43 protein-coding genes, 1 tRNA gene and 1 pseudogene (1 of these 45 running past the window's edge) are annotated in these 55,351 nt (G+C 40.1%); 8 read left to right on the top strand and 37 right to left on the bottom strand.

What is annotated here, in order from left to right:
- From BM192_RS15190 to BM192_RS15180, 4 genes and pseudogenes are all read right to left on the bottom strand, one after another.
- Positions 1 to 457 (bottom strand): annotated as a pseudogene (locus tag BM192_RS15190) (hypothetical protein); the annotation flags it as partial.
- A complete protein-coding gene (locus tag BM192_RS15185) occupies positions 454 to 858 on the bottom strand; it encodes a hypothetical protein (protein WP_037441788.1) in 405 nt (134 codons plus the stop codon). The pseudogene BM192_RS15190 and the gene BM192_RS15185, both read right to left, overlap by 4 nt.
- Before the next feature lie 88 nt (positions 859 to 946).
- A complete protein-coding gene (locus BM192_RS20970; RefSeq protein ID WP_157282805.1) occupies positions 947 to 1,102 on the bottom strand; it encodes a hypothetical protein in 156 nt (51 codons plus the stop codon).
- Between the two features lie 99 nt (positions 1,103 to 1,201).
- On the bottom strand, positions 1,202 to 1,426 hold the full coding sequence (locus BM192_RS15180; RefSeq protein ID WP_037439485.1) for a CDGSH iron-sulfur domain-containing protein: 225 nt from the start codon (positions 1,424 to 1,426) through the stop codon (positions 1,202 to 1,204).
- Between the two features lie 313 nt (positions 1,427 to 1,739).
- Here BM192_RS15180 and BM192_RS15170 point away from each other — a divergent pair, with 313 nt between their 5' ends.
- Positions 1,740 to 2,339, top strand: coding sequence for a hypothetical protein (locus BM192_RS15170; RefSeq protein WP_037439490.1), 600 nt, complete (start codon positions 1,740 to 1,742; stop codon positions 2,337 to 2,339).
- 19 nt (positions 2,340 to 2,358) lie between these two features.
- Here BM192_RS15170 and BM192_RS15165 read toward each other — a convergent pair whose 3' ends face one another.
- The 5 genes from BM192_RS15165 to BM192_RS15145 all read right to left on the bottom strand — a co-directional run bounded on the left by BM192_RS15165 (position 2,359) and on the right by BM192_RS15145 (position 5,782).
- Complete coding sequence (locus BM192_RS15165; protein ID WP_037439493.1) at positions 2,359 to 2,976, bottom strand: HAD family hydrolase; 618 nt, start codon at positions 2,974 to 2,976, stop codon at positions 2,359 to 2,361.
- A gap of 56 nt (positions 2,977 to 3,032) precedes the next feature.
- Positions 3,033 to 3,926, bottom strand: coding sequence for an SDR family oxidoreductase (locus tag BM192_RS15160; protein ID WP_037439495.1), 894 nt, complete (start codon positions 3,924 to 3,926; stop codon positions 3,033 to 3,035).
- Positions 3,927 to 3,938: 12 nt separating this feature from the next.
- The gene (locus BM192_RS15155) at positions 3,939 to 4,586 is read right to left on the bottom strand and encodes a DUF4142 domain-containing protein (protein WP_037439496.1); all 648 of its coding nucleotides are present in this window, start codon (positions 4,584 to 4,586) and stop codon (positions 3,939 to 3,941) included.
- A 170-nt stretch (positions 4,587 to 4,756) separates the two neighbouring features.
- The gene (locus BM192_RS15150) at positions 4,757 to 5,278 is read right to left on the bottom strand and encodes an RNA polymerase sigma factor (protein WP_037439548.1); all 522 of its coding nucleotides are present in this window, start codon (positions 5,276 to 5,278) and stop codon (positions 4,757 to 4,759) included.
- 433 nt (positions 5,279 to 5,711) lie between these two features.
- Positions 5,712 to 5,782, bottom strand: a tRNA-Cys gene (locus tag BM192_RS15145).
- A 125-nt stretch (positions 5,783 to 5,907) separates the two neighbouring features.
- Between BM192_RS15145 and BM192_RS15140 the strand changes: the two genes are divergently transcribed.
- Complete coding sequence (locus tag BM192_RS15140) at positions 5,908 to 9,279, top strand: DEAD/DEAH box helicase (RefSeq protein WP_037439498.1); 3,372 nt, start codon at positions 5,908 to 5,910, stop codon at positions 9,277 to 9,279.
- 11 nt (positions 9,280 to 9,290) lie between these two features.
- Here the strand turns inward: BM192_RS15140 and BM192_RS15135 are convergent, their stop codons facing one another.
- From BM192_RS15135 to BM192_RS15085, 11 genes are all read right to left on the bottom strand, one after another.
- Positions 9,291 to 9,977 carry a hypothetical protein gene (locus BM192_RS15135; RefSeq protein WP_037439500.1) on the bottom strand — a complete coding sequence of 229 codons (687 nt, stop codon included), beginning with the start codon at positions 9,975 to 9,977 and terminating at the stop codon, positions 9,291 to 9,293.
- A 21-nt stretch (positions 9,978 to 9,998) separates the two neighbouring features.
- A complete protein-coding gene (locus BM192_RS15130; protein WP_051759755.1) occupies positions 9,999 to 10,811 on the bottom strand; it encodes a DUF4249 domain-containing protein in 813 nt (270 codons plus the stop codon).
- A gap of 3 nt (positions 10,812 to 10,814) precedes the next feature.
- Complete coding sequence (locus BM192_RS15125) at positions 10,815 to 13,139, bottom strand: TonB-dependent receptor (RefSeq protein ID WP_317040252.1); 2,325 nt, start codon at positions 13,137 to 13,139, stop codon at positions 10,815 to 10,817.
- Between the two features lie 43 nt (positions 13,140 to 13,182).
- Positions 13,183 to 13,974 carry an FHA domain-containing protein gene (locus BM192_RS15120; RefSeq protein ID WP_037439504.1) on the bottom strand — a complete coding sequence of 264 codons (792 nt, stop codon included), beginning with the start codon at positions 13,972 to 13,974 and terminating at the stop codon, positions 13,183 to 13,185.
- Positions 13,975 to 13,987: 13 nt separating this feature from the next.
- Entirely contained in the window at positions 13,988 to 17,917 is a 3,930-nt protein-coding gene (locus BM192_RS15115) for an FtsW/RodA/SpoVE family cell cycle protein (protein WP_037439506.1), read from the bottom strand.
- A 2-nt stretch (positions 17,918 to 17,919) separates the two neighbouring features.
- Entirely contained in the window at positions 17,920 to 19,467 is a 1,548-nt protein-coding gene (locus BM192_RS15110; protein WP_051759756.1) for a PP2C family protein-serine/threonine phosphatase, read from the bottom strand.
- A 90-nt stretch (positions 19,468 to 19,557) separates the two neighbouring features.
- Positions 19,558 to 20,523, bottom strand: coding sequence for a hypothetical protein (locus BM192_RS15105; RefSeq protein WP_037439508.1), 966 nt, complete (start codon positions 20,521 to 20,523; stop codon positions 19,558 to 19,560).
- 14 nt (positions 20,524 to 20,537) lie between these two features.
- Positions 20,538 to 21,872, bottom strand: a complete 1,335-nt coding sequence (locus BM192_RS15100) for a serine/threonine protein kinase (protein WP_051759758.1) — start codon at positions 21,870 to 21,872, stop codon at positions 20,538 to 20,540.
- A gap of 391 nt (positions 21,873 to 22,263) precedes the next feature.
- On the bottom strand, positions 22,264 to 24,552 hold the full coding sequence (locus BM192_RS15095; protein WP_037439510.1) for a GH92 family glycosyl hydrolase: 2,289 nt from the start codon (positions 24,550 to 24,552) through the stop codon (positions 22,264 to 22,266).
- Positions 24,553 to 24,564: 12 nt separating this feature from the next.
- Complete coding sequence (locus BM192_RS15090; protein ID WP_037439512.1) at positions 24,565 to 25,449, bottom strand: ROK family protein; 885 nt, start codon at positions 25,447 to 25,449, stop codon at positions 24,565 to 24,567.
- Positions 25,450 to 25,525: 76 nt separating this feature from the next.
- Positions 25,526 to 26,944 carry a glycoside hydrolase family 125 protein gene (locus BM192_RS15085; protein WP_037439514.1) on the bottom strand — a complete coding sequence of 473 codons (1,419 nt, stop codon included), beginning with the start codon at positions 26,942 to 26,944 and terminating at the stop codon, positions 25,526 to 25,528.
- A 643-nt stretch (positions 26,945 to 27,587) separates the two neighbouring features.
- Between BM192_RS15085 and BM192_RS15080 the strand changes: the two genes are divergently transcribed.
- Complete coding sequence (locus BM192_RS15080; RefSeq protein WP_088775971.1) at positions 27,588 to 30,782, top strand: SusC/RagA family TonB-linked outer membrane protein; 3,195 nt, start codon at positions 27,588 to 27,590, stop codon at positions 30,780 to 30,782.
- Between the two features lie 29 nt (positions 30,783 to 30,811).
- Complete coding sequence (locus BM192_RS15075) at positions 30,812 to 32,347, top strand: RagB/SusD family nutrient uptake outer membrane protein (RefSeq protein WP_037439518.1); 1,536 nt, start codon at positions 30,812 to 30,814, stop codon at positions 32,345 to 32,347.
- Positions 32,348 to 32,655: 308 nt separating this feature from the next.
- Here BM192_RS15075 and BM192_RS15070 read toward each other — a convergent pair whose 3' ends face one another.
- The gene (locus BM192_RS15070) at positions 32,656 to 35,085 is read right to left on the bottom strand and encodes an outer membrane beta-barrel family protein (protein WP_081857487.1); all 2,430 of its coding nucleotides are present in this window, start codon (positions 35,083 to 35,085) and stop codon (positions 32,656 to 32,658) included.
- Between the two features lie 434 nt (positions 35,086 to 35,519).
- Here BM192_RS15070 and BM192_RS15065 point away from each other — a divergent pair, with 434 nt between their 5' ends.
- Entirely contained in the window at positions 35,520 to 37,970 is a 2,451-nt protein-coding gene (locus BM192_RS15065; RefSeq protein ID WP_037439520.1) for a transglycosylase domain-containing protein, read from the top strand.
- A gap of 56 nt (positions 37,971 to 38,026) precedes the next feature.
- Here BM192_RS15065 and BM192_RS15060 read toward each other — a convergent pair whose 3' ends face one another.
- Both BM192_RS15060 and BM192_RS15055 read right to left on the bottom strand, forming a co-directional pair.
- On the bottom strand, positions 38,027 to 38,401 hold the full coding sequence (locus BM192_RS15060; RefSeq protein ID WP_037439523.1) for a hypothetical protein: 375 nt from the start codon (positions 38,399 to 38,401) through the stop codon (positions 38,027 to 38,029).
- 14 nt (positions 38,402 to 38,415) lie between these two features.
- Entirely contained in the window at positions 38,416 to 38,766 is a 351-nt protein-coding gene (locus tag BM192_RS15055) for a GIY-YIG nuclease family protein (protein ID WP_037439525.1), read from the bottom strand.
- A 132-nt stretch (positions 38,767 to 38,898) separates the two neighbouring features.
- On the opposite strand from BM192_RS15055, the gene BM192_RS15050 reads away from it, so the two are divergent.
- Entirely contained in the window at positions 38,899 to 39,675 is a 777-nt protein-coding gene (locus BM192_RS15050; protein ID WP_037439527.1) for an XRE family transcriptional regulator, read from the top strand.
- A 109-nt stretch (positions 39,676 to 39,784) separates the two neighbouring features.
- Entirely contained in the window at positions 39,785 to 40,198 is a 414-nt protein-coding gene (locus BM192_RS15045; RefSeq protein ID WP_037439529.1) for a hypothetical protein, read from the top strand.
- Between the two features lie 117 nt (positions 40,199 to 40,315).
- Here the strand turns inward: BM192_RS15045 and rplT are convergent, their stop codons facing one another.
- The 13 genes from rplT to BM192_RS14980 all read right to left on the bottom strand — a co-directional run bounded on the left by rplT (position 40,316) and on the right by BM192_RS14980 (position 53,038).
- On the bottom strand, positions 40,316 to 40,660 hold the full coding sequence (rplT, locus tag BM192_RS15040; RefSeq protein ID WP_037439531.1) for a 50S ribosomal protein L20: 345 nt from the start codon (positions 40,658 to 40,660) through the stop codon (positions 40,316 to 40,318).
- 73 nt (positions 40,661 to 40,733) lie between these two features.
- Positions 40,734 to 40,934 carry a 50S ribosomal protein L35 gene (gene rpmI / locus BM192_RS15035; RefSeq protein WP_037439533.1) on the bottom strand — a complete coding sequence of 67 codons (201 nt, stop codon included), beginning with the start codon at positions 40,932 to 40,934 and terminating at the stop codon, positions 40,734 to 40,736.
- Positions 40,935 to 40,960: 26 nt separating this feature from the next.
- Entirely contained in the window at positions 40,961 to 41,530 is a 570-nt protein-coding gene (infC, locus tag BM192_RS15030; RefSeq protein ID WP_051759761.1) for a translation initiation factor IF-3, read from the bottom strand.
- Between the two features lie 13 nt (positions 41,531 to 41,543).
- Positions 41,544 to 43,469 carry a threonine--tRNA ligase gene (gene thrS / locus BM192_RS15025; protein WP_037439535.1) on the bottom strand — a complete coding sequence of 642 codons (1,926 nt, stop codon included), beginning with the start codon at positions 43,467 to 43,469 and terminating at the stop codon, positions 41,544 to 41,546.
- 141 nt (positions 43,470 to 43,610) lie between these two features.
- Complete coding sequence (locus BM192_RS15020) at positions 43,611 to 44,534, bottom strand: LysR family transcriptional regulator (RefSeq protein WP_037439537.1); 924 nt, start codon at positions 44,532 to 44,534, stop codon at positions 43,611 to 43,613.
- A gap of 58 nt (positions 44,535 to 44,592) precedes the next feature.
- Positions 44,593 to 45,153 carry a GNAT family N-acetyltransferase gene (locus BM192_RS15015; RefSeq protein ID WP_074588506.1) on the bottom strand — a complete coding sequence of 187 codons (561 nt, stop codon included), beginning with the start codon at positions 45,151 to 45,153 and terminating at the stop codon, positions 44,593 to 44,595.
- On the bottom strand, positions 45,140 to 45,832 hold the full coding sequence (gene rpiA / locus BM192_RS15010) for a ribose-5-phosphate isomerase RpiA (RefSeq protein ID WP_234797570.1): 693 nt from the start codon (positions 45,830 to 45,832) through the stop codon (positions 45,140 to 45,142). The genes BM192_RS15015 and rpiA overlap by 14 nt, the downstream gene beginning before the upstream one ends.
- A 152-nt stretch (positions 45,833 to 45,984) precedes the next feature.
- A complete protein-coding gene (locus BM192_RS15005) occupies positions 45,985 to 47,013 on the bottom strand; it encodes a hemin-degrading factor (RefSeq protein WP_037439539.1) in 1,029 nt (342 codons plus the stop codon).
- 10 nt (positions 47,014 to 47,023) lie between these two features.
- Entirely contained in the window at positions 47,024 to 47,806 is a 783-nt protein-coding gene (locus BM192_RS15000) for a heme ABC transporter ATP-binding protein (protein WP_037439541.1), read from the bottom strand.
- Entirely contained in the window at positions 47,803 to 48,852 is a 1,050-nt protein-coding gene (locus tag BM192_RS14995) for a FecCD family ABC transporter permease (RefSeq protein WP_037439543.1), read from the bottom strand. Before BM192_RS14995 ends, BM192_RS15000 begins: the two co-directional genes overlap by 4 nt.
- Positions 48,845 to 49,708, bottom strand: coding sequence for a heme/hemin ABC transporter substrate-binding protein (locus tag BM192_RS14990; protein WP_037439562.1), 864 nt, complete (start codon positions 49,706 to 49,708; stop codon positions 48,845 to 48,847). Before BM192_RS14990 ends, BM192_RS14995 begins: the two co-directional genes overlap by 8 nt.
- A 128-nt stretch (positions 49,709 to 49,836) precedes the next feature.
- The gene (locus BM192_RS14985; protein ID WP_051759762.1) at positions 49,837 to 50,916 is read right to left on the bottom strand and encodes an HmuY family protein; all 1,080 of its coding nucleotides are present in this window, start codon (positions 50,914 to 50,916) and stop codon (positions 49,837 to 49,839) included.
- A 28-nt stretch (positions 50,917 to 50,944) separates the two neighbouring features.
- The gene (locus BM192_RS14980; protein WP_037439545.1) at positions 50,945 to 53,038 is read right to left on the bottom strand and encodes a TonB-dependent receptor plug domain-containing protein; all 2,094 of its coding nucleotides are present in this window, start codon (positions 53,036 to 53,038) and stop codon (positions 50,945 to 50,947) included.
- 273 nt (positions 53,039 to 53,311) lie between these two features.
- On the opposite strand from BM192_RS14980, the gene BM192_RS14975 reads away from it, so the two are divergent.
- The gene (locus tag BM192_RS14975; protein WP_037437958.1) at positions 53,312 to 53,893 is read left to right on the top strand and encodes a YceI family protein; all 582 of its coding nucleotides are present in this window, start codon (positions 53,312 to 53,314) and stop codon (positions 53,891 to 53,893) included.
- Between the two features lie 74 nt (positions 53,894 to 53,967).
- Here BM192_RS14975 and BM192_RS14970 read toward each other — a convergent pair whose 3' ends face one another.
- Positions 53,968 to 55,351: the 3' portion of a M13 family metallopeptidase gene (locus BM192_RS14970; RefSeq protein WP_074964040.1), read on the bottom strand. The gene runs 656 nt beyond the window's last position; only the last 1,384 of its 2,040 coding nucleotides appear in the window; the start codon falls outside the window, past its right edge; the stop codon is at positions 53,968 to 53,970.

The following is a 55,351-nucleotide window of genomic DNA, read 5'->3' as shown; positions in this document are numbered from 1 at the left end:
CATCTGTAATTAAACAGAGGTATACAAAACAGGCGCTGGTACGTAAATAAGTGATATCACTTACCCATATTTCCTCTGCGCACAGAGCAGCTCTTCGCTGAACTAGATCTGCATGCACTTTGAACCTGTGAAAGGAATTGGTGGTATATACCCATTTCTTTTTGGTTTTGATCAACATCCCCTGAGAACGTACAAGGTTAAATACAGCATCTCTACCCATTGATATGCCGTGTCCCTGCAAGAAGCCATTGTTAAGTTCTTTGTAGAGTTTGATACATCCGGTTTTAGGGAGCTCTTTTCTGATCTCGTATATTTTTTCCAATACAATTTCTTGTTCTAAAAAACACAGCCGTACGCTTCTTAAATGGCTATACCAGGCCTGCCTGGTATAGCCAAAGACAGCGCAAAGATTATCGATACTATAATCTTTGCGTGTTCCTTTTAACTCATAGATCACTTGGTAGCAGCTTTTTTTTTAAGATCTGTATTGTACTCCTGGTTAGCGATTGCAATTACCTTTTCAAGAGCTGCAATCTTCATCTCGGCCAATACAAGTCGTTTTTCTAACCCTTTTCGATCCTCGGAGCTCAAAGGCTCATTTGGGATAAGCGGTTCTTCTGGCATAAGCTGGGTTTGGGTCTTTCGGTACCAAGATACGAAGGATATGATAGTATGTTCAGGCAAACCATATTTTCTTGCTACCTGGGGGTAGCTGTAGGAACCTTGAATGTATTCCAAAGCTAACTGAACTCTAAAACTTTCTGAATGGGGAGAAACCCTCCCGCCTTTGCCCTTACTTGGACGTTCGTTTTTTATACTCATTTTTCTGTTTTGAAAAACTTTCTTATGTAAACTCATATCAGGAACGGACAGTTCAACCAGGTGATCATAAATGCAATAAAATAGAGAAGCCCCCAAAAATTATAATAATTTTTGGGGGCTTCTTTCACTGATCGGAAGATTTGTATTTTTTATCCATTCTTATCCGAAGTTCATCTTCCGCTTTTTTAACCTCATCCTTTTCAGAAAGAGGTTGCGCTGTCTCAGTTTTTGGAATCTCGGATTTTTCTTTCGGCTTAGGTTCCTCTTCGTGTTTTTTCATGGCTTCCCGGTTTTAGAATCTAACGTAAACAGGTAAACAAAACAGACCGGCACAAAAAATGTTTAAAAGAATAATATTCAGGCGGTTCAGCCCAAAAGATTATACTTTTTTTGGTGGAAGATCAAACGCGATAGCTTCATGATCGAAATTACCATTGTGAGCACCATCACAAAATGGCTTGTTTTTAGATAATCCGCAACGGCATATAGATAATACAGTTCTACCTTGTAATCCATAAGTATTTCCGTTTCTATCTACAATTTCAAAATCACCTTCGATCTTAACAGATCCGTTATTATTGATAGTAAGTTTAGTCTTTGACATATTTTATAATTTGCCGCAAACATAATTTAAAAGAATAGATCGTGGGAAAATGATTACAATTTAGAAAGGTTCCGCGAAGCCTGAACCATCGGTACGTAAAATAAAATAATCCTGCTACGAAAATAAATTAGAATCATTATGTTTAAGCAATGAATCAGGAGAAAAAGGCACTTATTTTAAAATGGTTTCGTAAACTGGGATTTTGGGGGTTTATGTTCTTTCTAGTCAAGGGTTTATTGTGGCTGGCTTTCGGATATTGGATAGTTAAATAGTAAACAATTCAACAGTTTAGGCGTTTCAGAAAGAAAACGCCATGAAAGATCAAATACCACAACAATATACCGGAGGGCAACTGGACACCAATGCCCTGGCCGAGTTCCAGGATAGCGCTCAAGCTGCAGATTTTTATGAAATTGCGAAAGAAAGGCTTCTGATGGTATCACAATGGTGGGAAGTCTGCGAAGTGCCACTATCAACGTTTACATTAACAGATCTTTCCGGCAGGACACTCACCCGACCTGCACAAATTGGTGACTACATTAAAATAAATATTCCCGGACCGGGCACTTCTGCTGGTGAAGGTTACGACTGGGTGGTTATCGAGGAAATTACCGAAGAAATATCTGAAGATCAGAAAACACTAAGTTTAAGGGCAAGACCATGTGCAAATCCGGTTAATTCTACAGATCAGACAGCCCATTTTTTCGAACCTTCTGCCAGCTCCACTTTTCAGGTAAAACTCAGAGGAAAGGTCGTCTCTGCCGAAGAGCATGGAAGAAATGAAGTTCCAAATGTACATACAGAAAATACACTGGATAACATTCGAAATACATTTGTTGGCTGGACAGCAAAATTAGGATTATCCTATCCACAATGGAAAAGCCTGGTCAAAGGTCTTGTGAAAACAGCCTAGACCAGGCTTTCAAATACTATTAAGCCTTTCCTCCAATTTCTTCAAGAATGGATTTAGTTTGTTCAAAGCTCGTATGGTGAAACGCATGGATCCCCAGCTGGGCAGCTGTTCCTACCTGAAAAATACGGTCGTCAAAATAATAACATTGCTCCGGTCTGGCTTGCGCTATACCAAGTGCTAATTTAAAAATATTCGGATCTGGCTTGCGAATACCTACATCGCAGGATGACACGAATGCATCAAAGCATTCATGAAGTTTGAATTTTTTAACCCGGTAACTATTTAACTCTTTTCCTTCATTATTAATGGATATAATGCGGAAATCACAATTTTTCTTCCACGCTTTTAACCACGACAGGAGGCCTGGAAGTTCTTTTGACTGTGAAAACATAAATTCCCTGAAATCTTCCCTGGTAAATTCCCTGGGTTTATTGAAGATCACAGTATCAAGATATTCGTCAAGACTGATTTTCCCGATCTCATAAACGTTAAAAATATAATTGTGCAAGGTGTTTACCTCGTCATAGTCCAGATCGAACTGTTTAGCGGCGAGTTTCCTCGACTCATGTCCCCAACCATTGGTAAGCAGGACTCCTCCGATATCGAAAAAAAGTATTTTTATATCTGTATGTTCCATAATATCCGTTAAAATCTCCTGGTAAATTAACGATTTTAACGGATATTATAAAGTCATCAGATTGTTATCCTTCCACCGGTTACAGGAATGGTTGCGCCAGCGACATAACTAGCCTGGTCGGAAGCCAAAAACACATAAGCGGCTGCAATTTCCACGGGCTGCCCGGGACGGCCCATCGGCGTATCTTTGCCAAAATTCTCTGCATCTGGCATAGTAGAAGGAATTAACGGTGTCCATACCGGACCCGGCGCGACCGCATTAACCCTAATCCCCTTTTTTTGTTCCAACAAAATCTGGCTTAAGTTAGCCGTAAAATTCTGAATTGCCGCTTTAGTCGCGGCATAGGGAAGCAGCACTTCACTCGGTGAATATGCGTTTACGGAAGTGGTATTAATAATACTGCTGCCAGGCTTCATATGTGGTTCCGCAGCCTTGGATAAAAAGAACATTGGCGTAATATTCGTATCGAATGAACGCTCCCATTCGGCAGTTGGTATTTCCTGCAGTGATTTCCTGGACATCTGAAATGCGGCATTATTTACTAAAATGTCAATCTGACCAAATTCCTGAACAGCTCTGTCGACAATAGCCTTACAATGAGATTCTGATCTGATATCTCCTTTAATAAGAATAGCCTTCCTGCCACACGCTTCAACTACCGCAGCAGTCTCTTCTGCATCTTTATCTTCTGTGGTATCCAGATAGCTGATCAGCACGTCTGCCCCTTCTCTGGCAAAAGCAATGGCTACCGCTTTACCGATTCCAGAATCGCCACCGGTGATAATGGCCTTCTTACCTTCTAGTTTACCAGACCCGATATAGGATTCTTCTCCATGGTCTGCTTTTGGCTGCATCTGATCTTCTGTTCCTGGCACTTCCTGTTCTTGCTTCGGAAACGGAGGAACGGGGTATTTATCGTGCGGATTTTGTGTTTGACTGTTAACTGACATCTTCTGTTCTCCTTATTTGATATGTTTACGATCGATTCTTAATAAATCATCTCCAGGCTGGTCTGGATTTACTTTTTTGATTAGTGAATCTATAATTACGGTTTCATCCAGCATCTTATTTACGCCTTCAAGCTGATGGCTGGCAAATTCCTGAACAGGCCCTTTTTTGAACTGAATGGCTCCATGTAAGTTATCCAGCGTTTTATGCTGCAATTCAAGAATAGACTTAATATATTCCAGGTCAAAGCCCTGACCTTCCAGCTTTTTAATTTCATCTACCTGCAGCTGCGATCTGGAAGGCAACGCTCCTGGAAGTTGATAAGAAAGACTCGTTGCTAGCTGTTGCAACTGTTCGTGAAATTTTCTGGTGCTACCCATCATCTTCTCTGTATAAGCTTTAAGCTCGGGACGGCTTGCACGTTGCAGTGACACATTACTCAATTCAAGTTCAAGTAATAGAATTCTCCCTGTTTCTTCCAGAAAAATTTGCTCTGCAGCTACACTTTTCTTATCACCGATAGTCTGCCTTTTTGCCTGCCCTAGATTTGTGTCAGCAGGTAGTGTGGTTGTACCCATCTCGTTTTCCTTCCCCGACTGACCACATCCAACTATTGTCAGAAGCGAAATTAAACCCGGCAATATGTTTTTTAACTGATTCATAGGTTCTCCCCTCTGTTTCTTTGACAACAGGCTCAAAAAAGATTAGTTTTTCCTAAATCAAAAAAATCGGACCGGTGATATACAAATGAAAAAAGGGTGTCTGCCAGATTTAACTCCGGCAGACACCCTTTATATAATAAACAAAATAACGCTGATTAAAATCTATAGTCCTAGTTTCCTGGCAAATTTTTATAATGCATTTTAAGGCTCTTTTTAAGCAGTTGTCGCGCCACGTGTATCCTTGTTTTAACTGTACCGATTGGAATATTTAGTTGCTCCGCGATTTCATAATATTTAAATCCCTCAAAATATCTAAGAAAAGGAACATAATATTCCGGCTGAAGTTTTCCCAATGCTTTATAAATGTCTTCCATTACAAACTTACCCTGGCTATCATTTATAGTCGCACTGTAATGAAGCTTATCTGATGTGATTTCATCACTCACAGTCATGATAGAATTCGTTTTGGTTGCTCTTCTATAATTATTAATAAAGGTGTTTTTCATGATGGTATATAACCACGCTTTGAAATTAGTGCCTTCTTTAAAATGGTTAGAATAATTGATTGCTTTAAGCATTGTATCCTGAACCAAATCATTCGCGTCTTCTACGTCACGTGTAAAAGAGATAGCAAAAGATTGCAATGAATCTTTATAACTATAAAGCCGGAAATTAAAATCGTTACTGTTCATAATGTTTATGTTTTTCAGATTAGGTATGAACATAATGACAAACTGCATACCAAAAAGTCATATTTATATAGGCAATTAACTTACAGTACTGAAATTAACTTGGATTTTATATAAAAATAAATTATATGCGAATTTGTAGTGATTTCCTTGAATTTATCTGTCCCGTATATTGGACAAGATGAAGAAAAACTAGAAAAATAAGGAGATTTTGAATAGGATAAGTGGAACACAAAAGCGAAACCGGTTTTAGGGTTTATATACCTAAAATGATAAAATCACGTATAAATTCTGAATAACCGTAATTAATACGCATGATAAATTATTAATCAGAAAAAATTGCAAAAAAATACTCCAGGCCATCCAACCTGGAGTATGAACAAAACAAAACTAGATCTAACCAAAAATCAAGTTGCTGTAGGCGTTGAACGCCTCGACGTCATGGGCGGATTCGAACCGCCGTTTAGGGTTTTGCAGACCCGCACCTCACCACTCGGCCACATGACTATATGTTCAGGATTTTTCTACTTCCTTCGCTTCACAAATATAATAATGTCTACTGAAATAGTAGAATTTATTTTTAAATATTTTTGCCCCCTGATTTTAAGTGCTTATCTTACCTTTAGAGCTTAATGACAGTGAACCCACCATTTATCATCGATGATTTCAATTTCAGACAACTGGACAGGGTTTGGATTATTAGACATAGCGCTGCACAGGTAGACCTGACCAGTGCCGGATATTTCCAGCTCTTACCAGAACAAATTGAAATTGGCTATGCCTCTTTTCTTATCCAGGACCAGTCGGCTATGCCTGTTTCTATCAGCTTGAGAATAAATACGAAACAGCTAATTATCTCCTGCTCCTGTAACGCACAAAAAAACCTTCTGTGCGTTCATCAGTCCCGGGTTCTGATGAACGTCCTGGAACAAAATTACCTGCGCATTTTTTTTGACTGGGAAATCCGTATTAAAAAACTGCAACATACAGCGACGGGTTATGGCCTTGAAAATGAGAAAGATCTGGAAGCTTTTTTCAGGATTAAACTGGAGGGTAAGGAATTACAGGTTTCCCCCGTTTTAGAATATTTATTACCGGTAACCACAGAAAGAAATAGCCAGTTAAAAGCGCTTCTCGTCCCTGCAAACAGTAGAAACTTACCAAAGCATCTCCTTTCCGCTCCCGACAAGAAGAATATTCTTGTCTTCAGGCAACATAAATATTATAATCATTTCCAGGCTGAGCTCATGGAAGCTGCTTTCACCATGCAGGATAAACCCAAAAACCCATTGGAGTCTATACCCGCTATTGACTTTATCTGGACGGCGGAAGCCCCTGCTGAAGTTAAATTTTATACAGCTTTGTCCCGCTTTCAGCAACGATATGATCAACCTGACTTTGCATTGGAGCTCAACAGTCTAAAGGCACTCTTTTTGAATCCGGCAAAACTAAAAGTTTATCTGCATGATCCTAAGGTGTCGGAAAACCTGACTGCAGCTGCCCTGAAACCAGTAAATCTGCAAAAGGACAAACTGGAAATAGAACTACAGGTAGATCTTAAAGATAACTTCTATACAATAAGTGCCTCAATAAACATAGCAGATAAGCGCTTTGATCTGCTTATGCTTCCGGTAACCTTGCATTATTTTATTCTGCATCATAAGAATCTTTATCTGATAGACCAGCCAGAATTGCTAAATCTGATTCATTTTTTCAAAAAGCATCACAATCATATTTTAATCCATGAATCAAGATATGAATCTTTCTATCAGGATGTTCTAGCTGGTCTGGAGCAACGTATCCACATTAATTATACCTATATCAAAAAAGCGACTGTCAGGCAATTAAAGTCAGAGCAAAAAAACCACGACGGACCTCAACCAGATAGTGAGTTACTGATATATCTGACCGATTCCGAATATTACGTTTTACTCAATCCTGTAATCCGCTACAATGAAACCGAAATCCCGGTGCTTTCCAGAAAACAGATTCTTACACAGGACAGAAATGGAAAAGTATTCCGTATTAACAGGGATGAGGAAGCAGAACTTCGCTTTCTTACACTGATTTCCAGACAACATCCGCATTTTGAAGATCAGCTTCAGCAAGATGCTTTCTATCTGCACAAAAAACATTTCCTTGATGAAACCTGGTTTCTGAAAACTTTCCAGACCTGGCAGGAAAGTGGAATAACAATTCTGGGATTTCAAGATCTAAAAGGCAATAAATTAAATCATAATCAGGCTAAAATAGACATAGAAATCATTAGCGGACTGGACTGGTTTGACACTAAACTGGAATTAAGCTATGGTAATCAGCGGGTTCCATTGAAACAGCTCCACCGCGCTATCCGCAACAAAAGCAAATTCGTAATACTGGGAGATGGTACACATGGATTACTGCCGGAACAATGGTTAGCCAGATTAAATGAACTTTTCCAGCTGGCCACCTTGAATGAGGAAAAGCTTAGCTTGCCAAAAACTAGTTTTACTGCTATTCCCGATTTGTTCGATGCACATATGCTTTCCGATCAGGTGAAAATGGAGTTGACCGAGATGAACAGGCAGCTGGCCGATTTTAATAAAATCGAGAACATTGGTAAGCCACCGGGCTTAAACGCAATCTTAAGAAGCTATCAGCAGCAGGGAATCAACTGGCTTAATTTCCTGGGCACCTTTAATTTCGGGGGCATCCTGGCAGATGATATGGGGCTTGGAAAAACATTACAGGTTATCGCCTACATACTCAGCAGCCGGTCAAAAACTAAGGATAACGCTTCTCTGGTCGTGGTACCCGCGACACTGCTATTCAATTGGCAGGCAGAAATTAAAAAGTTCGCACCTGAGCTGATTACCTATACGTTATATGGTACGGAACGATCAAAAGATTCAGCACAATTTAAACAAGCTGACGTTGTGCTTACCAGTTACGGAACTTTACTGCGGGACATAGGATGGCTTAAAAATTTTGTATTTGAACATATATTCCTGGACGAATCTCAGCAGATTAAAAATCCGGAGTCATTAATCTATAAAGCAGTTATACTGCTTAAAGGCAGAAACCGCATCTGTATGACAGGAACGCCAATTGAAAATAATACTTATGATCTGTATGGGCAATTGTCTTTTGCCTGCCCCGGTCTTTTAGGTAGCAAGCAGCATTTCAGAGAGCAGTATGCTTCCCCGGTCGACCAGTTTAATGACACAAAAAAAGCTGCTGAACTTCGTAAGAAAATCAGTCCGTTTATTCTCAGAAGAACAAAAAAGGAAGTGGCTACAGAATTACCGGAAAAAACGGAAATGGTCATCTATTGTGAAATGGATGAAAGTCAGCGGAAAGCTTACGATGTTTGTAAAAACGAATATAAAGACTATTTAAATCATGTCAAATCAGATGATCTTGCCGGACACACCATACATATTTTAAAAGGACTTACCCAACTCCGTCAGATCTGTAATTCCCCGGCCCTGCTGCAGGATAATCTGCTCCATGGAAACTCTTCAGCTAAAATTAATGTGCTGATGGAAGAAATTCAAAATCATGCTCCACAACATAAAATCCTGGTTTTTTCCCAGTTTGTAGGTATGCTGGATCTGATTCGTAAAGAGCTGAGAAACAAAAATATTAATCATGAATATTTGACCGGCCAATCTGCAAACCGCCAAAAGAGCGTATCAAATTTTCAGGAAAATGACGATGTCCGTGTATTTTTGATCAGTTTGAAAGCTGGCGGAACGGGCCTCAATCTCACGAAAGCAGATTACGTATATTTAGTGGACCCCTGGTGGAACCCCGCAGTTGAAAATCAAGCTATTGACCGAAGTTACAGAATTGGACAGGAGAAACATGTCGTTGCAGTAAGACTGATCTGCCCGGATACTATCGAAGAAAAAATAATGTTATTACAGCAGCGTAAAAAGAATCTGTTCAGCGACATTATTCACACTGACAGTTCTCTTTTCAATACAATGACAAAAAAGGACCTCCTGGAACTACTCAAATAAATTGCACCGGTTTAAACGACCCCTGCTGGTTCAAATGTATAAGTTAACGACTGATCATCCATTTGCAGTAATAATTTATACTGCAGCCCCTGGGGATCAGTAAACACTTTGTCCTTCACAAATTCGGGAAGTTGTTTTTTATTTACCTGCTGAAAATATGCCTGAAATGCAGCTTCTGCTTCATCTTCGTTCTTAAAATTACTAACTATTGTATGTTCGGGAAGCACAGAAGAGCGTTTACCTTCCAATGCCAGCATAACCAGGTCAAAATACCAGGAGTCTGTTAATTTCATCGCTTCGATGGCCAGACCATCTACAAATCCAAGCAGCTGATTTCTATACATGGTTCCTTCATCCATGAAAAATCGCAGCGTAACAGACTGCGTCCACTCGGCCCGCTCACCCTGATCGCCATTACTGCTCTGTCCGTAGAATGAAACCTGATATTCCAATGCGGTTTTCGTAATCTCTTCCTCATAATTAACAGGTGAGTCCAGTACCTGCTGGGAAACGCTGTTCATTACACCCAGGAAAAAACCAGGGCCTGCATTGAGGCTCATTCCCGATATTTTAACTCCGGGTAATCCACCAGAGCCTCTTCTGGCCAGGGTACCATTTTTATAAACTTTTAAACTAAGAGCTTCTTCTATTCCGGATTTAACGGTAATTACGACCAGTTCAACATCGGCTTTATTCATCTTTATCTTTTATTCTTCAATTTACAACTTAATTGTTGAGGTAACTTTAAACGTACGGCAGGCATTGAAATAACCCAAAGCTCCTCCCGAAATATTGCTTAAAGGGTTAGCAGGTGCAGCTGCTTCCTGTTCGATAGTTTCACTCAGCGTCCGGAAATAATCATATACACCTTTATCTACACATTGCAATTCTACGGTGACCTCATCGCCATCTTTTATAAGCGGATTACCAGCTTCGTCAGAAGTGTCGTAATAAAACGGTGTGTCAAAGACTCTGCCGTCTGCTGCTTCATCGTTTCTGGCCCATGAACCTTTAACAAGGACACCATTTATCCATTGTCTCAGGCGGTAAAAGTTAACCTCTCCCTTTGGATCTGTAAATTCAGGTACGATAAACTTCTTATCGGTATCTAATTCAAAGCTACGGATGCTTAGTTTATCTATCTTAACAACCTTCATCGGAATCGTAGACTGCGCTTTATAATTTTTACCGTCTACAGTGACATCCAGTTGATAGGTATGCCCTGCAACGCCCTGTAAGGTACTGGTTTGATAAACTCCTGAACCGGTATGAACTAGTTTTTCGGCTTTACCTGTGCTCAGGTCTGTAATGATGACTAACGCATCTGTCCTGCCCGGAAAATCATTATTCTCATCGAAATTTTTAGTAGATGATATTCTGACGAAATATGGTTCTTTTTTAATCGTTATTTCACCCTCAATCACAATCTGCTTATCAGAGTTGTCTAATTTTATAGGTATCACTTTTTCGCAAGAGCCGAAGAACAGCAAAATAACCAATGAAAGGCTCCAGTTATATATCGTGTTTTTCATAAATTAAAATTTAAAATTATAGGACACAGACGGTACAAATTTAAAAAGGGAAGTTTGTACAGCCTCTGTTTTAGACCTGTCATTTGGATTATCACGGAAAGAAATGGTATAAGCATTTTCTCTTCCATAAGCGTTATATAGTCCAAAGGCTAACTCGGAAGTGAATCTCCCGCGTTTTTTAAGCTGTCTGGTCGCGCTTAAATCAAGACGGTGGTATGCCGGCATCCGATAAGAGTTTCTCCTGGTATACAGGTAAACAACCTGATCATCAACCTGATATTTTCCGGTCGGGAAAGTAACTGCATTTCCAGTATAGTAAACAAATGTAGCAGATAGGTTCCATTTAGGATTAAGTGCATAAATTCCGACAATGGATATATCGTGTGTTCTGTCCTGCCTTGCTGCATACCACTCATTATCATTAATTCCATCGATCTGTTTCTCGGAACGGGAAAGCGTATAACCTATCCATCCTGTTAGCTTACCTGTTTTCTTACGCAGCAGGAGCTCAACTCCATATGCCCTACCTTTGCCAAAAAGCAGCTGTGGTTCAATCGGATCGTTACTTCTGATATTGGCTCCGTCTTTATAATCAACCTGATGCTGCATTGCTTTATAATATGCTTCGGCGCTGAATTCATACTTATTATCTTTCAGATTTCTGAAATATCCGGCAGAAAATTGACCTGCTGTTTCGGGGCGTATAATATTGTTGGTTGCCACCCATTTATCGGTCGGGCTTCCTGTTGCAGAGTTAGACAGCTGGTGCAATGGCTGCGTATTCCTGCTATATCCGACTTTTAATGATGAAATTTCATTTAACTGATAAGCCGCTGCAATTCGCGGTTCCAGATTAAAATAGGTTTGTACAATTTCATTTTTACTATACTGACGTGAGGAGAGAATTGCACCTCGCTGATCTAATTCATAAAACTGCTGTGGGCCTCCTAAAACGGAAAATGCACTTAATCTCAATCCATAATCTATTTTCAACCGGTCAGATGCTTTCCACTCATTATTTACATAGGCTGCATTTTCCCAACTATAAGTAAGCGGTTGGTTGTCCATTGAGAAATCACCGGAGAATTCACCTGGCCGTATCGTGTGGTGAATGGAATTCACGCCCATTCTCCATGTATTATTGCTGTTTGGATAAAAACTCAATTCTTCTTTCAGATTCCAGTCCCTGATTTGTGAACTGATTTTTCCTTCAAAGCTCTCCGATGTATTAATATCTATATCATATTTGTAGTCGCTGTAAATGATCGATGTATTGGAAAACAACTTAGGACTAAACTGGTGATTCCAGCGCAACGTAGCCGTCTTATTACCCCAATTCAAACCAAAAAGATCACTTAGTCCAAGCTTGTCCATACCCAGATAGCCGCTCAGATAAATTTTGTCTCTCTGACCCAACTGATAATTAGCTTTCAGATTCAGGTCATAAAAGTATAATGCACTTTTTTTAATCGCCGTATCACTGCTCAGTTTCATGAACATATCCACGTAGGTTCTTCTTCCGCTAATTAAAAATGACCCTTTATCTTTAACGATCGGTCCTTCTATAGTTAGTCTTGATGCTATAATTCCTATACCCCCATTTACGCGCAGCTCCTGATTATTTCCGTCATTCATCCTGACATCCATAACCGAAGATAATCTGCCACCATAATTTGCCGGATTAATCCCTTTCAATAAAGTGACATCTTTAATCGCATCGGAGTTGAAGGTGGAGAAGAATCCTAATAAATGGGACGGATTGTAAACAATCGCTTCGTCCAATAATACCAGATTCTGGTCGGCAGCACCACCCCGGACAAAGAATCCGCTATTTCCTTCCCCGGCCGATTTGACACCAGGGAGTAGTTGTACAACCTTTATTAGATCACGTTCGCCAAATAATACAGGAACCTGATCAATTTCTTTCATACTCAATTTTTCGACGCCCATTTGCGCAGAACTGACTTTCTGTGTACTTCCACCGGAGCGGATCACAACCTCTGAAAGATTGTTATCTTCTGGTTTTAATGCAATCTGAAGCTGAATATTTTTGTTAAGCTGCACTGTCCGTGTGTCGATAGCATAACCTACTACGCCGACTTTAAACTGATATTCGCCTTCTGGAATGGTAAGAGAGAAAAAGCCATATTCATTTGATCTGGTACCACTTGTAACAGCCCCCACCGAACTGATAGTCGCTCCGATCATCTGCTCACCTGTGGTGGAATCTTTGACAAAACCACTAATAGTATACCGCTTTTGGGCATGGACTACGGAGAGCCCTGAAAAAAAAAACAAGAGTAAAAGATAACGCCAGATCATAGACATAAAGGGGATTTTCTCAAAATATCCGCTAAACTACGAAATAAGCTTATACACTAGACTTTTCTGTCCATGAATTAAAGGAAATAACTATCTGATCGCCCAAGATCACTTGATCTCCAGGTTTCAATGTATAACCAACCTGTATAGAATTTAATTTATGCAAACTTTCATCGGCTGCAGACCTTATTTTTGTTTTATTGCCAGGAGGCACACCGCCTTCGTCGGCAAACAAGCGAAAGGTCCGGGATGGTTCGTCCCATTCCAGATGTGCATGCTGCCTGCTGATGTACTTATTTCCTTCTTGAAGTTCTGCCGGAAAGGCGATATCGTTGATACGGATACTATTGTCCCTGAGTTGTACACGCTCTTCCCGTCCCAGATTTATCCTGCTACCGGGAAGAATGATGTAGCTTTCCTGAATAGCCTTACCTGCTAAAATTTTTAAAATCGCTTTTTCTGTTTTCAACACCTCCGGAACCGGAACACTGCCAAATTCCAGGCTAACAGGCATAAGCGGACTCTTTTTACTACCTGAAGGTAAATCAGCTGTAAAATGAACTTCCAATTGCCAGTCTAATGGTAAATCAACAGCATAATTATCTGCAATACGCTGTACTTCTTCTTTGAAAAGAGACGGGTCTGCAGCTTGAACAGCCGACTCGTATAAAAATCTATCCTCTGCCTGTGGAAACAAAAACAGCTTTAATAGCTGCATATGCCGTCCTTCCCCACCTTCCAGCGGAAGAATTTCTGACTTCACAAAATCGAGTATAGCGGCCCTTAATTGTTTGGGATCGGACTGGTCCTGCTGTTTATCTTTCCAAAATTTAGAGAACATAATTGATCATATTTTATTGAATACTGGTTATATATCCTTGCTGCCTTAGTATAGGGACAACGGTCTCCGCGGCCAGACGTGTAGCATCTGAAGAACCTCTGGTTGCCTCAATACGAATACAAACAACGGTTTCACCATTTCCGTGCCCATCGGGAGCAAAGAATACATACCATCCATCGTTTACTTTTTTTCCTTTCAACATTCTTTCAGGCGTACCTGTTTTTCCAGCTACCGAAATCCCGAACGCCGCAGATCTTGGTGCGCTTTGCCGGATCATATAAGATTGGATCAAATTAGCATAGCTTGCTTTGTCTGCGAGTTTCACAGGTGTTCCAACAGGAACGGTTTTACCATTTAAACTTAGTGCATAGCGGTTTGGAATCATTTCTCCATGATTTGCAATACCGGAAGCCACTCTGGCCACAGCTGCAGGAGTAGCAATCAGTTCGCCCTGTCCCCATGCAATTCCTGAGATGCCGGAAGCCCTGTATTTATAAATATTTTCTGGATGATATGGCAGATTGAAAACGGTTTTATTCCAATACTTTGTCCATTTCTCAATTTGTTCCGGATCTACTGTTTTACGCCCGTAATAATATCCACCTACGCCATTCAGGAACATTCCTGTCTTAAGATAGAGCGAGGCCAGCTCTTCCCCCAGCTTGGCTTCATTGGCGAGTTTAATAAAGTAGACGTTGTTTGAACGCACAATAGCCTGTTCCATATTTATGTTTCCGGTTTCATCTGGTTCCGCTCCCCCGGTACGTATTCTTTCTGCCGTTCTGACCAGAAATGTCTTTTCAGCAGCTGAAATACCGAGCTTATTAAAACCTGCCAGAGCAGTTAATATTTTAACCGTCGAACCTGGCTGTGTGGCTACTGTAAAACCCGGGTCTGCTGTATTATACCAGGCAGAGAGTTTACGCTGCTCAACAACAGGCATCGTAAGGGCTTCCCAATCGTGAACAGGCGGTAAAGGATAGGCGGCAGAGGCCAATACGTCTCCAGTAGAGGATGACATGACCACAACTGATACGCGGTTTCCGCTGATTGCAGAATTTTCAATCATCGCCTGTTGCAACCGGGTCTGCAAAGCTGCATCTACAGCCAACCGAACATTACGATCTTTCTTTTTAAATTTTGCAATTTCATTAGTATCCAGTCCTGAGCGGAGAATTGGGAGCAACTCACTGTAATCTTTACGGCTGACCGTCATTTCTTTAGTACTTGCCGGCAGGAACCTGTCTTCTTTATATTTTGATGCGGTAATGGATATATCTACAGCCGGCAACTTGAATCCCCTGAGTTCCGCAGCATGCTGATATTCTGCAAAATACCCGTTAATTCCGCCATTAAACACTCCTGTATTAGCATCGCCGGTCCAGAAAAACAGCTGTTCCTGAAAAGGATAATATCTTGTTGAGCGGCTATGTACTGCTGAATCCAGATCATAACTGTTGATGCCAGCAGCGGAAAGGGCGGAATGCTGCCTGTTAATTTCTTTAGGATCACTTGTTGCCAGTAAAAGCCCGTTGCGGTCGTATAGATTTCCCGCCTCTAATTTCTGTAGTAAGATGCCTATTCTGGGATTATAGCTAAAAAGACGGCTACCACTCCGATCCGCTACCAGTGCGGGTTTGACAATCCAACCAGATGGAAATAAACTATATTTTGAAGCATGCACAGTAAGTAAAGTAACAGCAGCCAATGCGGTTAATAATGCAGGAACGAGATTATGGTCCTGATTGTTCTGCATATATTTGAGCTGAACAGCTGTTCCATTAACCATAGATGAGGACAGTAGAAATGCTGCTGCCAGCAAGTTGATAACCATAGACGACCCACCGTAACTGAGTAGTGGAAGAGACACTCCGCTCAGCGGCAATGCGCCAGTTGAGCCCCCGGCTATCAATATAAATTGTACAAATGTGCTCAGCCCGATACCCGCACAGAGATAAAAAATTAATGGAGTGCCACTTGCCCGGCCAATGAGAAAAGAACGATGCAGATAGAGCATAAATAATGCAAATACACAGGCAATTCCGGCCAGACCAAACTCTTCAGCGATAACAGGAAGGATCATATCTGTATGTCCTTCGGGTATTGTCTTCCCATAACCTTCACCGATGCCCTGTCCTTTCAAGCCTCCGCTTGCCATAGCCCACAGACCATTGGCAACCTGGTCACCGCCATAAACTTCATTGTCCCAGGCATCCTGCCATATCGCCTTCCGGTCTGAAAGTCTGGCTACAGGACCTGGAATTAGTTTAGCTAATAATGGCAGCTGATCTATCGTCAAAAATGCAGATAATACAACCAAAGCCATCAGGGCAGACTCGCTTATTGTTTTTTTCAATAATCTGGTCCGGATAACAAGTACAGCAGCTGTAAACCCGATACTCAACCAGATATTTCCACTTATCCAGCAGCAAAGGACAAATAGCAGCACGAACGCAGCCATCTGCATAAAGTCTCCTCTTGAAAATGAAAACAGAAATATAAAAGTGAAACAAATGACCATAGCTGGTCCGAGGTCACCAAGTAATAGGAAAAGGAATAAAGTACCCACAATGGCCACTAAGGCAAAAGAGAAAAACTGCCACCTCTTTGTCCAGCTGGTGTAAGAAGAGATAAATGATTCATTCCTGGTAAAAAATCCTGCAAGAAATATAATAGTAAGGTATTTAACCAGTTCGCTGGGCTGAATGCCAAGCAGGTTAACCCGGACTCCGCTTCCCTGAGGGCCAGCACCGAAAAGCAAAGTCAGCGCTAGAATAAACATAGCTCCTGCGATCCAGGGCCATCCGTTTGCCGCACCTGGCATCCGGAATAGATATAGCCGGTAGAAGGCAGAATCCGGGTGAAATTTACGCAGATTGGTAAACAATAAAAGGGACAATACCGATAGTCCGATCAATAAATATTTGACCGAATCAATTGCCAGAAAGCGGTCCCTTAATGGATCTTGCAGGCTCAGTAGAGTAAGCAGCGAGATTCCACTTAACAAAAATATAATGGGCAAAATAAACTGATCGGCAGTCGGAAACCTCATACTCATCAACAGGTGGAGTACTATAAATGCAGCGAAAAACAGTCCAGTTATCCAGTAAAAACCACTCCGGAACTGTTCTGGTGTACGAACAATCAATGCGCCGTCTTTCTTTAACTGGTTATACACTGAAGGGGCAATCAGCCGGATCGTATGCTGTTCAGATCTGAAGTTAATCCGCTTACTCCCTTGCAGTTCCTGAACGCCTTTTACTTGCCCAAATTCTTTTCCGGGCTGTATGGGCAATACCTCAAATGACATATCCTCAGATAGTCCACTAAAGCGATAAGTTCCGTCTGAGCCGGTTCTTGCATAAGCTGTAAGTGGTTTCTGTTCTAAACTGTCGGCAGGGATAACGGCATTTAGCCTTATCAGTACGCCCACTGCCGCACCGGTTGCCTGTGTAACCCGCCCGGAGATTTCTCCAGCTCCTGTTCCCACCTGAACTTCTTGCGGCAGGTCTGCTGGCTGTCCGTTAAAATTAAACCCAAGAAGAGCCCGGGAATAATCCAGCCTGCTTTTAACTACTTTACCTCCCTGGAGCTCAGCTCTGTCTGCATCAATATTAAACCTTCTTTTATTCAGTTCCCCGATCGTTGTCAGCTTTGTTCCAGATGAAGTGATCACGCTATCTGCTATGGTACTTATCAGCTCTATATCTTTCTGATCAGTAAGGTAGTATTCCTGCTTCAGTAGAATTTTAAAAGACTTCCTTAGATCCGGCGCATTCAAATTAACAATTTTGCCAGCCTTTAGCTTTTCAGGTACATTAAACATTTTCTCCTCCAGCTTCACATGGAGTCTGAAGAAAAACGTACCCAAAATAATTATACCGGCTATCAGTAGCAAACGTTCTGTGAACCTTCCGGAATTTGCTTTACTCAATTTCTGCATCTCTATTTTTTACCCGAAGTATCTACCCGGAAACTATTCTTTGAGATACTGCCGGAAACAGACTCATTATTTTTGAAAGCAAACCGGTTTTCCAATGCTATACCACAGTTTTCGAATATTACATTCTTAAGTACCAATCCATGCTCCGGGGCAATAATTCCTGTTGCAAATCCAGTAATTTTTATGCCATTCAAATGAACCGAACGTTGATTTCCTGTGAATTTAATTGCAGCCTCACCCTGGAACAGACTATCCTTAACTAAAGACAACGGTCCTTCAGCTAGGATCACCAGGCTATCCCTGCTGATTTCTATGGTTCTGGTTAGTCTGATAACTCCATTATAATCTTTTGTATTCAGCTTTAAAGTGTCGCCCTTAAATCCAGCCAGCAATGCTGACAATTTGTTCTCAGCAGGTAGTAAAACAGGAGCCGTCCGGACAACTTTCTCCAGGTTGTCGCTTTCGGTCCGGCTTCTAAAGAACCACCATCCTGCAACGCCCAATAACAGGATAACCAAAAAGCAAGCGAGCATAATGATATTATGATTTCGCTGGTGACTCCCTCCCTCTTCTCCTGGCATTTCCGGTTTAGTTTGCTGATGCCTGTTACTTTGTAAAGGCAGGGTTATAACGGGCTCTTCTATTTCAGTGAGATCTGCTGGTAATGTACTTTCGGTTCTGAACTGGTTTTCAGTTTCGAAAACAAAAGGTAATTCTTCTTGTCTGTTTTTTTCGAAAATCTGTTCATCTGCATTGCGTATACGGTTTACAGGTACATCTTCGACAATAGTTTTTACTGGGATTTTGGTGTTTTTGGCCAGCACTACTGTAATATTATCTTTTCCTCCGGCAGCATTGGCAAGGTAAATCAGACTTACCGCTTTTTCTTCGATTGGGATATCCTGCTCCAGTACAGCACTGATCTCCTGCTGACTGATCATATCAGTTAACCCGTCACTGCAAACCAATAACAGGTCGCCCGGTAAAAAAGGCGAAGTTCCTGTTTCGATGTAATTATCGGGCATGTCCGCAACAGGTACCAGCCCTAAAGCCTGATTGATCTGGTTCCTTTTTGGATGCTGCATTGCAGCGGCTTCTGTCAGTCGCCCGGAATCTTCCAGAAAGCCTACAAAACTTTGATCCTGGCTAATCTTAATCAAGCTTTGATCCCGGTAAAGGTATAAGCGTGTATCACCGACGTGGACATAATGCAGTATATTTTGTGCACAGTCAATAATTGCAACACTCGCTACACAGGCCATATCTGCCAGTTCCAGGTCTGTCTTTTTTTCAAACAATATCTTTTCATTAGCGAGAAACAAAGCCTGGAGCAGGGCAAGTTGCGGCTCCGCTATTTCGCCGGTTAGTTCGCGTAGCAGACAATCCTTGGTTAATGCCGACGCAATCTCTCCACCTGCATAACCACCCACACCATCTATCACTCCAGCAATCTGGTATTTCTGCTGCATCAGTTCCGCAGCAATAAAAACGTCTTCGTTATTATCCCTTACTAATCCGGGATCTGTTATTCCAAAAAGATGATCGGTCATTATCTTTGTGATTTTCTAATTTCTGCAAAATGTAGGACCAGCATGGCCAGCACTAATAAAAATAACGCTATTGAAAGATATTTTTCCATCCTATGGTTTGTAAATATTCATTCCGATAATCCCGTTAAGCAAGACTTTCGAGTTATAAGGCAATTCTGTCCATACCGGGGCTGCCGGGCTCGAAAAAGGCAGTTCCTGTTCATTTAACAAGGTCTTTTCGCCAAAGGTAGCTAAATACAGTTTTTCTTCAGATTTTCTGTATACAATACGTAAGTGAGGGCTATTTACCCATTCTGAAGGGATATAGAAATTGTCCTGATTTGAATTATTCTCTTCCTGCCCTGATACCAGCAGGTCTTCTTTCTCCATCAGATACTCTACTTTCTTTCCTCTGAACCTGGCATCAGGCATCATAATCTCCAGTTTCGCGAAACCTTTCTTCCCTGAGAACCGCTTTGTTTTCTGCATATCTGCAGCCTCCGGAACCTGTAAACCGGTCTCGAAAGGAAGTTCGTAATATCCTTCGCTATAGTAAGTGAAACCACTTAACATCTCCTGATTAAGATCTAAGGTTTCTGCTATCCCCGTTTGTCTGGGAATAAATGTAACCCGCAAATTTTCTTCTTTCTGATGGCTTTCTGGTAATAATTTACCAATAAATCCTTTATCACCACGATTATAATCAGGATGAGAGACCAGCCTGAAAACCCATTTTGAACCTGAGGGCATCACTGTCTGTCCGGATTTCCGCTTAGCGGCTAATATTGCATAAAACTGGCGTACACATTCATGTACTATAATCCCAAACAGGCCTTGTTTATGCGCAAGAAATTCTTTGTAATCTGCTTCATTGAAGCAGATAATATATTCGTGATAAAACACGACACGATTGGCAAAAGACAACTCTTCAATCGAGGACTTGAATTTCTCCAAAATGTACTGGTATACTTCATCAGGACTCAAGCTTTTCACCTCCGGAGTCAACGATTTTTTTGAAGAAGGAAGAAACAGATCCTGTAAGCCTGTTCTTTTCCAAAATGTAGGTTTATCAGCCATAACGATTTATCGGACTAAAAATGGATGGTTGTATCTAAATTAAGAAGGGTTGTATCTGTTTGTGGTAAAGGTACGGGCTTTAATTGTACTGGTAAAGTGTCTTTTGGCTTGATATCCTCAACAGTATCCTTATCCCAGCTATAGCCATGGTCCTTCTGTTCTTCTTCCTGAACCGGACTTTCTTTCCTGGTTTCGACTGGAACTTTAACCGGTTTAGTACTTTTGGCAGGCCCTGTTAAAAGGAAATAGCAAAGTAAAGCGAACATACATGCACCTGCAAGAATCAACACAAAAAAAACGGCTTTCGAAAGAACGACAACGCCCTCTTCCGCCCTTCTTTCCTGTTGGGCGTTCTGCATATTTCTTAACTGGGTCTGTAAACGCGCATTTTCCTGCTCCAGTAATTGAATTGCATGTTGATCGGCTACAATGTCTGCCGGGGCATTTACACTGTCACGGATGAGTGCTTCCTGCAAAGCAAGGCCGTCAGCATACCGGTCTGATGGTTTCTTTTCCAGGCAACGGCTGATAATAGCCATTAGCCAGGCGGGAACTTGCATTTCCTGCTGTTTTTTTTCTTCGGACCAGTTTGCGGGAATATTTTTCGCTCTTAGTTCCAGCAAGTCCGGAACTACCAGCTCCAGATGCCCGACGAGCACCTCATTTCTGGATTTCTGTCCCTGATCTTTTAAAGGGAACGGAACCTGGCCGGCAAGTAGTTCGTAGAGTATAATACCGTAACTATAGATATCTGTCTCGGCGAGCATCTGCCCTTCACTTTGTTCCGGCGCCATGAATTCTATCGCCCCGGCATGTCGTATACTGGTACGCCGCTGCTCATCGGACATGACCGACAGCCCAAAATCAAGCAGGACATAATTACCAGTGTGTACATTAAATTTGATATTATTACTTTTTATATCTCCATGCCTAACCATAAATCCATGGCAATGTGCCAGGGCATTGGCTAGATGATCGGCCACTTTAATTACCTCTTTGACAGTAAAAACCGGATCATGCGGAGCTCCCAGTAATTCTTCCAGATCAGGGCCGGCAATAAATTCCATTTCGATAAATGGAAAAGAACCGCTTTCTGTTATTCCGGAATTTAGAATTTTAACGATGTTCGGATTAGGCTGTTCGTTAACCTTCTTAAGTTTCTCAACTTCATTTTGAAAACTACTGAAATTTTTATCTTCCGGGCCTTCAGCATGTACTGGTGTAGGTAGAATTTTCACCGCTGTAATTATAGGCCCGTACCTCCTGCCTTTATATACTGAACCCTGGCCACCGGTGCGCAAAGCACCCATGTTTTCCAGTCCTTCAGCGATTGTAAATACTTTACTCATTTATTTCGCGGAAATTGTATGTCGTGTAAACTTAAACAAATATGGGTCCATTCTAAATACTGCTATTCTATAAAAAACAGGATTTCGCATTTTTTTACATTTCTTGTGATTAATAAGTGTAGTTCTATACTAATTGTACGATTTTAATATACTTATACCGTTATATCAAGGTTTTCAACTTTGAATAGTGATGCATCCGTTGACTGTGAATAAGCAAGAGATCTTTCAACCTGGAGATCATTCTATTAAAAGAACATCTCATAAAATTGGAGTATGCAGAATAATATAAAACAGGTTAAATAGAAAGAGCCCGGTAAAATACCGGGCTCTCGTAAAAAAATAATTTTGTGATCTGTCCAATTTTTGGGGTTCACACCAGCATATATTCTTCTTATTTTTTCTCTGTAGAGAATGAATAAGGGAAATCGGCTGGATTAATACCTCTTTTTTTATCTGGCTGATTAGTCATGTTAAAATTAAGCACTGCTCCTTTTTGTAAATCTGAATGGCTTAACCAGTTTTTGCTGTAGTTTTTACCGTTGATTTGTAAAGATTTTACATATCTGTTTGCATCGCTGTTTTCTGGAGCCTGGATAACAATTTCTTTTCCATTTTCCAGTTTTAAAGTAACTTTCTTAAATAAAGGAGCACCTAAAACATACTGATCTACAGCAGGTGTTACCGGATAGAATCCCATTGCTGAGAACACATACCATGCAGATGTCTGACCATTATCTTCATCTCCGCAATATCCGTCTGGAGTAGCCTGGTACATTCTATTCATCGTTTCTCTCACCCAGTGCTGAGTCTTCCAGGGAGCACCGCCGTAGTTGTACAGGTAAATCATATGCTGAATCGGCTGATTACCATGTGCATATTGTCCCATATTAGCAATCTGCATTTCTCTGATTTCATGGATTACTCCACCATAAGCGCTTTCATCAAAAACAGGTGGCATAGTGAATACTGAGTCTAGTTTTTCAACAAACTTCTCATTTCCACCCATTAATTTAGACAGACCGGCGATATCATGGAATACAGACCAGGTATAGTGCCAGCTATTACCTTCTGTAAAAGCACCACCCCATTTGAACGGGCTGAAAGGTGTCTGGAAACTACCATCTTTATTTTTGCCTCTCATCAGACCAGATGCCGGATCAAACAAGTTTTTATAATTCATACTGCGTTTCGCATAGATCCCGATTTCACTTTCTGGTTTGCCTAATGCACGGCCCAGTTGATAAATTGCAAAGTCGTCATAAGCATATTCTAATGTCTTGGCCGCATTTTCATTTACCTTTACATCGTATGGTACATAACCTAATTTGTTATAGTACTCAACACCGTCACGACCTACTGCTTCCATCGGCCCGGCATTGTTTGCGCCATGTACTACTGCATCCCATAAGGTATTGATATCATAACCTCTCATACCTTTAATATAGGCATCACTCACTACTGAAGCGGAGTTATTTCCAACCATGATATTAGCATATCCCGGACTGCTCCACTCTGGCAACCAGCCACCTTCTTTATAGGCATTAACTAACCCTTCCTGCATTTCCTTATTGATCGAAGGATAAACCAGGTTCAAGAATGGATACAACGCACGGAAAGTATCCCAGAATCCCGTTCCTGCAAACATATAACCTGGGAGCGTTTTCCCATTGTACGGACTCCAGTGAACAACTTCATTCTTTGCATTGATTTCATACAATTTGTTTGGAAAGAAAAGTGTTCTGTACAAGCATGAATAAAATGTACGTGCCTGGTCAATTGTACCACCTTCTACTTGTATCTTACCTAAAGCCTCATTCCATTTTGACTTAGCTTTTTGTTTAGTCTGCTCGAAATTATCGCCGGCAAGCTCACGTTTAAGATTAATTTCGGCCTGTTCAAAACTAATAAATGACGAAGCAATTTTAGCAGTTACCTGTTCTCCTTTTTTAGTCTTGAAGCCAATCACAGCACCCGTATGATCGCTTTCCAGTTCAAGTCCATCTTTCAACTTCTTATCTGACCAGGTTTTCGAAAGTGCAAAGTCTTTATCGAAATAGATTACAAAGTAATTTTTAAAATTCTTAGGTAGCGGTCCTCTTGCATATTTGGTTGTATAACCAATGATTTTACGCTCATTAGGCAGAATCTTAATATAAGAACCTTTATTTAATGCGTCTACAACGACAAAAGAGCTGTCTGTCTTAGGAAAAGTAAAACGAAACTGAGCAGCACGTTCTGTTGGCGTAATTTCAGTTGTTACGTCTGCATCTGCCAGGTATACGCTATAGTAATATGGTTTTGAAGTTTCCGATTTATGGCTGAACCAGCTCGCTCTGGAATCCTCGTCAAATTTCAACTTTCCTGTCACCGGCATAATAGCGAACTGACCGTAATCGTTCATCCATGGCGAGGGTTGGTGTGTTTGTTTAAATCCGCGTATTTTATCGGCGTCATAGGTATAGGCCCAGCCATTCCCCATTTTACCTGTTTGTGGTGTCCAAAGGTTCATTCCCCAAGGCACGGCCACTGCTGGATAGGTATTTCCATTGGACAAGTCCGGCTTAGACTGACTTCCCATTAGTGGATTAACCAGTTCTACAGGGTCATTTATCTTCCCTGTCAACTGAGCAAATGCACAGGTACTGCCTAAAAGCAGCATCATACTTAGAATTTTCTTCATGGTTTTAAATTGTCAAAGTTTATGTTTCGGTTTCATTTCCCAACAACTAGCTGCCCCGATTAACGAAGCATCTTCTTTCAGCTTAGCCGGCAACACTTCTGTGTGTAAGCCATGGCTACGCAGTACGGCCTCCAGATATGGTACAAATCGTTTGTAAGCATTTGCAATATTCCCCCCCAGAATTACAGCTTCGGGTTCCCATTTGCGGATAAGTGGCACAAGAAATTCTGCCAGGTTTTCTCCAAATTCCTGGAAGATCTGTCCCGCAAACTGATCTGGGTGCGCTGTACTGTTTAAAGGCTTTACACCACTGATTTTCTTTCCACTTAAAGCTTCATAACGGGCTTCAAACCAACGTGTAGATAGGTAATCTTCGGCAATTCCTGTTTTAAATGGTGTATTCCAAAGCGCGGCATCGGTCGCAATACCGCCAATACTTCTGGCGGCCCCTAAGCCGGTTCCAAGTGTAAGTCCTATGATATCTTGTTTTCCATCTGCAGTTCCGCTAAAAATTTCTCCTTGAAGAAACCCGGCTGCATCATTTATAAAACTGATTTGTTCTTCCGCTATATTTAAATGTGTAGCTATTTCTGCTTTAACATTATGCAGGTATAGGTTTCGGAACTTTTCCTGATCTTTAATCAATGAGATTCCATTTTCATAATCAAAAGGTCCCGGCATCGCTATCGCCACTAACCTTTCTTGAGCCGGGATATCTCTGAGTACCTCATTCATTAGTCCACACCAGGATTCCAGAATCACATCAGCTGCCTGGACGGAATTAACATCTTTTCTTTTTATTGTTCCTGCGACAAGCATCCGGTCATTGAGATCAATCAGTGCTGCTGTTATATGCGAACCCCCGATATCTACCCCTAATGCTAATGTGTTTTTCATTAATTTTTAATGTATAAAGTTATATATGGTTCCTGATAAAGCCGTTTCAGGCTTCATCAGGAACTTGTGTTTCTTTTTAAGCCTTTAAAAGCTCAGGCATTTCGTGGAAAGTCTTCCACAATAATTCGCCAAACAGGGTGTTTGACCAGGCAAACCAGGACCTTGTAAAGTTCGCTGGATCATCTTTATGAAATGATTCATGCATAAAGCCTTTCCCGCCATGAGTTTTTTGCAACATTTCAATACAGTGTTTTATTTCTGTTTTGTCTTTTGAGGTTAAAGCACGTATCGTAATACTCATTGGCCAGATCATGTCCTGCCCTGCATGTGGTCCACCAATACCTTCTGCTGCAGTACCTTTAAAGAAATATGGGTTAGCTTTAGAAAGAACAAATTTTCTGGTATTCTGATAAACAACATCTCCATCTTCCACCGCACCAAGATAAGGTAGTGAAAGCAGGCTTGGAACATTGGAGTCGTCCATAATGTATGACCCACCGAAACCGTCAACCTCAAAGGCATAAATTTTACCAAATTCCGGATGCTCTACTACTGCATGTTTCTGTATCGCAGCCTGAACTTCGGCAGCTAAAGCCAGCAGATCTGACTGGAGCTGCTGGTCAGGTTGTAAAACACTGATCATTTCTGCAGCTTGTTTAAGCGAAATAACAGCAAAGAAATTTGATGGAATCAGGAAAGGGAAAATTGTAGCATCATCACTTGGGCGGAATGCCGAAACAATTAGGCCTACAGGATTCACTGGGAAACCGTAACCGGCCATTGGTAAACTATCTGTCGGGTGTTGCGTAACGCGCTGGAAATGGTAAGGCCCTTTATCTTCTTTACGTTGCTGTTCTTTAAAAACCTGAAGTATACTCTTTATTGAGTTTTTCCAATCAGCGTTAAAAGGGGCTGTATCACCCGTCTTTTTCCAATAGTGAAAAGCTAAACGAATAGGATAACATAAAGAATCTATTTCCCACTTTCTTTCATGAATGCCTGGTTTCATATCAGTTTTATCGGTACTCCATTCTCCAACTTTCTGCGGATCACCATAAAATGCATTTGCATATGGGTCTTTAAGAATACACTTAGTCTGATGATTGATGACGCCGGCAATCAGATTTTTTAAGGCTTTATCTTCTCCTGCAAATTGAAGATACGGCCATACCTGGGCAGAGCTATCTCTCAACCACATCGCATCAATGTCGCCGGTAATTACGTACGTATCGGGTTTACCGTTAATTTCTTTATAAAAAACTGTCGTATCCAAAGTGTTTGGAAAACAATTTTCAAATAACCAGCTTAACTCAGGATTTTTAACTTTAGACTGAAATGTGCGTATGGCCGCTTCGACAGATTTACTCTGGAAATTACGCTTTGCAGGTGCCGTACGTACTATAGGAAATGCTGGTGCGGCAGCAAATGACACTTTTGAAGCAAGAATTCCGGCACCGAGAATCCCGCTATTTCTAAGAAACACTCTTCTTTTCATTGGTTTATTTGGTTGTAATTTTCAAATTCAAGGAATTATTCAATAATACCCGTTAAATATTTTTTTGAATAAAACCGGTATTTTAACTCATCTGTTATCGCTGACAACATCTATTGTTAAAACGATTTAGTTGCCTAAAGTAGAAAATTATTTATCAAAACTGAATAATCATATTATAAAGTTTGTAACAAATCTAGCTAAAAGGTTTTAAATGGCTATTCTGACTGAAAGCAATTGACACAAAAAAGTTGCGCATAAAATCCAGATGTTAAAAAAATAATTTTGATATTCATATTGTGTTTGCTATAATTGAATAACGAAATTAAGCTTGCATAAATAATTGTTAATTCAATTTCAAACCAAATATATCTGATTATGCCTCATTCAGTTACTCTACAGCCCCTTTCAAGCGGCAAAAACACATCCGGCTTTTTAATTTTTCAATTATAGATTCTAATTTATTTATTTTAAATGTACTTAGCAAGCAGTTAAATTTGTGAACAAAAGCTAAAACGGTTTAGTGTTAACCCCTCAAAATCAACAATTTCATTACTGACAGCAAGTAAACAAAAGCCCCTTTTTGTCAGCCGAATAATGTGCACTGATCTGCACAAATCATATCCACTAACCAAAATAAATCTTTATGAATATTAAACGTTTACTCTGTACAGGGATTCCTGTTCTCCTATTGATGAACAATCAGGTTTTTGCATCGTCTGCAGTAAAATCTGAGCTTAGCTTCTCGGCGATAAGTTCCGCTTATTTCCAGGGATCGCAACAGCAAATCCGCATCTCGGGTACTGTACTCGATGAAAACTCCCAACCAATTCCTGGTGTCGGGATCAAATCTAAATCTGGCAAAACAACTGTTACCGACGGTAATGGTAAATTTACGATCGACGTAACTTCTGCTACAGAACAATTAACCTTTACATTTATGGGTTATACGCCTCAGACAAGAGCAGCCGGTTCCGGAAGTTCACCACTGAGTGTTAAACTCGTTCCTGCTGAGGGTGTAAATCTTGACGATGTTGTCGTAGTTGGTTATGGTACAAGAAGAAAATCTGACGTTACCGGTGCTGTAGGTTCCGTAAAACTGGAACAACTTCAGGAACGTCCTGCTGCTTCCTTAAACCAGGCATTAGCTGGTCGGATCTCAGGTGTTCAAGTGAATACCAACTCAGGCCGTCCAGGTGGACAAACTAGTATCCGTGTACGTGGTTTCAGTTCGATTAATTCATCGAATAACCCATTATACGTAATTGATGGTGTTATTTTACCTGTTGGTACGCAAACACAAAGAAGTAACGCAATTGACTTCTTAAACCCTGGTGATATTGCATCGGTAGAGGTACTTAAAGACGCATCTTCTATTGCAATTTATGGTGCCAGAGGTGCAAATGGTGTAATCATGATTACAACCAAGAAAGGAGTTTCAGGCCAAAACAGAATTACTTATGATGTAGATTTCAGTGTGCCAACAATTGGTCCGAAAAGGGTTGAAATGTTAAATGCTCAGGAATATATTGATACTGAAAATCTGGCTTACGAGAATGCCAAAATCTATGATCCAACCGGATGGGCTGCAGGTAACTACGTGGACCCAAGAATCAAAAGAAAATCATTGCCATTACTTTTTGATGCAAGTGGAAATCCACTTTACGACACTGATTGGTTAAAAGAAGCTACTCAAAATAAGCTCTCTCAAAATCACCAATTAGGTTTTTCAGGTGGAAATGCAGAAACTACTTATGGTATTTCACTAAACTATCGTGAAGACAATGGTCTACTTAAAAACTCATACCTAAAACGATATTCAGGTCGTTTTAATGTGGACAGCCAAATTAAAAAATGGATGAAAGTTGGCGGAAGCTTAACTTACACTTACCAGGAAGAGAATTTGGTGGATATAGGTACGGGCGGATTAAATGCAGTAAGGATGATTACTGAAAGTTTCCCTTTCCTTCCTGTAAAATATGCTGACGGTACCTGGGCAGATAATCAAAATTATCCTGGTGCTGAAGGCGGATCAAATCCGGTGCATATCTTAACAGATAGAAAGTATATTCTTCAAACTCAGAATGTATTAGGAAATGCATATGCAAATATTAATCTGGCCGAAGGTCTGGAATTCAGAAGTGTATTAGGCGCAAATATCGTTACGCGCAACCGAAATGAATACAATGGCCGTAGCCTATATGGAATTTCTTATGACCAAAAAGGAACTGCATATCTTGACGTGAACAGAGATAATTACTGGTCATTTGAAAACTACCTGACTTATAACAAAAAAATAGGTACTGATCACGATCTTACCGCTTTATTAGGTACTTCATGGCAAGGTACAAGAACATTCGGTTTTGGTGCAAGCGGGGAGAATTTCTCAACAGATTATTTCGAGTATAACAATCTCGGCGCTGCAAGTAAAGTTAATCCTGGAAACTCCAGATTCCCAGGTTATACAATGAACTCCTATTTCGGAAGGATCAACTATGCTTACAAAAACAGATATTTATTAACTGTAACAGGTCGTGCGGACGGATCGTCTAAATTTGGAGAAAATAACAAATTTTCATTCTTCCCATCAGCTGCATTCGCCTGGAAAGCTTCTGAGGAAGACTTCCTGAAAGGTAACAGTACTGTATCGAACTTAAAATTAAGAGCTAGTTATGGTGTAACTGGTAACTCCGAGATCGATCCTTACAAATCTTTAGGTCTTTTAGGTGCCGGATATAATGCAATTATTGGAAACACCAGAGTTATCGGTGTTGGAACAAACCGTTTGGCTAATCCTGATTTGAAATGGGAAAAAACAGCACAGTCTGATATTGGTATCGAGTTAGGTTTATTGCAGAACCGCATTAATATTGAGGCTGACGTATACTACAGAAAAACTACCGATATGTTATTAGACGCGCCGGTTCCTTTCTCAAGTGGTTACAGCGTTATTACCAAAAACGTAGGTAGTCTGGAAAATAAAGGTTTTGAATTCGCTATTAATACAGTTAATATTTCTACTGAGGATTTCACATGGAATACATCGTTTAATATATCGTTGAACAAAAACAAAGTATTATCTCTGGCTACTCCTGCTGATATTTTCGGCGTTGGTAACCCTGGTTTCACTAACGAAACAGGTATTATCCGTGTCGGCGAAGCTGTAGGTTCATTCTGGGGACTAAAACGTTTAGGTACATGGAGTGAAAGCGAAAGAGCTGAAGCTGCCAAGTATAACTATCGTGGTGGTAAAACAGTACTGCCTGGTGATGTGAAATATCTTGATGTAAATGGCGATTACCAAATTAACGATGATGATCGTATGATTATCGGTAATGGTAATCCAAAAGGATGGGGTTCATTCTCCAATTCATTTAAGTATAAAAACTTAGATTTAGTTATTGATATTCAATATTCTTACGGTAATGATGTATTAGATATGAGTACGCACGCTGCGGAAGATCGCGTTGGTATTGCGAACAGTTACAAAACTGTACTAGGTGCCTGGACTCCAACTAATCAAAATACACCAATTGCTGCTATTCGCGATACAAGAGCTGGTTATGTAACAAACGTTGATAGCCGCTGGGTACAAGATGGTTCATTTATCCGTGGCAGAAATGCAGTGTTAGGATATAGTTTCCCAGCCGAAGTAGTTAAAAGAATGAAATTAAGCCGACTGAGAGTCTACACCAGCGTTCAGAATTTCTTCCTGGCTACTAAATACAGAGGAAATGATCCGGAGGTTACTACCTATAATAATGCTTTTGCGCAAGGTCAGACCTTCTACGATTATCCTAAGCCTACTACTTTCTTACTGGGCTTAAATATTGGTTTATAATTACATAGCGGATTATTAAATTTATTATCATGAGATTAAATATAAAATACACACGTACACTCATATTACTTGCTGTGATTGTACTGGGCGGGAGCTGTAAAAAATTCCTTGACGAGCAGGACCCGTCAAATTTAACACCTGACACCTATTACACTATTCCTGAACACGCTGAGGCTGCTGTTGCTGCTGCATATGCGCAAACTCGTTTTATTGGTAATGGGGCAGGTATTTTTGCTGCGAACTTCTCTATGCTCGAATTGGTCACAGGAACAGCAAAAACAGAAACTGGTCAGAACTCCGATTTAAACAACCTTGTGGGTTTATCTTATACAGGAGATAACCTATTAGTTAGAAACTGGTGGCAGGGTTTATATAGTGTTATTGCGCAAACAAACCTGGTATTAGAACGAGTTCCTGGCATTAACCCAATGGATGCGACACGTAAGAATCAGATCCTTGGTGAAGCCAAATTTCTTCGTGCCTGGTCATATTTCTATTTGGTTAGATTATACGGAGACGTTCCATTAATTCTTACTCCGCAAACTGCCGCTTCTGAAAACTTTTATCCTACCAGAACATCGTCAGAAGAAGTGTACAATCAGATTATAAAAGATTTGAAAGATGCTGAAGAAGCAGGTTTACCATGGACTGATAAAAGTGGCCGTGCAAATAAAGCTGCTGCCAAATCATTACTATCTAAGGTTTATTTGACTATGGCAGGTTTCCCACTGAATAAAGGTGCGGAATATTATAAGCTATCGAGTGACAAAGCACTGGACGTAATTAATAATTCTGGTATCAATTTGTTTCCTAAGTATGCAGATTTACATAATCTTGCCGATGAAAATTCGGGTGAGCACATCTTTGAAATTCAGTATTTAGCAACAGTTGCAGGAAATCCAATGCAACAATTATTGTTACCTAACTTTAAAGATGTATCGGCTTACAGTGATGAGATCGGTAGTACTGTTCCAACAGTTCAGTTCTACAACTCCTATGAAGCCGGAGATTTAAGAGCAAAAGATCGTGAAGGATTCTTCTACACTTCTTATTACAGCGGTGGGAATGGACCATTGAAACAGTTGAATGCGCCTTATATCTTCAAACATTTCGATCTCGTAGCTAATGGAACTTTGGGAGTTGCTGGTACAACACAATCTGACTTGAACTGGCCACAAATCAGGTATGCAGACGTATTGTTAGTTTATGCTGAAGCACAAAACCGTGCGGATGGTTCACCTAATGCTAAAGCATACGAAGCTGTTAACGCAATACGTACACGTGCTAAATTAGCCCCTGTTGCAGGTTTAAACCAAGCTCAGTTTGAGGATGCTGTTTTAAAAGAACGCTGGCATGAACTGTGTTACGAAGGCGTAACCTGGTTTGACATGATCAGATTGAAAAAAGCATATAATGAAGCCACAAATAGTTTTGACAACTTTGTAGGACACAAATTTGCTGATAACGCATCTGTTGTATTGGGAGAAAAACATCTATTGTTTCCACTTCCAACAGCTGAATATCGTAACAATCCAAACCTGAGACCTCAGAATCCTGGATATTAATCCCTGATTTTGTTCTATAAAAAGGGCCGTTCAAATTGAACGGCCCTTTTTGCTTTACCGGGGTTTTCTTCTTGTCAATTACCATTCTTAATGAATACTATTACTTACAACTCCATTAGCTTAAGATGGTTACTTTCCGAAAGTATCATCGTGCTTTCTTTAATTAGACGTGTAAGGTCTCTTTTCTTTTAGAAATATACGATGTGCTCACGGTATGATAAACCAGGTCAAAAAAGAACCCCTGCCTAAATCAGACAGGGGTTTTCTCTTTAGTGTAGCTCTAAAAAGATAATTTATTAGATATAAGACTATGTTCCTGACTTGCTTGAGCTTTTTACGTCATCGTTGTTAATGCTACGCTGGTTCTTTTTAATGGCATCCTTTAGCTTGCCAAACTTCCAGTTCAGACTGGCATTAAAATTCCGGTTATAATTCTGGTACTTCATAGTCTGAACAAAGTTCGCACCTTCGGTAGTTCTGGTGAAATATCTGTATTTAGTGAATGGGTTATTAATTCCTGCTGATAATGTAAGCTTGTCTTTAATTATTTCTTTACTTCCACTTAATGACATATAATAGTTGGAACTTGAGCTACCCTGTAGCTGTACCCATGGCGCACTGTAACTGAAACTTGCATTTGCTTTCCAGGTGTTCGCAAATTTATAGCCTGTATTTACATAGCCATATCCGGTAACGCCTTCATTTTGGGTTATTTTCCCATTAATTGTCCCCTCCAACCAGGTGTATCCAAAATTACCATTCATACTTATATTCCATTTCGGTGTAATCGGGAAATTGATATTAATATTGCTGGTCAACGCTTTATTTTTACCTATATTTTCAAATGTCGAACGTGTTATCTGATCTGCCTCATTATAAATCGAGATTGATTGTATCGTATTATTTGCATAATTATAATTCACACCAATATTGATATTCCCTTTTTTAAATCTGCTGTAAGTCAATTCGAAATTATTGCTGACCACCGCTTCCAGGTTGGGGTTTCCCGTAGATTCGAAATTCGGTACGGAACGGTCAACGAACGGATTCAGGTTTTCAATACCAGGTCTCTCAATCCTTTGCGTAAATCCAAAATTCATATTACTCATGTCTTTAAATTTGTGACTCATGGATAAGGTCGGTATAATGTTAAAATAATCGGAATTGACATTGGTACCTGCGCTTGTGAAATTAGCTTTTACAAAAGTTCCCTCTGCACGTACACCGGCTTTGAAGCTCCATTTATCGAGATTTAAGGCGTAAGAATTATAAAAGCCTATTACATCCTGGTTATTGTCGAACTTATTGGTGCGTTCCGGATCAACATTAAATCCTCCCGTACCCTGATCCTGTACCAAGTATTCATAATTACTATTATTATCTCTCAGAATCCCCTTAATACCGCCCTCGATATTTACTTTCTTCACCGGATGTACATAATCAAGCTGTAAGGTCTGCTCTCTAGACTTACTTTCGTTGTGCTGTTTGTAATCCGGCTCTAAAAAGTTCTGTCTGTTCATAAATGTCAATGCATTATCCTGAGGATTTGAATTATCCGTGTATTTATAAGAAAAGGTAAGTAACCTGCTCTTATCGCTTTTGAATCCAAGTTGATAATTTACAGTAGCATCAAATCCGGACCATCTGTATTTATTTTTCCCTATAATATCATAAGAGCTATTCTGTTGGTTCCCGGTTAATGAAATACGTTGGTCATTCGAGGAATTGTTGTAACCACTATAAGGATTTAGTTCTGCTGTAATTAAATTTAGTGTGTCAATCTCATAACTAATTTCTGCCCCCCCATATCTAAAATTGTTATCAAACTTTCTGGAGCCAATATTACTCAGTTGTGTCGGATCTTCACCTGTGGTTGTTCTATTAGTTTCACTAAATACGTTTGGAGAACTGTAAAACCCGGTTCCTCCATAACCAGTAATCCCCAGTTTATTTTGTTTGACGGTAAAATACGTCCCGATTGACGGTCCCCCTACCGGTCCTTGATGTCTGAGGTTTAAACTTCCATTATATCCATTATCAATCTTTTTAGTTGTAATAATATTAATGATCCCAGCTAACCCTTCACTGTCATATTTGGCAGGTGGTGTAGTGATAACTTCTATTTTTTGAATCGAACTGGCGGGCATACTCCGTAATACATCTTTAGGGCTTCTGGCGATCATTCCAGAAGGCTTACCATTAATGAGTATTTTAAAGTTGCCACTACCTTTTAATTGAATGTTATCTTCGGCATCTAAAGAAAGTAATGGCACCTTACGCATCATATCTAATGCTGTCATAATCTTCGCCTCCGGATCTGCCTGTATATCGTAAATAATTCGATCTGATTCTTGTTTAATTATAGGGCGGTCTGCTGTTACTGAAACCTCTTTAAGGTCATTAGATTGACCAACAATAAATATTCTGCCTAAATTAATATCCTTAGCAGATGCAGTGATTTCTACAGGGAAATTTTTCGGGGCATACCCTACCGCTATTGCAGTGACGACATATTTACCGGAAGAAATTTCTTTGAAATTAAATTCACCGGTTGCTTCTACAATTACTGATTTAAGTACGGTATTTTCTTTTTTCAGCGCGATGGTCATATACTCAATAGGTTTCTTAGTAACTGAGTCCATAACAAAGCCACGTATTACTCCTTGTTTTTCTTGCGCATAAGCAACATAGCTCAACAAACAAGAAAAAATGATCATACAGGTTAGATTTTTCATCATAAATTTGGTTCTTTATCATCAGACACATTTTGTCCCGGTATGTTGCATCAATAAATACATTATTTCTATTGTAATGAAAATGTTATATCATTATTATACAAAAAAGAAAAAACCAATCCATTACACTCGAAATAAATATAGCCTAATCGACTGAAATACAATCGATAAATAAACAAATTGACATATCAAATCATTTAAATAATTACACCATTTCAGTTTAATAACTTAAATTAATATCAAAACACGATTGCAAGTATTGGTCACATTGTGGAATTCAAATCCTGGCCGCTTTAAAATTTAATGCTGTATAAAAATCATTGATAAACGTATTTAATAATGGCTGAAATTTTCGAGATTTATTTGCGTTAATTTGTAATCCTCCCCACGAGAGGGGATCTGCTCAAACTGATAACCAAAAATTTAGACCCGGTCATATGTTCAAAGAAATACAAAACAAATACCTACGTTATTTCGCCATATTTGTATTCTGTATAATTTTATTCTTTTCAAGTCTACAGCTCAATTTCCTATGGCTTTTCGGCTACTCCCCATCGTATCACGATATAAAGATCCCAACGTTAAGTGTCGGATCGGAGTTATACACATCTGACGGTAAACTTATCGGCCGATATTATAAAGAAAACCGGACTCCAGTGACATTCAAGCAAATTTCACCTAGTGTAGTCAATGCTTTAGTCGCCACTGAAGACGCAAGATTTTACAAGCATATTGGAATTGACTTTCGTTCATTGATCTCAAGTGGCGTTTCTACTGCCACGGGAGACAAACGTGGAGCCAGTACCATAACCCAGCAACTAGCTAAAAATCTTTACCGTACCAGGTACAATAAATCACAAGGATTTATCAAACATATTCCCGTTGTAAGAACAATCATCACTAAACTAAAAGAGTGGATGACGGCAGTAAAGCTGGAATCAAACTACAGTAAAGAAGATATTATAACCATGTATCTGAATACGGTATCATTTGGTAATAATGCTTACGGGATTAAAACTGCTGCAAGAGTATATTTCGATAAGCAGAGTGATTCTTTATCTGTTCCTGAATCGGCATTATTGGTAGGTATGTTAAAGGGTACATCTATGTTTAATCCTATCAAATATCCGCAGCGAGCTTTAGACCGGAGAAATGTTTCTTTGTCCCAGATGAACAAATATGGGTATATCAGCGCCGGAGAATTAGCAGAATTTAAGAAAAAGCCATTGAAATTAAAAGAAGGCCGCGTAGATGACGGTAGTGATGGCGATTCCTATCTCCGGGCAGCGGTTTCCAAATACCTGGAGAAATGGTGTGAAAAAAACGGATACGACCTTTACGAGGACGGACTTAAAATTTACACCACAATTGACTCTAAACTACAAAACTACGCAGAAGAAGCAGTTGCTGATCAAATGCGAATAATACAAAAACGGTTTTACAACGTATGGGGGAATGAAGACCCGTGGCAGGATTCTGAAAAGCGTAAGATTGATTATCCGGCGCGAGCCATGAAAGGCTTGCCGATATACGCTATGCTAGAGAAAAAGTACCCTAATAATCCAGACTCAGTATTAGCCTACTTTAATAAGAAAAAGAAGATGACTATCTTCTCTTATAAAGGTGACCGTGACACCCTGTTTTCTACATTGGATTCAATCAGATATTACGGGAAAATAATGAATACAGGAATGATGACATTAGATCCATTCACTGGTAAAATCAAAGTATGGGTTGGAGGTGTTGATCATAAATTCTTCAAATATGACCACGTAAATCAATCTAAAAGACAAGCTGGATCAACCTTTAAACCTTTCGCCTATCTGGCTGCTATGGAAAGCGGAATGGGCCCCTGTGACACTTTTATAGATAAACCTGTTAGAATTAAATACGAAGAAAAAGGCAAAACAGAGTATTGGGAACCTAGAAATGCAAATTGGGAGAACTCCTACCGGGAGATGTCCTTACGTGCAGCTTTAGGCAGGTCTGTTAATACAGTAACTGCACAGGTCACTGAACATGTTGGCTGGGACAATGTTGTGAAATGGGCACATGAATGCGGCATTGAGAGTCCGCTTCAATCTGTGCCTTCAGTAAGTCTGGGCCCTAATGATGTGTCAGTTTATGAGATGGTACGGGCTTATGGCACATTCCTGAATAAAGGAGTGCGTACAGACCCGATTCTTGTAGAGAAGATCACCGATCAGGATAATAATTTGATTGAAGATTTCGAGGCCAAAACCAAGAGAGTACTTTCAGAGGAAATAGCATGGTTAATGTTGTATATGCTCCGTGGTGGCATGGAAGAACCGGGAGGAACATCCAGAGCACTCTGGGAGTGGGATTTATGGAAAAACAACAATCAGATCGGTGGTAAAACCGGAACTTCTTCCGACTATGTTGATGCCTGGTATATGGGTGTTACCAAAGATCTGGTTACAGGCGTTTGGGTAGGCTGCGATGAGCGGTCGGCACACTTCAAAAATGGAGAAACCGGAGAAGGTTCCAGAACAGCATTGCCCATTTTCGCTAAATTCATGGAAAAAGTATATCATGATACATCTACGGGGTACACTTACGGCCCGTTTCCAAAAGCAACCGTGCCCATTACAAGAAATATAAATTGCCCTACACCGGTTTATGTTCAGGATACAGTCGCTACAGACACACTCGTTACGGATTCACTCCAGACCGAACCTGTTTCTGAGAGTGAGCCAGCAGTTGAAAAGCAGGAAGAGGTAAAATCTTCAGAGAAAAAAGCCGCGGAGCCTGCGCCTAAACAATTAGTTCCAACAGTTCCTTTAACCAGAAAAGAAGAAAGAGAATTGAGAAGGAAACAAAGACAAGAAGAAAAAGAAAGAAAGAAAAATGAAGTCAAAAATAATTAATGATATACTGGCTTAAAAAACAAAAAGAGGGGGTTCCAATGAACCCCCTCTTTTTGTTAAATAGACATTTCCCGCAAAGAAGCAAATATCTGAATAATACTATTGCTAATCTGGTCTGCTTTTTCTGAATTTATTAATATACCAATTAAGATAGCCCCTTCCTCTGTATAAACTCTACACGAGTTAGTCGATAGCCCATATCCCTGTTCTATGAGTGATTGCTGCTCTAAATCATTGATCAGGAAAGCGCATGAATCCGGGAAGTTATGACGACATAAAAACATCAGATCCTGAATCATAGGATAGTTGAGATTAAATAATCCAATGATATCCTGTTCAACGATAACAAGTTGGTTTCTCAAGCTATATACTTTATCAATCAGCCCATAGCCGTAATTCAACTGATCAATATGGAGAGATACTTCTTCCATAATCTTCAATTGAGTCAGGAGAGTATGGCCAACGGCAATTTCACCTGATTAGATAAAGGTCTGTTCATCGTAATATGTTCAAAGTCCAAACCTATTGTAAGGTCAACCCAATCCGGGTTGCAGGAACGAATTAGACGCTCCTTTTGCATTCTGGTGAAACGGCTAATCAGTTTAAATCTACTAAGCGCCTGCATCTCAGTCTTAAATTCTTCAAAATACACCAGTCTGGTCAAATGTTGTGAGCTGTCAAAGAAAAGACTTGGAATCTGTTTATAAAAATCAAGAGTTTTAATCAGATCAGCACTGATACCTACATGTAAACTATTTCTGTTTCTGTCGGTAACGATATAGACGAATTTTTTCATAGCATTCAGTTTAAAAGGACCACTAATTAATTTAGTATAAAGATTTGTTCAAGTCTTAAATATTACTAACTTTATTGGTACAATATTACTAACTATTTTAGTATAAACAAACTTTTTTTTAATTTTATTTTTATGTCTAATATTTCCAGCAACCTCAAATACCTCAGAAAGAAAAACAGCCACACACAGCAACAATTCGCTGATATAATGGGAATTAAAAGATCATTAGTGGGTGCATATGAAGAAGACCGGGCTGAACCAAAATATGAATTACTAAAAAAAATAGCAGAACATTACGAACTGACTATAGATGAGTTTATCAATGAACAAATCACCGATAAGTGGAAACCGCAGTTAAAAAGCCAGGGAACTAATCTTAGGATTCTAAGTATTTCAGTCGATTCTCAGGATAATGAGAATATTGAAATGGTACCGGTGAAAGCAAGTGCAGGCTACTTAAATGGATTCTCAGACCCTGAGTTCATTAAAGATTTGCCTAAGTTTCACCTTCCGCTCCCCTCTCTCAACCACGGTACTTTTAGGGCATTTGAAATCATGGGAGATTCTATGTTACCCATCCAGCCTGGAAGTGTTATTATAGGTGAGTATATGGATAACTGGAACGATGTTAAAATAGGTGAAACCTATATTATTATCAGTAAAAATGAAGGCGTTGTCTACAAACGTGCAGGCAACCGTTTTAAGGAGAAGAAAGAATTAAAATTAGTATCCGATAACAAACTATATGATCCGTATCTCATTCCCGCAGACGATATATTGGAAATATGGAAAGCCAAAGCTTTTATCAGTACTTCCCTCCCGGATCCTGCGCCAGAACCAACAATAGAAACATTAAGTAATATGATGTCACAAATGCAAAAATCTTTATCTCAGCTCAACAAGAATTAACATCTTTTAACATATGCGGATTAAACCGTTTGGCTTTTTCACACTCTATCCATAAAAACAAGGCAACGGCTTACATAGCGTTGCCACATGGAAATTAAAACATACACAGATGAAAAAGATCTTTTTAACATTCGCAATTGCACTGATGGGATTCACTGCAACTTATGCACAACAAGGTAAAAAACAACAATTAACTCCAGAGCAAAGGGCGGAAAAAAGCACTGCAAAACTGGAGAAAGAATTGAGCCTGACAGCTGACCAGAAACAAAAAGTTTACGCGATTGAACTTAACAAGTTTAAACAAAACCAGGACTGGCATCAAAAAGCAAAAGCCGAAAGGGATCAAAAAAAGGACCTGGCGATGAAGGGCATGAAAGAAAACCGGGAACAGTTAAATAAAGTTCTTACTGCAGAGCAGCAGACTAAACTTGAAACTATCCATAAAGAGAAAAAAAGATCTCATCATGGTATGAAAGGTAAAAAAAGAGGACTGAGAGCCGATTCTACAGCGACTAAAGCATAATCACTATTTATTTCAGATTAGGCCCGGAGTATATAGTACAAAAGCCAATAATATATAAATTATGAGGCAAAAAAAAGGAGAGCAAATGCTCTCCTTTTTTGATATATTATCATTTCACTATTTAACTGTATCAATCACAGCTTTGAAAGCTTCTGGGTGATTCATAGCTAAATCAGCTAAAACTTTACGGTTTAAACCGATGTTTTTAGTTGCTAATTTACCAATCAGTTGTGAGTAAGAGATACCGTGCTGACGTGCACCAGCGTTAATACGTTGGATCCATAATCCACGGAATTCTCTTTTCTTAACTTTACGGTCACGGTATGCATATTGCAAACCTTTTTCTACCGTATTTTTAGCTACAGTGAATACTTTACTTCTTGATCCCCAATAGCCTTTGGCCATATTTAGGACTTTTTTCCTTCTTCTTCTCGAAGCTACTGCGTTTACCGAACGTGGCATAGTGTTGTTGTTTTTTGATAAGCGGTGTTGCGTATTTCAGCAAACTTACTACCGGGTACCTGGTTAAAATTAATTATTTTCCGATAGCAAGCATACGCTTAACGTTGCCCATATCAGCACTAGACACCATTGAGGTGTGACCTAAATTACGCTTACGTTTAGTGGACATCTTAGTTAAGATGTGGCTTTTGTATGCGTTCTTTCTTGCGATTTTACCTGTTCCAGTAAGCGAAAAACGCTTTTTAGCACTGGAATTGGTTTTCATTTTTGGCATAACCTGTCTTTATTTATGTAATTTATTTATTTTTTCGCAACTTTTGGAGCAAGCGTAAGGAACATTCTTTTACCCTCTAATTTAGGTAGAAGTTCCACTTTTCCAATATCTTCCAGAGCCTGTGCAAATTTAAGTAACAAAATCTCACCTTGCTCCTTATAAACAATTGCTCTACCCTTAAAGTGAACGTATGCTCTAACCTTTTCGCCGTTTTCAAGGAAACTTACCGCATGTTTCAGTTTAAACTGAAAATCGTGATCGTTTGTATTCGGTCCGAAACGGATCTCCTTGATAATGGTCTGCTTAGCATTCGCTTTAATCTCTTTCTGCTTTTTCTTCTGCTCGTAAACGAACTTGCTGTAATCAATGATTCTGCAAACCGGAGGTACCGCGTTAGGAGATATCTCAACCAGATCCAGTTCCAGTTCATCGGCAAGGGCTAAAGCTTTTGCCAAAGGATAGATCCCTGGTTCAACATTATCTCCAGCTAATCTAACCTCCTGGGCTCTGATAAACTGATTAATATTATGTTCTGCTTCTTTTTTCTTAAAAGGAGGACGTGGTCCCCTGTTAAATCCTGGTCTGCCTAATGCCAAATTTATATACTATTTAAACTGTTATTTCTTTAATTAATAATTCACTGAAATCCTGGATAGTCATCTCTCCGAGATCACCCTCGCCATGTTTTCTTACCGAAACCTTCCCTTCAGTCATTTCCTTCTCACCGATAATCAACATATAAGGCGTTTTCTTCACCTCAGCATCCCTGATTTTTCTTCCGATTTTTTCATCACGAAAGTCAATCAAACCGCGAATATCGGAATTATTTAGTTCATCTGAAACTTTTTTAGCATAATCTTCATATTTTTCTGAGATAGGAAGTATGATAAATTGTTCCGGGGAAAGCCATAAAGGGAAATTTCCTGCACAATGTTCAATCAGCACAGCCACAAAGCGTTCCAGTGAACCAAATGGAGCACGGTGAATCATGACTGGTCTGTGCTTTAGATTATCGCTACCGGTATATTCCAGTTCAAATCTCTCTGGTAGATTATAATCAACCTGGATCGTTCCGAGCTGCCATTTTCTTCCTAAAGCATCTTTTACCATGAAGTCCAGTTTAGGTCCGTAAAAGGCTGCTTCTCCCAGCTCTACGACTGTAGGCAGCTCTTTCTCAGCAGCAGCTTCGATAATAGCGTCTTCAGCCATTTTCCAGTTCTCATCAGAACCGATGTACTTAGCCTTGTTATCTGGATCACGAAGTGAGATCTGAGCAGTGTAGTCGTTAAAACCTAAAGATTTAAAAACATACAGTACAAGATCGATTACTTTTTTAAACTCCTCTTTAACCTGATCCGGACGACAGAACAAGTGAGCATCATCCTGAGTAAACCCTCTTACCCTTGTTAAACCATGCAGTTCCCCACTTTGCTCATAACGGTAAACAGTACCGAATTCAGCGAACCGTAAAGGAAGGTCTTTGTAAGAACGTGGTTTTACTTTATAAATCTCACAATGGTGCGGGCAGTTCATCGGCTTCAACAGAAACTCCTCACCTTCCTGCGGAGTTTTTATCGATTGAAAAGAATCCTTACCATATTTATCCCAGTGACCTGAAGTCACATAAAGATTTTTATGTCCAATATGCGGTGTAATTACCTGTTCGTAACCAGATTTAGCTTGCGCTTTAGTCAGGAAATTAACCAATCTTTCTCTTAGTGCTGTTCCTTTAGGCAACCATAAAGGTAAACCCATCCCTACTTTTTCTGAAAATGCAAAAAGCTCAAGTTCCTTACCTAACTTACGGTGGTCTCGCTTTTTAGCCTCCTCAATCATATGGAGATATTCAGTCAGCTCGCTCGCTTTCGGAAAAGTAACGCCATAAATCCGGGTGAGCTGTTTTTTAGTCTCATCTCCTCTCCAGTAAGCACCAGCAACATTCATAAGCTTTACAGCCTTGATAAAACCGGTATTCGGAATGTGTGGGCCACGGCATAAATCAGTAAATTCACCTTGTTTATAAAAAGTGATCTGACCATCCTGTAAACCGTCAATAAGGTCTAGTTTATACTCATCTCCTTTTTCTGTGAAATAGGCGACAGCATCAGCCTTTGAGACATTTTCTCTGGTAAAAACTTCTTTCTGCTTTGCCAGTTCCATGAACTTCGCTTCAATCGTTTTAAAGTCATCAGAAGAAAACTCATGATCTCCGAAATCAACATCATAATAGAAGCCGGTTTCAATCGCCGGACCGATACCAAATTTGGTACCCGGATATAGAGCTTCTAAAGCTTCCGCCATTATATGTGCAGAAGAGTGCCAGAAAGTCGCTTTACCCGCCGTATCGTTCCAAGTCAGCAATTTAACTGTTGCATCCGACTCAATTGGCCGGACAGAGTCCCAGACTACGCCATTGACTTCAGCAGCCAATACATTGCGGGCAAGTCCTTCAGAAATAGAAAGTGCAATTTGATGAGCAGAAGTCCCCTTTTCGAAAGGGCGGACAGAGCCATCAGGAAGTGTAATGTTAATCATCTACAACTATGATTTTAAATATGATAAAAAAAAATATATGTTTTGCCATCACTTACAAGGTGATTTCAGCAAATACAAAGGTAATTTTTTAAGCTGTATTCAGGTAAAGAAAATTAAATCAGCTTAAGAATCCGTGAGACCTCAGGAAGAAACAGGTAGCGGGCGGACCGGAGAAATGTCCTGAATAAAGACCTTTTTAATCGTTTCAATTTCATCCGAGTAAATAGTTTTTTTTCTAGATGCAAAGTGCAATGTGTTTTCCATTGGAAGAAAACCTTCCCAGAGTATTTTCACTTTACCAGAATTCACTTCGTCCCTGCAAAGAAAATCAGGAATAACAGCCAGTCCTCTTTCACCACTTAGACACCTGATAATAGATCTCATATTTGGAACAATAAAATTAGGTTTAAAGTCAATCCTTGAATTAAAGTTCTTAAACCAGAATTTCAGCAGGTGTTCCATATCCCCTGCAGTCCCAAACCAAAGTTGCTGCTTTAACCAAGCCTGCATCCCAGACCTGTCATTCTGTTGCATCCACCGCTCAAAATCGGTCGTATCCGTCGCAGCACCTGCAATGAGCACAATCCGTTCCGTACCAAAACCATGATAAGTAAGATTTTTCGATAAGTCTTTGTGCGGCGTGATAATCAAATCCAGAATCCCGTTATCCAGTTCATTGATCATTTGCTGATAATCTCCAAATTTAACAATTACATTAAACGGAAGTTTAGATAAATGTGGTTCCAATATTAGCTGAAAAGTCTCGAAACACATCCCCAGACTAAGCGTCGGCTTTTCTTTTGTACTGTTACGGTGAAAGTGCTGTTCGGCCGTCTCCAGCTTCAAAATTGCCTCCAGCACATAATTATAAAGCACTTTACCTTTTTCAGTGGGAACCATCCTACGGGATGTCCGGTCAAAAAGCTTATAACCGGTGTAATTCTCCAAAGAACTCAGATGCAAACTTACCCCCGGCTGGGAAATAAACAACGTTTCTGCAGCTCCTGTGAGTGTCCCTGTCTCATAAATTGCTTTGAAAGTCCTATACCATTCCAGATTAACCATACCTCATTATTATGATACAAACATACCAATTTTATAAAAAAGATAATACATAAAAAGGTCAGGACTCATCTGCGTTCAACATGGAGTAGACTGCAGAATCCAGGAATTGGCCATTATAGTAAACCTTATCTTTGAATAACCCCTCCCTAATAAAACCTGCGGCATCCAGAACTTTTTGAGAGGCAATATTACGTGGATCAATAACTGCTTCCAATGTATGAAACTTAAGATCTGCGAACGCATATTTAACAATCCGGTTTACAGCTTCAAGCATGATCCCCTTCCCGCGGAAATCAGGATGGAGAATATAACCAACTTCAGTCCGGAAATTTTCAGGCTGGATTCTGATCAGACAAATCATTCCGACTAATAATTTTTCATTATCACTAAGGGTAATGGCCCAGTTAATACATTCTTTTTTAATGAGCATCTCCTCAAAAGTTCCGATTAGCGTTAGTGCATCTTCAGTATTTTTAGCCAGTGGCCTTGGGATATAACGCATGGTATCGGGATCAGACCGAAGTGCAAAAACAGCATCGACATCAGCAGAAGTAATTTCTCTTAAAGTAAGTCTTCCCGACTTAAGGACCGGAAACGGGCTAAAATTAATTTCCATCATATATAACAACATGATCGCCTTTACCCATAATTACCTGGGTGGCTAAATGAATAAATAAACCATGCGCAACAACTCCTTCAATCTGATTTAATTTCTCCGCAAGCGCAGCAGGATCATCAAGCAGTCCAAAATCTGCATCAATAATATAATTTTGATTATCAGTCAAAAACACCTTATCGTTACGCTCTCTTAAATAACAGATTGCGCCAGCCTTCTTTAACTGCTGTGTAACATAAGATAGACCAAATGGCACCACTTCGACAGGTATTTTAAACTTTCCTAACCTCTCCACCATTTTAGAGGAGTCTGCAATAATAATTTCCTTTTTACTTAAGGAAGCCACGATTTTTTCTCTGAATAAAGCCCCGCCGCCACCTTTAATCAAGTTAAGCGCAGAATCGAATTCATCTGCACCATCTATGGTCAGATCTATTTCTTTAACCTCTTCAGGTTTTAAAAGTTTTATCCCCAGCTCAGCTGCCATATTTTCTGTGTGCACTGAAGTGGCAACAGCTTGCAAGCTCATCCCAGACTTAACGAGCTCTCCAACCGCCTGAATAGCATAAAAGGCAGTAGAACCTGTACCAAGACCGATAATCTGATGATCCTTTATTTGTTTTACGGCCTCTAATGCTGAATTCTTTTTTTCCTGTTCAGACCAATTCATCTGCTTCTCCATAAATTATTCTTTATTAAGCATAAGCTCAAGATTCGTATAAATTTATAAAAAAAGACAGGATAACAACTGGATTTATTCCGTGTATACGAAAAAAGCTGTACCAGGGCAGTACAGCTTTTAATAAATGATAGCACAAAATTTTACATTAAATTCTAGGCAGTTAAGACAGCATTCTCAGTGCTTAGCAGACGCCATTTTTCATTTTCAGGAATTCCTGGTTTACGTTTACCGAAAAATTGAACTATGATTTCTCCATATTGATCAAAGACTTCAATACTGGTTACCACACCATCTTCTGTAGGTTTTCTAACTAACCAAACTTTATCAATAGCATCTTCTCTCAGGTGCATATTAAAGTCAGGATCAAGAACATTTAACCATGGTCCCGTTCTCACTATTTTTTTAACTGGTCCTGTATGGATCTGAATACACCCCTTACTGCCTGTAAACACCATAATTTCCAGGTCCGTAGCCGAGGCCTCCTCTAAGATCTTACCGATTGACTCTACTGTAATACGTGATGCATAACCTGCAGGAGCCAGTCTAAGCCCTTGTGTTCTGGAAACACCAAACTCACGAAGCAAACCATGAAACTCATGCGTATCCTTTAGAGCAAGCCATTTTTCAGCAAACCCTTTTTGATCAATCTCGTCATCAGGCTGCTCATCAGCAGCAGTCTTCTTCGGCTGAACAACAAATTCCTGTTCATTCCCATCTGTAAATTTCGCAACCAGTCTTTCATAAGCTTCTGCATCACTGTCAGCTGTCACATAAATTTTATGAACTGCATCTCCATCCTTACCAAAGAACTGAAGACTTTTTCGACCATTTTCTGACACTGCGAAAGCAGAAGCCCATTGAGATAAGAATATTCTCAGATCAATATCAGGATTCACAAGCAGACCCATCGGTCCCGAAAAACTTGCACCATGGTAGATACCTTTACGTTCATGCACACAATAATCATTACGTGTTAACGCCATAACTTTACCTAGCGATTCAACATCGACAAGAATATCTTTAAAATCCGGCTTTAGACGGATTGCAGACTCACCGATTGTTGTTGCAATTAATTCGGCCTCCGTAACCTCTAATTTTTTAGCTGCGTCACGAATTCTTAATTTTTCATCCTCTTTTTTTAAAGCCTCCCACTGGCTTTTTAATGTCGTCATTTGATTCATATTCGTTCTTTTAAATTTTTACTGCCGCAGGTACAACCAGCGGACATTTATATCCATCCATAGGGACCAGCCGTACTGATACCCCAAAAGTTTCTTTTAAATTTTCGAAGTTTATAACTTCCTCGGGTCTGCCCATTGCCACCATCCGCCCCTGCTTGAGCAGAAGAATCTGATCTGCAAATGTAGAAGCAAAATTAATATCATGTAAAATACAGATCACTGTATAACCCTTGTCTGATAAACCCCGGGCTAATTCCATAACCTGCTGCTGATAAAGCAAATCAAGACCATTTGTCGGCTCATCCAGAAAAAGACAGGCTTCCGGACAATCATAAATTTGAGCCAGAATTCTTGATAAATGAACCCTTTGTTGTTCCCCTCCGGATAAAGTCTGATAATCGCGGTTGGCCAGATGTAAAATACCAGTGTCCTCCATAACCTGACGCACAATAACCTTGTCATTCTCAAGAGGCTGATTTCCAAAATGTGGATATCGCCCCATCATAACCAGCTCATGAACCAGAAAAGAGATAGAAAGCGTGTGTTGTTGTACGAGAATCGCCCTTTGTCTGGCGAGTTCCTGGAGACTATAATCGTCCAAAAGTTTACCCCGAATTCTGATGGTGCCAACTGACGGCTTTAATTCACCGCTCAACATTTTCAGGAAAGTACTCTTTCCGGCACCATTTGCACCAAGAATCGCCAACATTTCTCCTTTTGCAATCGAAAAATTCAGATCATCCACCAGCAATTTGTTGCCAATTCTAAAACTCAATCCGGTTATGGTAATCATAATTGTTTATTTTTATTACGTTCAGATATAACCATATATAAAAATACGGGGGTACCAATTAAAGCAGTTAATATTCCTATCGGTAACTCAGCAGGCATAACAATCGTCCGCGCCACAAGATCTGCCATGGTCAACAATGCAGCACCTGCGATAGCAGCTCCAGGAATAACCAGACGGTGATCTGATGTGAAAGAAATTCGCAGTACGTGAGGCACTACAAGTCCGATAAAACCAATCATCCCCGCCACAGAGACAGATGCGCCTACCGCGATAGTTGCCAGAAGCATAATTATCCGTTTCAGCTTAACCACGTTTATCCCCATATGTATTGCCTGCGCCTCACCTAAAGCCAGGGCATTTAAAGACTTAGAGAAGAACGGTAGTATAAAAACAGGAATAAAAACAAACGGGGCAATTAAGACTACAGTTTCCCAGGATGCACCGCCTAAACTACCCAAACTCCAAAACGTAATGGTTCTGAGCTGCTCATCAGTGGCCATATAAGTTAACAAACCAGTTAATGCGCCCGCAAGTGCATTGATCCCAATTCCACATAGCAATAAAGTTGTAATTACAGTTTTACCATTATTAACAGCTAAACGGTAAACCAATATCGTAGTAAAGCAGGCCCCTGCAAATGCAGAGATAGACAAGGCATAAAAACCCAGTGCGCCGCTTATCACTTTAAAAAAACCAGCCCCCAGGACAATCATCAGCACGGTGAACAAAGTAGCACCTGAAGAGATCCCAATTAAACCTGGTTCTGCAAGCGGATTACGAAACAAACCTTGAATAGCGGCACCCGAAACACCCAGAGCTGCACCTACCAGTGCACCTAAAGCGACCCTCGGCAAACGAATATGTAATAAAACCGCAGCCTGCTGGTCGGAATACAGTTTTTCTGCAGAAAGACCTGTCTTATGCCCCACTAAAGAAAAAAACTCAGCTGCCGAAATGCTCACTGCTCCTACACAACACGAAACAATCAGTACAACAATGAGCAGTAAGCAGAGCGATGATAAGACAACAGCCCTTGATTTAATCATGTATTTTCGCTGCTAATTCCTTAATAGCCACACCTAACCTTGGACCAAAACTACTTAACAGTTCACCATCCATACTGACAATTTTTTTATTTTTGCCGGCATTGGTTTCTTTGATGCCCTGAACTTTTGCCATCCCCTCAGCACCACCCAGACTTTGCAATCCAGATTCGAATAATAAAATTACATCCGGATTAGCTTTTACTAAAGCTTCGGCAGTGAGCGGTTTATAATCCGCAAATTCGGTCACAGCATTCTGACCGCCTGCCAGTTCGATCATACTGGCCACCTGCGTACCTGTACCACCAACCATCATTGTCCCCGCACCTCTGGCATATATAAATAAAACTTTAGGCTTAGACTGAGCTGCAGCAGGTTTAACAGCAAGATCGGTTTCCAGCTGACGGATAACAGAGTCACCTGCTTTCTCACGATGAAGACTATCTGCAAGTGTACGAATCAGTTTTTTAGTACCTTCAGCACTATATTCCTGATCAACTAACAATAACCTCACACCCGCGGTTTTAAACTGTTCAGCGAGAGCCGGTGTAATTTCTTTCGATAAACCGACAATAAGATCCGGCCTCAGTGCCATCACACCTTCGGCATTTATACTTTTACTATGCCCTAATTTAGGTTTGGCCTTAATACTTTCCGGGTAATTACTGGTAATATCTGTACCAACAATATTCTTCTCTAACCCAATCGCAGCAAGCACTTCAGTAACAGGGCCGTTTAAAGACACTATTTTCAAACTATCAAGCTGGTGGTCGGTACCATTTTCATCTTTTGCATTATTCTGGCAGGAAGTCAGGGCAGAAACTAAAACGAATGCTGCCAGTATATAGGATTTTATCATTGGATTGATTTTATTCAGGTTAACAATTAAGAGCACGTTAATTTTCAGGCGGAAGATTGAATTTTGTAGAAAAAAAGCGGCTTTCAATCTTATTGAAAGCCTGCTTTTCACCAAAAACTAACCAAGTTTTATGCTTTTTTTATCAGTTCATAAGTAATAACCGGTTTACCACGTACCCCGGTATCTTTCGCATGGAAACTGACGAATTTCAATTTATATACATTACCCGCTCCATCCTTAACCAAATAGAAGCGATCTGTCTTAACACCTACAGGATTTCCCGATGTCACCCGCCATTTGCCAGCAATTGCATCACGGTTACCGTTAAATGCAATACCATTAAGATCAGTCTCTTTGAAATCAGCATAGTTGACTTTGCTATTTGCTTCTGTTCCCGAGAATATGACCTCAGCAGCTGTAACGCCACTAACGAAATTGATTAATACAAAATCTGAGAAAGTATATGGAACAGTGGCACTTGCCATATAAGTAGACAGCGTCCATTGAATATCCCAGTCAGCTTTTGCAGGCTCCACTTCTACAGCACCAGCAGTAAACGAAGCAAACTTAAAGTTGAAAACAGGATCCTTCACGATATTCAATGTCTTAAAAGTAGTTTCATTAATTTTCGCATATTGCAGCGTATATCCATTGCCATTACGAATTACACGGATTTTCTCCCAGCCTCGTTTTTCAGTTACACCAGCCGTTCCGCGGTTTACGATGTACACTTTGTTACTGACTTCAGCTGCAGATACCTCTTTAATAACAGTACCCCCTAAATAAGCAGCAGCACCACCACTCACAGGATCAATGGTAGAAAATCCACCGTCACCTTGACCCAGAGCCAATGTATTAACACTTGCTAGAGCAATGGTATCAGCGGCGGTAACCGTATTAAGATCGGTTTTGTCGAGCGCTATAGCTGTTGAACCAACAGTATGGTTAAGAATCACCCGGAATTCAGTGCCCGAATAAAAACCAAGATCCCAGGAAGTACGCGCTACGGAAACTTGTTTGTCTTTACTGAAATCAACAAAGACACTATTTCCAGCACCGGTGCCATCCTCTTCACCAATAAGACCATTCAATGTTAAAGTACTTCCGGATGAGGGTGGTACAATAATAATAGGATCACTATCCTTTTTGCAGGAACTAAACACAGCAACTGCGCAGAAAAGCGCTAAAAATGGAGTAAACTTGTTCATAATTTGTGTATTGAATATTTATAATTTATTATTTCGAAATATTGAAGTTCAGCCCAACAACATAAGATCTCCCATACTGATAAGGAACAGGCCCGGCTCCGGTGCTATGTGCAGCGCCTGTGTCAGTTCCTGTGTTACTCAGAGAAGTAACATCAAATAAATTTTTAACCCCTGCATTCAGATTCAAACCATTAAAAATCTTTTTGGTGAACATCAGATCCGCCAGTGTAAATGAACCGGTCTTAGTTAGTTGCGCCTGCTCTACCGCACCAGCAGTCGCCAGTACATATATCCTTCTAGTTCCTGTGAATTTGCCGGAGAAATTTACCGTAGCATCCCACTTGGGAAAAGTATAAGTCAGATTGGTATTCACTTCAGGAGACCAGACAAACTGGGGCGATTCGCCATAGGCATCGGCATCGGCAGCATATTTATTATAAGTTCCGATCATGGAGAAGCCCAGACTGGCTTGAAAATCTTTCCAGATCGCGGTGCCTTCCATTGTACCACCAGTTGTTTTAAATCTATCTATATTAATCAAGGTAGTTACAGTCGGATCCTCAGCGGAAAGACCATAATCTATTCTATTACGGAAATAATTGTAAAAACCTGTGAGGACGATTCGGGTGCGGACAGCTGCATTATCGTCATTACTGCGGGTTAGAGAAGCGTTAAAACTATTGGATTGTTCAGCTTTAAGATTCTCATTTCCAATGATTGTATGGCTGGCATCAATAAAATCATAATATAATTCGCGCAAAGCAGGCGCGCGGAATCCACTCGCATAACCAATTCTGAAATCATATAACGGATTCAATTTAATTTTTACATTCAGGGAAGGAATGACAGGAGGCGCGTCATAAACAGAGTTTTTAGTGAACCGCAGCCCTGGTCTTAACATTAGCCAGTCGATTGCCTTCCATTCCGAAGAAAGAAACAGGGAGTAATCATTAATAACCGGACTACCTTTAATTCTTGCACCATCAGCTGCATCCCTATTGAACTCCATGCCCGGTTGAAAAGATAAACCTGGAGATAGTTTATAAACTAATGTTGTCCTGGCAGTTACTGTATTAAATTTAGAAACATCCTGTTCTGCTTGTCCGGTCGAAGTAACATCTGAGCCGTCCGTGAAATCGTGTATAGAAGTTTGCGTTGCCCTTTTAAGGTTAGAATAAGCAACCATACCATTCAGATTCAAATTATCCTGTAATCTGAAATCGCCCTGAACCTGGTGTGTCCATCTGTCAGTAACATATTTCTGATTAATTGATTTGTAAGTATTTGGGTTGAGCGCCCCTTTACTGTCGATAACCTCATTTACATAATCCGCTCTGTACCAGACATTGGCTTTCGCGCTGCGGTAGCCGATCCGGGTGTTGGCTAACCATTGCTCTTTGGGTTTCCACCGGTTGATAACAGATGCGACTTCTTCAGCAGTAGCAGTGGCTGGCGCCAGATTAAAACCAGTAAAATCCTGATGACTTAAACCAGCCATAACGCTCCAGCGATTTTGCTGCCACCCGCCCCCCAGATGTTGCAAATGCACTCCCTGATCACCAAAAGGTTTATATTCCGATCCGGCAGTCTCCTCCTGAACGCGTGCATTCAAATTCCAATTTTCCTTTCCAGGCCCCTTAGTGATGATATTAATTACTCCGGCAAGAGCGTCACTCCCGTAAGAAACCGATAAAGGCCCCTCTACAATTTCGATACGTTCAATTGTATTTATATCAATTTGATTAAGACTTTCTCTGGAATCGTTCCGGTCTATCATAGGCACTCCGTCGAGTAGTATTTTCACATTACGTCCAGACATTCCCATTAATTGGACGTCACTTGTTCCCAAAGTCATATCATTAGAAAAACGAAACCCAAGTTCTGTGTTAAGTACCTGCTGTATATTGGTTGCAGCTCTGAGTCTGATTCTTTCGGAATCGATAATACGTGTTCTGTAAACTGAATTTTTTAAAGACTGCTGTTGGTACTCGCCGGTAACGACAACTTCATTTAAGGTTGCCCGGGTGCTATCCTGTTGAATTTTTTCTACTCGTTTCACGGTTTGTGCGACGGAGATTTCAGTACAAAAAATTAATGCACAGCACAGTAAAGCAAGTCTCATATATTCACTATTTAGAATAAGATTAAATAACACTACAAGTATATAGGTTATTTAGATTAATTACAAACAATGAATTATAAATATTATAACGTTCTATGAACTAAGATTTTAAATTGAAATAAACTGATGACATTATTTCAATTCTCTAAATATTATCAGCAGCTAATCCGTATAGAATTGTAAAATTTTAGTATCTGCTCATATTTCTTATCATAAATCAATACAACGTTGGAATTTTTGTAACACCTTTGATTTATAAATTATTTAAATTTTATGAAAAAAATATTTGTACTTCTGTTAGCCGCTTCTGCTTCATTATTTGCATTTACGCCAATTGCGTTAAATACATGGACTGCAGACAAATCACATTCAAAAGTTGGATTTAGTGTTACGCACATGCTTATTTCCGACGTTGAAGGATCTTTTAAAAACTTTGAGTCGACAGTTACCGCTTCTAAAGACGATTTTAGCGACGCAGTGGTTAACCTGAGCGCAGATGTGAAGTCAGTAAGCACAGACAATGAAAAAAGAGATGCTCATTTATTAAATGCAGACTTTTTTGATGCTGAGAAATACCCAAAATTAACTTTCAAAAGTACCTCAGTTAAAAAAGTATCTGCCAATAAATTTAAAGTAAATGGCCTTTTAACTTTCCATGGTGTATCTAAGCCGGTTGAATTAGACGCTACGCTGAGAGGTGTAAACACAAATGCTAATACTAAAAAATCGGTTGCTGGATTTAAAGTTACCGGTACTATCAAAAGATCTGACTTCAACTTTGGAACAAAGTATCCAGGTGCAGTTTTAAGCGATGAAGTAGAATTGACAGCAAACACGGAGTTTATAAAAAACTAATTTTATTGAACATAAAAAATCCCGCTTCCGGAATTATCCGAAAGCGGGATTTTTTATGTTCAATAATCTGAATTTTACCAGATTTTCACTCTTTTATCTGGAGCCAGATATAAAGAATCACCAGGTTTCACATCGAAAGCCGTATAAAACTCAGGTATATTTCTTACCACACCATTTACACGGAACCTAGCCGGCGAGTGTGGATCGGTGCCAACCTGATTACGAAGAGCTTCAGCTCTGGATTTATTTAACCATACTTGTCCCCAGCCTAAAAACACACGCTGATCACCAGTAAAACCATCAAGTACAGGAGCTTTTTTTCCATCAAGGCTAGCATGATATGCTTTCAAAGCGATAGTTAAGCCACCCAGATCACCGATGTTTTCTCCAAGTGTGAATTCTCCATTTACATGCAGATCTTTCATGACTTCAAAACCATTGTATTGTGCAACTAATGAGTTTGTTCTCTTTTTGAATTCATCCAAATCCGATTTCGTCCACCAGTTACGCATTACACCATCTCCATCAAAAGTACTTCCCTGGTCATCAAAACCATGACCGATCTCATGTCCGATTACTGCACCAATACCACCATAATTCACGGCGTCATCGGCATTCATATCAAAAAACGGAGGCTGCAGGATTGCTGCCGGAAATACAATCTCGTTCAGTGGCGGGTTGTAATAAGCATTTACAGTTTGTGGAGTCATCCCCCATTCGGAGCGGTCAACAGGCTTCCCTAATTTAGCAATCATCCTGTTATATTCAAATGCAGTAGATCTTGTCAAATTCCCATATAAATCGTCCTTAACAATCTTTAAGGTACTGTAATCTCTCCATTTATCAGGGTATCCGATCTTAGGTGTGAACTTGCTTATTTTTTTAAGCGCTTCCTGTTTTGTCGTTTCACTCATCCAATCCAAACCCTTGATACTTTGTTCGTAGGCTTTTAATAAATTGCCTACCAGTTCCAGCATTCTTGCTTTGGCCGCAGGTGAGAAGTGTTGCTCCACATAAAGTTTACCTACCATTTCACCTAAGGACCCATTGACTACACCAACGGCCCTGCGCCATTGCGGACGTTGTTGCGGTACCCCATTTAAAATCGTTCCGTTAAAATTAAAATTTTCAACATCCAGGGCTGTATTCAGAGCAGATGCAGCGCCGTTAACGAGACTCCATTGCAAGTAAGTTTTCCAGGTACTGATAGGTGTCTCTTTAATAATTGCATTCAGGTCTTTAGTGTACTGTACCTGCGCAATAACAAGACTGTCAGGTTTCTTAATACCAGCTTCTGTCAGCAAGGCTGTCCAGTTGAAGTCGGGCATAAGAGTTTTTAATTGGCTGACACCATATTTGTTGTAAAGGCCGGCAATATTTCTGGTCTCTTCTTTTTTCATTTGCTTGGAAGCCAGTAAAGTCTCCAAAGCCATAATTTCACTCGCTTTAACTTTTCCT

The organism is Pedobacter antarcticus (assembly GCF_900112985.1).
Lineage (GTDB): Bacteria > Bacteroidota > Bacteroidia > Sphingobacteriales > Sphingobacteriaceae > Pedobacter > Pedobacter antarcticus.
This window is presented reverse-complemented; position numbering and strand designations above follow the sequence as displayed.

Excerpts from the sequence above, each read along its gene's own strand:
- BM192_RS15005 (WP_037439539.1), bottom strand. The coding sequence starts at position 47,013 with ATGAATCAAATGACGACATTAAAAAGCCAGTGGGAGGCTTTAAAAAAA.
- BM192_RS14980 (WP_037439545.1), bottom strand. The coding sequence starts at position 53,038 with ATGAGACTTGCTTTACTGTGCTGTGCATTAATTTTTTGTACTGAAATC.
- BM192_RS15125 (WP_317040252.1), bottom strand. The coding sequence starts at position 13,139 with ATGTCTATGATCTGGCGTTATCTTTTACTCTTGTTTTTTTTTTCAGGG.
- BM192_RS14995 (WP_037439543.1), bottom strand. The coding sequence starts at position 48,852 with ATGATTAAATCAAGGGCTGTTGTCTTATCATCGCTCTGCTTACTGCTC.
- BM192_RS15015 (WP_074588506.1), bottom strand. The coding sequence starts at position 45,153 with ATGATGGAAATTAATTTTAGCCCGTTTCCGGTCCTTAAGTCGGGAAGA.
- BM192_RS15020 (WP_037439537.1), bottom strand. The coding sequence starts at position 44,534 with ATGGTTAATCTGGAATGGTATAGGACTTTCAAAGCAATTTATGAGACA.
- BM192_RS15060 (WP_037439523.1), bottom strand. The coding sequence starts at position 38,401 with ATGGAAGAAGTATCTCTCCATATTGATCAGTTGAATTACGGCTATGGG.
- BM192_RS15090 (WP_037439512.1), bottom strand. The coding sequence starts at position 25,449 with ATGAAAAACACATTAGCATTAGGGGTAGATATCGGGGGTTCGCATATA.
- BM192_RS15045 (WP_037439529.1), top strand. The coding sequence starts at position 39,785 with ATGAAAAAGATCTTTTTAACATTCGCAATTGCACTGATGGGATTCACT.
- rpmI (WP_037439533.1), bottom strand. The coding sequence starts at position 40,934 with ATGCCAAAAATGAAAACCAATTCCAGTGCTAAAAAGCGTTTTTCGCTT.
- BM192_RS15155 (WP_037439496.1), bottom strand. The coding sequence starts at position 4,586 with ATGAATCAGTTAAAAAACATATTGCCGGGTTTAATTTCGCTTCTGACA.
- BM192_RS14975 (WP_037437958.1), top strand. The coding sequence starts at position 53,312 with ATGAAAAAAATATTTGTACTTCTGTTAGCCGCTTCTGCTTCATTATTT.
- BM192_RS15105 (WP_037439508.1), bottom strand. The coding sequence starts at position 20,523 with ATGGCTGATAAACCTACATTTTGGAAAAGAACAGGCTTACAGGATCTG.
- BM192_RS15120 (WP_037439504.1), bottom strand. The coding sequence starts at position 13,974 with ATGTTCTCTAAATTTTGGAAAGATAAACAGCAGGACCAGTCCGATCCC.
- BM192_RS15055 (WP_037439525.1), bottom strand. The coding sequence starts at position 38,766 with ATGAAAAAATTCGTCTATATCGTTACCGACAGAAACAGAAATAGTTTA.
- BM192_RS15080 (WP_088775971.1), top strand. The coding sequence starts at position 27,588 with ATGAATATTAAACGTTTACTCTGTACAGGGATTCCTGTTCTCCTATTG.
- BM192_RS14990 (WP_037439562.1), bottom strand. The coding sequence starts at position 49,708 with ATGATAAAATCCTATATACTGGCAGCATTCGTTTTAGTTTCTGCCCTG.
- rplT (WP_037439531.1), bottom strand. The coding sequence starts at position 40,660 with ATGCCACGTTCGGTAAACGCAGTAGCTTCGAGAAGAAGAAGGAAAAAA.
- BM192_RS15160 (WP_037439495.1), bottom strand. The coding sequence starts at position 3,926 with ATGTCAGTTAACAGTCAAACACAAAATCCGCACGATAAATACCCCGTT.
- BM192_RS14985 (WP_051759762.1), bottom strand. The coding sequence starts at position 50,916 with ATGAACAAGTTTACTCCATTTTTAGCGCTTTTCTGCGCAGTTGCTGTG.
- BM192_RS15115 (WP_037439506.1), bottom strand. The coding sequence starts at position 17,917 with ATGCAGAAATTGAGTAAAGCAAATTCCGGAAGGTTCACAGAACGTTTG.
- BM192_RS15070 (WP_081857487.1), bottom strand. The coding sequence starts at position 35,085 with ATGATGAAAAATCTAACCTGTATGATCATTTTTTCTTGTTTGTTGAGC.
- BM192_RS20970 (WP_157282805.1), bottom strand. The coding sequence starts at position 1,102 with ATGAAAAAACACGAAGAGGAACCTAAGCCGAAAGAAAAATCCGAGATT.
- BM192_RS15095 (WP_037439510.1), bottom strand. The coding sequence starts at position 24,552 with ATGAAGAAAATTCTAAGTATGATGCTGCTTTTAGGCAGTACCTGTGCA.
- rpiA (WP_234797570.1), bottom strand. The coding sequence starts at position 45,832 with ATGGAGAAGCAGATGAATTGGTCTGAACAGGAAAAAAAGAATTCAGCA.
- BM192_RS15170 (WP_037439490.1), top strand. The coding sequence starts at position 1,740 with ATGAAAGATCAAATACCACAACAATATACCGGAGGGCAACTGGACACC.
- BM192_RS15185 (WP_037441788.1), bottom strand. The coding sequence starts at position 858 with ATGAGTTTACATAAGAAAGTTTTTCAAAACAGAAAAATGAGTATAAAA.
- BM192_RS15180 (WP_037439485.1), bottom strand. The coding sequence starts at position 1,426 with ATGTCAAAGACTAAACTTACTATCAATAATAACGGATCTGTTAAGATC.
- BM192_RS15130 (WP_051759755.1), bottom strand. The coding sequence starts at position 10,811 with ATGAAAAACACGATATATAACTGGAGCCTTTCATTGGTTATTTTGCTG.
- BM192_RS15150 (WP_037439548.1), bottom strand. The coding sequence starts at position 5,278 with ATGAACAGTAACGATTTTAATTTCCGGCTTTATAGTTATAAAGATTCA.
- BM192_RS15140 (WP_037439498.1), top strand. The coding sequence starts at position 5,908 with ATGACAGTGAACCCACCATTTATCATCGATGATTTCAATTTCAGACAA.
- BM192_RS15085 (WP_037439514.1), bottom strand. The coding sequence starts at position 26,944 with ATGAAAAGAAGAGTGTTTCTTAGAAATAGCGGGATTCTCGGTGCCGGA.
- BM192_RS15110 (WP_051759756.1), bottom strand. The coding sequence starts at position 19,467 with ATGACCGATCATCTTTTTGGAATAACAGATCCCGGATTAGTAAGGGAT.
- BM192_RS15100 (WP_051759758.1), bottom strand. The coding sequence starts at position 21,872 with ATGAGTAAAGTATTTACAATCGCTGAAGGACTGGAAAACATGGGTGCT.
- BM192_RS15050 (WP_037439527.1), top strand. The coding sequence starts at position 38,899 with ATGTCTAATATTTCCAGCAACCTCAAATACCTCAGAAAGAAAAACAGC.
- BM192_RS15000 (WP_037439541.1), bottom strand. The coding sequence starts at position 47,806 with ATGATTACCATAACCGGATTGAGTTTTAGAATTGGCAACAAATTGCTG.
- BM192_RS15165 (WP_037439493.1), bottom strand. The coding sequence starts at position 2,976 with ATGGAACATACAGATATAAAAATACTTTTTTTCGATATCGGAGGAGTC.
- BM192_RS15135 (WP_037439500.1), bottom strand. The coding sequence starts at position 9,977 with ATGAATAAAGCCGATGTTGAACTGGTCGTAATTACCGTTAAATCCGGA.
- BM192_RS15065 (WP_037439520.1), top strand. The coding sequence starts at position 35,520 with ATGTTCAAAGAAATACAAAACAAATACCTACGTTATTTCGCCATATTT.
- BM192_RS15075 (WP_037439518.1), top strand. The coding sequence starts at position 30,812 with ATGAGATTAAATATAAAATACACACGTACACTCATATTACTTGCTGTG.
- thrS (WP_037439535.1), bottom strand. The coding sequence starts at position 43,469 with ATGATTAACATTACACTTCCTGATGGCTCTGTCCGCCCTTTCGAAAAG.